Origin of the sequence: Haloarcula halobia (assembly GCF_029338255.1) — an archaeon.
GTDB classification, from domain to species: domain Archaea; phylum Halobacteriota; class Halobacteria; order Halobacteriales; family Haloarculaceae; genus Haloarcula; species Haloarcula halobia.
The window spans coordinates 281179-333605 of record NZ_CP119787.1; the positions used below are offsets into that span (position 1 = coordinate 281179).

A 52427-nucleotide genomic window follows, 5' to 3' on the forward strand; every position below is an offset into this window, starting at 1 on the left:
CGCTGATTATCTGGTCGACCATCTCGGTCTTGCGCTCCTTCGTGCGCTCCTCGGCGCGGCGCTCCCAGTCGGCGACGGCCGCCTCGACCTCCCGCTCGCGGGCGATGGCCAGCTCGTCGACCTCCTGGACGGTGACCATCTCGGCGGGAGCGACGGGCACCTCGTTCTCGAAGAGCACCTCGTCGGCGGCGTCCGAGAGGTTCCCGTTGCGCAGGACGACGCGGGGGTCGACGTCGGCGAGGCGCCGCGCAGTCGAGCGTCCGGCACCCGAGGCGTCCCGGAGCAACACGATGTCGTCCCGGGCGAGGCCGAAGCGCTCGTCGGCGTCCTCGATGGCGTCGCGGGTGAACTGTGCGACGACCTTCACCGGGACCAGTCCCTCCTGTTGCTCGGAGACGTCGGCGAAGTTCGAGTGGTCGAGCTTCCACAGCGACTTCAGGCGCTCCAGTTTGTCCTCGAGCGCCTCGCGTTTGTCCTGCTCGTCCTCGACCTGCCGTTCGAGCGCCTCGTTGCGCCGCTGGAGGCGGGTGACCTCGCGGTCCTTGCGCACCTCCCGGCGGCCCTCGCTTCTGGCCTTCTCGAGTTGCGTTTCCTTCTCGGCGAGTGCCTCGTCCTTGCTCGCGATTGTCTCTCTGAGGTCCTCGACCTTCGACTCGAGGCGACGGGTGCGGGCCTCCAGGCGCTTTATCTTCTTCTCCTCGGCGGTCAGCTCGCGGGGCTGGTGTTCGGACTGCTCGGGTTCGGGCTCCTCGTCGCCCTCGAGGTCCCGCAGGACGCTCTCGACGGACTCCTCGCCGGCGACGACGCGGGCGACGACGCGTCCTACCTCGTGCTGGGGCGGGACCTTCTCGGCCACGCGGTCGAACTGGCTCTCGTGGGCGTCGAACGCACAGAGCGCGGCGGCCATCGCGTCCCGTTCGTGGTCGTTGTCGTAGGCCGCCTCGCGGGTGCGGTGTTTCTTCTCGTCGACCGGCAGGTCCCGCTCGGGTTCCCACCCGGCGGCACTGAACGATCGCCGCAGTTTCTCGACGGTCTCGGGCATCGGCGTCACGTCGGCGGCGACGACGACCGGCCGGCCGTGTTCGATGATCCACTCGGTGACCTCGGCCGTGTCGTTGGTCCGCGAGGAGTAGACGTCCAGGACGCTGCCGTCCAGGCCGACGACGGCGACGGCAGTGGTCGTCCCGGGGTCGACGCCGACGACGACGTGGTCGCGGCGCTTGGCCAGCGGGCGGAACTCGATGCCGTCCCGGCGCATCCGCTCGATCTCGATGCGGACGTCGCCCGAGCGCTCGGTCGAGACGGGGATGTCCTGCGGGCGCGCCTCGACGCGGAAGACGGCGTTCGAGAACCCGCCGTACTTCTCTGTCACGTCGCGCTCGTACTCCAGGCCGGCCCCGTCGAGCTCGGACTCGACCTCGCGGGCGCGCTTCTTCACGGAGCCGTGGATGCGCCGCGTGTAGCGGTCCTCGGACCACCCGCCCTTGCCGGTCGAGCGGCCCCGGGAGACTTTCACCTCGGTCGTGTCGGTGAACGCGGACACCTCCTGGCCGACGCTGGCGGCCGCGAGTCGGGCGGCGGCCTCGGCCTCCTCCATCGGGTCCTTGCCGTAGGGGACGCCGTGGCGTTTGGCCACCCGCGAGAGGGGTTCGGGCCGCTCGTCGCCGGTCACCTGCACCAGTTTCGTCCCGTCGGGGAGCGACCCGAGGAAGTGGATCAGCTGGTCCTTGTCGGCGGCCAGTTCGTACATGTTGTCCGTCGCGACGATGGCCGGTTCGTCGCTCTCTATCTGCCGTCGCAGTTTCCGTCGCGAGACGACGTCCCGCTCGACGTGCTCGCCGTCGAACGTCACCAGCGCGTAGGAGGGGGCGTCCCCGCGGACGTCACCGCTCTGGATGTCGACCCCGAAGACGACGGCGTCGAGCGCTGCCGTGCGGTTCACACCCACGATAGGGAATACGTGCTAATAAATCCGTTTCCGAACCGCCCCAGCGTCGCTGAAACCAGCGCTTGAGCGTGCGCCAGCCATTTTTTACCGGCGATCCCATCACCGCCGATGACAGCCTCACAGATCTCCGGCACCGTCGGGGACCGCCTCCGCTGGGCGCTCTCCGAGGCGGCCGTGCTCGCAGGCATCCTCGCCTTCTGGCTGGCCGTCGCCGTGGCCCTGACTGTCGGCCTCTCGGTCCTGGCCACAGTGGTGCGGGCACTCCGAATCGAACAGTTGCGCCCGGTGTACGAACTGGTCACCCGCGTCGAGTTGCTCTGGCCGGCTGTCTTCGCGCTCACTGTGGCGACGGCCGCGCTGTACGTCCTCGCCCGGGTCGGGACGCTACTGATCGCCCGGTTCCGTCGCGGCGAGTCCTGATAGTAATTGCTGTGACTGTGTACCGGCACGACCGCACGCAGTCGTGCGGTCGATGCCGAAATGACTCACAGCAGTCACTATGACTCGTCGCTGCCCGTCGCCGCCGCACCCCGTCGGGGGTCTCGTTTATGTATTCCCCGTCCGACACGTCGAGTATGTCCTGCCGTGCCAACTATGCGCGCTGTACGTTCCAGCAACATCTCGGCCCGTCGGCGGCCTCGCTCGACGTCCCCTGGGCAGAGTTCACCGGTGACGCGTCCGACGAGCGGACCTTCGAGGTGCCGACGGCCGACCCGCGCGACCCCTACGTCGAGATGCAGGTGTTCGACGTCGGCGACTACGGCCACGACATCCTGGTCAACGGGGCCGCACTCTCCGGGTTCGACATCGCGACAAGCGACCGGTGGCAGTACTGGATGGATACGCTCGCAGTCGATCACCTCGGGGCGGGCGAGAACACCCTCCAGTTCCGTCGGAACACCGACAGCGACGACGCGTTCGTCGTGGGCACTGTCATCGTCAACTGGCGCGAACCGGTCGAGTGAATATATAAAGACTCCCGCGGTCTGCCGCGGTAGCGTGCTACGCAGTACCACACGAACGCCGGTTATCCGTCGCAGTACGGTGGTTCTGCGCGCTCGCTGACGCCGGTCGGCCGTCCGGCCGTCCGGCCGTAACCCCTACATTTATATAGAACCACATGCAATCTCTCGACTGATTATGAGTCAGCGCCAGATGCAGGGCCAGCCGATGATCATCCTGGGCGAAGACGCCCAGCGGATGAAGGACAAGTCTGCACAGGAACACAACATCTCGGCCGCCCGTGCGGTCGCCGAGTCGGTCCGGTCGACGCTCGGACCGAAGGGTATGGACAAGATGCTCGTCTCCTCGCTTGGCGACGTAACCGTCACGAACGACGGCGTCACCATCCTCAGAGAGATGGACATCGACAACCCGACGGCCTCGATGATCGTCGAGGTCGCCGAGACACAGGAAGACGAGGCCGGTGACGGCACCACCTCCGCGGTCGCCATCGCCGGCGAGCTCCTGAAGAACGCCGAGGACCTCCTGGATCAGGACATCCACCCGTCGGCCATCATCAGCGGCTTCGACATGGCCGCCGCCGAGGCCAAGTCCGCGCTCGCCGAGATCGCCACCGACGTCGACCGCGACGACGAGGAGCTGCTGAAGAAGGTCGCCGAGACCTCGATGACGGGCAAGGGCGCCGAGCTCAACAAGGACCTGCTCGCCCAGCTCATCGTCGACGCGGTCCGTGCCGTCACCGTCGAGGCCGAGGACGGCAGCGTCGTCGCCGACCTCGAGTACCTCGACATCGAGACCCAGACCGGCCGCTCGGCCGGCAACTCCGAACTCCTGGAGGGCGCTGTCGTCGACAAGGACCCCGTCCACGAGGAGATGCCCACGGAGGTCGAGGACGCAAAGGTCCTCCTGATGGACACCGCCATCGAGCTCGACGACACCGAGGTCGACGCCCAGCTCTCCGTCGACAGCCCCGACCAGCTCCAGACCTTCCTCGACCAGGAGGAAAAGCAACTGCGCGAACTGGTCGAGAAGGTCGAGGCAACCGGCGCCAACGTCCTGCTCTGTCAGAAGAACATCGACGACATGGCCCAGCACTACCTCGCCCAGAAGGGTATCCTGGCTATCAAGCGTGCCAAGAAGTCCGACATCGAGTTCCTCAAGGAAGTGCTCGACGCCAGCGTCGTCTCCGACCTGGACACCGCCAGCGAGGACGACCTCGGCCACGGCACGGTCACCCGCGACGAGAAGCAGGGCCTGTTCTACATCGAGGGGACCGGCGATGACGCCCACGGCGTCACGCTCCTGCTCCGTGGCTCCACCGAGCACGTCGTCGACGAGCTCGAACGCGGCGTCGAGGACGCGATGGACGTCGTCACCTCCACCGTCGCCAACGGGCGGGTCCTCGGTGGCGGCGGCGCCCCCGAAATCGAGGTCGCCCGTCGCCTGCGTGACTACGCCGACTCCGTCGAGGGCCGCGAGCAGCTCGCCGTCGAGGCTTTCGCCGACGCGCTCGAGATCATCCCGCGCACCCTCGCCGAGAACGCGGGTCTGGACAGCATCGACACGCTCGTCGACCTGCGTGCGGCCCACGAGAGCGGCGAGGTCAGCGCCGGCCTGAACGTCTTCTCCGGCGAGGTCGAGGACACGCTCGAAACCGGCGTCGTCGAACCCGAACACGCCAAGCGCCAGGCCATCTCCTCGGCCGCCGAGGCCGCGAACCTGGTGCTCAAGATCGACGACATCATCGCCGCGGGCGACCTCTCGACCGAAGGCGACGAGGACGAAGGCGGCCCCGGCGGCGCGCCCGGCGGTATGGGCGGCGGCATGGGCGGTATGGGCGGCGGCATGGGCGGCATGATGTAGGAGACGAGCGGAGCGAAGTCTCCGAACTGCCGAGCGGGAGCGTAGCGACACGCGAGGTAAACCCACTTTTGCACCTCACTCGCGCCGCTTCGCGGCGCTCGTTCGGGCAAAAACCTGGGGAAAAATCGCGGCTTGCGCTCCCGTCGCGCGCCTCCGGCGCGCGGTAGTCGCTCGCCGCGGTTGAATCGGCGGCTTCGCCGCCGAATGCTTTCCCGTCTTGCCTTCCGCCGTCTCGCACCGCTCGTCAACTGACTTCTCTCCCCGCTTCGACACCGCGAGTCCCTACTGTTCGACGGTGAACTCCTCGAAGACCGCCTCGAAGCCGTCGCCCTGTGGCGCCGCGGCCATCAGTCCGACCTGTAGCGCGTCGGCGTCGCTCAGGTAGCCCTGGCGGATCATCGTGTAGTCGACGCCGTCGAGCGAGTAAGACACCTCGAGGGTCGCGCCGATTCGCTCGACGCGGACCCACACCGGCCCGGGGGCTTCCTCGAGAGGCAGGACAGACCAGTCCGAGTAGTCACGCGTGAGGACGGCGCTGGCCTGCTGGACGCCGTCGAGGACCTCGACGCCGCACTTCAGCCAGTGGGTCTCGCTCTCGCGGACCATCAGCCCCACCTGATCGTACTGGTCGTCGTAGTCGCCGGTCACCCGGACCGTCGCGGTGAAGTCGCCGTCGACCGCGCGGTAGTAGAAGGGCGCGTCGTCGGCGACGAAGTCGTGGCGCGTGACGCGCCAGCAGTCGGTGTCACCGGGGACGGTCAGTCGGACCTCGTCGTCGGTTGCCGCCCACGTCTCGGGTTCGTTGTACCACTGCATGGGCGTAGGTCACCCGGCCGAAGCAAGAACGCTGGGGTCGGTCCGGCGGTCCCTCGCTGCCGTTCAGTCCCACCAACACTGGCTGACCACCTGGCTGTGAGTGGACTGATAGTGACTGCTGTGAGTCATTTCGGTACCAACCGCACGACTACGTGCGGTCGTACCGGTAAACAGTCACAGCAATCACTATGAAAGGGGCGTTATCGGCGCGTCGCGCCCGACAGCAGCGGGGATTCCTAGGTGTTTACACCCGCGATCTCGCACCTAAACGCGAGGGTGAACGACCGGGAACGCTTTTCTCCCACCCGGGCAAACGTCGCCTGTGTCCGATTCCCGACGGCCCGTCCTGCTGGCGACGCTGCTCGCTGTCGCCTGCCTGCTGGCGATGGCGATGCTCTCGAGCGTGCTGGCGACCATCTTCTTCGCCATCACCGTCGCCTACGTCCTCTATCCGCTGTCGGGGTGGCTCGTCGACCTGGGCCTCTCGAAGCGACTCGCGGCCGCGGTGGCGACGGCCGTCGCCTTCGGTGCCGGGACGGCCATCGCCGTCCCGCTCGGTGCGGTGGTCTACCTCCGCCGGCGCGACCTCTTCGCGTTCTTCCGGCAGCTGCCCGACACCGTGACGCTAGAGGTCGGTGGGATGGTCTACGTCCTGGAGGTGGAGGCCGCGCTGGCCAGTGCCAGGGGAGCACTGACAGACGCCGCCGTCGCGCTCGCCGCCGAAGCCCCGGTGCTCGCGCTGAAGGCGGTCCTCTTTACCATCCTCGTCTACGCCATCCTCTGGCGGCCGACGGCGCCGCGCGAGGAGATTTTCCGGATGGTCCCCCCCGGGTACCACGACGTCTTGCACCGCCTCCACGAGCGGCTGCGCTCGACGCTGTACGCCATCTACGTCCTGCAGGCGGCCACGGCCTTCGGTACGTTCCTCGTTGCCTGGGTGTTCTTCGCGGTGCTCGGCCTGCCGGGCGCGTTCGCGCTGGCGGTGCTGGCAGGCATCCTCCAGTTCGTGCCCATCGTCGGCCCGAGCGTCGTCGTCGTGGCCATCGGCGTCGCCCAGGCCGTCGCCGGGGACGTCGTCGGTGCCGTCCTGGTCGTCGTCTTCGGCCTGATCGTCATCGGCTTCATGCCGGACGCGGTCATCCGCCCGCGTCTGGCGCGGTACACCACGGGGATGCCGACGAGCCTCTACTTCGTCGGGTTCGTCGGCGGGTTACTCTCGCTGGGCGCGATCGGGTTCATCGCCGGCCCGGTCATCATCGGCCTGCTGGTGGAGTTGCTCCACCTCGTGACCGACGAGCAGACGGCGAGCTAGCGGGAGTACGCCCGAACGCAGCGCGGCGGGCCGCTCACTCCTCGACGAGCGGGCGGTCCTGGGCCTCCCACTCGGTGAGGCTGCCCTCGTAGAACGCCACGTCCTCGAAGCCGAGGTGGCGGAGGACGACGTAGGTGTGACTGATTCGCCGGGCGGTGTTGCAGTAGAGGACGACGCGCGTCTCGGGGACGACGCCGACGGATTCGAGCACCGCGAGGGCGTCCTCGCGAGGGAGGACGCCGCGCGTCTCGTCGTCGACCAGGTCGCGCCAGTCGAGTACCACGGCCCCGGGGATGTGGCCCGCGTCGTACTCGGCCTCGTCGCGGGTGTCGACGAGCACGGCGTCGGGGTCGTCGACGGCCGCCGCGACGTCCTCGGCCCCGACCAGCGGCGTCTCGTCGGGTCGCTCGACGACGTACTCCGTCGGCTCGACGTCGGGCGCCTCGCCCGTGGTCTCGTTGGACTGCTGCCAGCTCGAGAAGTCGCCGTCGAGCAGGTGGAGGCGGTCCGGGTCGTGGCCCAGCAGCTCCGCCGTGACCAGAAAGCGCGCCGCGAAGACGCCGTGGTGGTCGTCGTAGGCCAGGATCTCGCTCTCGCGGTCGATACCGGCCGCAGAGAGGAGGGTTACCCAGTCCTCCGTCGTCGGTAACAGCCCCGCCGTACCCCCGTTGTCGGCCGCGCGGAACTCGTCGAACGGGACGTTCACCGCGCCCTCCAGGTGGCCGAGGCCCTCGTACTCCCAGGCGTCGCGGACGTCGACGACCCGGAGGTCCTCGAGGCGGTCCGCGACCCACTCGGCGGAGACGATGTCGGTCATTGCCCGCGTGTACCCGCTCGTCACGCTTGAAAACTGCCATCCCCGGCGGTCGAAGACCGTGGCAACATTCGCCCGTAGTTCTGCGTCACGGGGGCGCCGGCCACCCCTCGTCTGCGACTCCCCTGACATGTATTCTCATGGAACTGTCGGCCGTTCGAGGCAACATCTGCCGTCAGGGGGTACGAGTGGCCGAACCTGCCGAAAGTCGTAGTAATATATGGCCGGGAGACTAGTACTCGAGTGCATTATGACCGATTACGCTAACGACGTGCTCGTCTCGGCCGACTGGGTCAGCGAGCACCTGGACGAGTTCCAGAGCGACGACCCCGCCCACCGCCTGGTCGAGGTGGACGTCGACACGGAACTGTACGACGAGAGCCACGCGCCCGGCGCCGTCGGCTGGAACTGGGAGACGGACCTGCAGGACCAGACCACCCGCGACATCCTGACGAAGGCGGACTTCGAGGCCCTGCTGGGCGAGGCCGGCATCACCGAGGACTCCACCGTCGTCCTCTATGGCGACAACTCCAACTGGTTCGCCGCCTACACCTACTGGCAGTTCAAGTACTACGGCCACGACGACGTCAAGCTGCTCGACGGCGGCCGCGAGTACTGGGTCGAGAACGACTACGAGCTGACCGACGCGGTACCGGAGTTCCCCGCCCAGGAGTACACCGCTGCCGGGCCGCGCGAATCCATCCGCGCCTACCGCGAGGACGTCGAGAACGCCATCGAGCGCGGCGTCCCGCTGGTCGACGTCCGCTCGCCCGAGGAGTTCTCCGGCGAGATCCTCGCACCCCCCGGACTCCAGGAGACCGCCCAGCGCGGCGGCCACATCCCCGGCGCCCGTAACATCTCGTGGGCGGCCGTCACCAACGACGACGGCACGTTCAAGAGCTACGACGAGCTCGAGGAACTGTACGCCGAGGAGGGCATCGACGGCGAGTCGACGACCGTCGCCTACTGCCGCATCGGCGAGCGCTCCTCGGTCGCCTGGTTCGCGCTCCACGAGCTGCTGGGCTACGAGGACGCCATCAACTACGACGGGTCCTGGACCGAGTGGGGCAACCTGGTCGGCGCGCCCATCGAGAAGGGCAACTAGGCCGCCGAGCGTCGCGAGGGCTGACCGGCGGGACGACCTCGAATTGCAGGCGGGCAGTTGCCCGTGAGCGGTTTCGCGCGAGAGCGTAGGTAGCTTCTCGGGGAGCAGGGCGACTGCGCGGGCGGACTCGTCCTGTTTCCGCGCCGCGTGCGAGCACCCGAGTAGCCACGCCGTAGTCGTCTGCGTGCCACCGTCGTGACGCGCACCCGGGACACATTCAATACGGGGGCCGCCCAGACACGGACGTGGACCGGAGTGCACTCGAGCGCGAGCTCGAAGCGACGTTCGACGCCGACGGGGACGTGGTCACCGTCGTCGCCCGGCAGGCCCGTGACCTCGCGGACTCGGGCCGGTTCGACGCGGACTTCGACGCCGAGTTGACCGTCGCGGACGTCGTCGAGAACCTCGAGGACGCCCCCGAGGGGTACAGTCTGGCCGAGCGATGGAACTGGTGGCTCGGCGCACTGGAGGTCTCTCACGGGGGGTACACGGAGTTCGGCGTCCGCCAGGACCGCGGGCGGCGCTCCTGACGGGTGCGGGCGACTGAAAACCGGCCGTCGTCCCGGTCGACCGGGACCGACAGTGTCGACGCCAGCCGTTAGAATACCGAGAGTCGGTGCGACTCCCGAGCGTGTTCGAGAAGCGCCTCCGTCGTCTCGAACTGCTCACCACAAGAACACGTGTGATACGTAGTCGTCGGAGTCTGCTGGCGTGTCGCCATACAGAGTAATGTTCCTGCCGGAGTATAATAATTGTTTGTGGACGTTTGGTAGCAATACACAACCGACGTGCTACCGGGACACAACGTCGGGAGGCGCCGGTCGAGCGAGACGGACGCACGCGGCGCTGAAGCGGTGAGCGACGCGCCATCGGGGCCGCTCGTGGCGGTGCAAGAATGGCTTTATATCGGGTGCGGTCAAATCCCGACCCGGTGACAACAGATGCCATTCAAGGGCGGTTCTGAGCTCTCGGACGTGTACGACGTCGCGCTCGAGGAGGGCTTCGGCCTGGTCGCGAGCAACATCGCGGAACCGAACATCATGATGGGCCTGATGGAGGGGGCCTCGCGAGTCGAGTCCGACCTCCTGTTGCAGCTGAGCAACGGGGCCTGCACGTTCGCCGGCAACGGCGACCCAATCGCGGGCCTGCAGGCGATGGGCAACTACATCGACATCATCGCCGAACAGTACGACATCGGCGTCTTCCTGAACATGGACCACCAGACCGACCTGGAGACCATCCAGGCCCAGATCGACCTGGACATCCCCTCCTCGATCATGATCGACGCCTCCCACGAGCCCTTCGAGGAGAACGTCGCGACGAGCAAGGAGGTCGTCGAGATGACCGACGAGGCCGACAGCGACATCTTGGTCGAGGCGGAACTGGGTCAGATCAAGGGCGTCGAGGACGAGATCGAGTCCGAGGACGCCTTCTACACCGACCCCGAGCAGGCCGTCGAGTTCGTCGAGCGGACCGGCTGTGACCTGCTGGCCATCTCCGTGGGCACCCAGCACGGCGTCGCCAAGGGCAAGGACCTCGAACTCCGCCCGGACCTGGCACGCGACATCCGCGAGGCGCTGAACGACCACGGCCTGGACACGCCGCTGGTGCTACACGGCTCCTCGGGCGTCCAGGAAGACCAGCTCCAGCAGATGCTCCAGCACGGCATCTGCAAGGTCAACAAGGACACTCGCTACCAGTACGAGTACACCCGCACCGCCTTCGACCTCTACAACGAGTCCCCGACCGACATCGTCCCGCCGACGGACGTCGACGGCGACCGCGATACCTTCTTCAACGACGTCGACTGGTCGCCCAACAAGGACCGCTTCGACCCGCGGGTCGCCGGCCGGGAGATCCGCGAGCGCATCGCCGACGTCCACGTCGACCTGGCCGAGATGGCCGGCAGCGCCGGCCACAGCCGCTACGTGTAAAGGCCCGGAACCACTCGTCTGTTTCTGTCCGGTGTCGGCACGGTCGGTAGTCGTCGTCCGGACGCTGTGGCCCGTCCGACGACGCTGTTCCGGTGACGAACCGACGGAGGGAAACCCGCGCGGGCGATACGGTGGGGTGATGGACGTCCAGTTCCTCGGCGGGGCCGATGAGATCGGGCGCAGCGCCGTCCTCGTCGACGACCGGTTGCTGCTGGACTACGGGATGGCGAGCGAATCGCCACCCCAGTACCCCGTCGGGGACGTCGACCCCGAGGCGGTCGTGGTCAGCCACGGCCACCTCGACCACGCCGGGGCCGTGCCGGCGCTGATGGGCGCGGGCGACCTGCCGCCGGTCCACTGGACGCCCCCGACGCGCGACCTGGCGGTGACGCTCGCAGAAGACACGCTGAAGCTCCACGGGTCGACGCCGCGCTGTCCGTTCACCGACACCGACGTGCGCCGGGTCACGCAGGCCTCGCGGACCCACAGCTACGGCGAGACGTTTTCGGCCGCCGGCTACGAGGTGACGCTGTACAACGCCGGTCACATCCCCGGAAGCGCCCACGTCCTCGTCGACGATGGGGCGACGCGACTCCTCTATACGGGGGACTTCCACACCGGCCGCCAGCGCCTCGTCGAGGCGACGACGGCCCGGCCCGAGGCCGACGCGGTCGTCTGCGAGTCGACGTACTCTGACGTGACCCACGAGGCCCGCGACGCCGTCGAGCGCGGGTTCGTCGAGAGCCTTCGACAGACCGTCTGGCAGGGCGGGACCGTCGTCGTCCCCGCCTTCGCCATCGGCCGCACGCAGGAGGTCATGCTCGTCTGTGCCGCCAACGACGTGGACTGCTACGTCGACGGGATGGGCCAGCGCGTGACCGACCAGCTGCTCTGCCACCCCGAGTTCCTCCGTGACGCCGAGGCGCTGCGGGGGGCCCGCGCCAGCGCGCGGTACGTCGACGGCCGCGACGGCCAGCGGCGACGCATCGCCGAACAGAACGCGGTCATCGTCACGACGTCGGGGATGCTCTCGGGCGGCCCGGCGATGACCTACGTGCCCGCCATCCGCGGGCACCCGACGAACAAAGTCGCGCTGACGGGCTACCAGGTGGATGGCACGCCCGGCCGGGAACTGCTGGAGACCGGCAGCGCCGAGTTCGACGGGCGGATGCTGTCGGTGAGCGCCCGGGTCGAACTCCACGAGTTCTCCGCGCACGCCGACCGCGAGGGACTCGCCGACTTCCTCGAGCCCTACCGGGACAGCACGGTCCTGGTCACCCACGGCGACCGCTGTGACGTGTTCGCGGCGGCCCTGCGCGAGGACGGCTACGACGCCGACGCGCCGGAACTGGGCGAGACCGTCGCCCTCTGAGGGCGTCGACAGGGGCGCACCTCGGCGTCGGCCGTCGCCGGGAGACGGGGCGCGTGGGGTCACGCGGGGCGGCGGTCACACGGCTCGGCGGGGAGCGTCGGGAGACGGACACAGAGCAGGCGGGGAAACGACGGGGACGAGTCGGGGCGACTACTCTCGACGGTCGATGTCGAGCTGCTCGTCGAGCTCCTCGATCCAGTCGGCGTCCTCGAGTTCGGCCATCTGCTCGCGGAAGTGCTCCGTGCAGACGCCGACCTTCACTCCGTCCTTCTCGACGGCGACGTCGGCTTCACGATCGCAGTAGTGACACTGCATACCTCCAGGTAGCGTCCGGCAGACATTGAACCCTCTGATTCCGGCTGCCGAGCGTCAGACGCCGAGGGCCGCGCGGACTCGCTTCCAGGCCCGCTCGTCGAGACCGGTCTCGCCGACGGACTCGCCGTGGGCGTCGCTCCCGCCGGTCGGGAGCAGGTCGTCGTCCTCGATGGCCGCATCGAGTGCGGCGTCGTCGACGGGCCGGCCGTAGGGGTACCAGTACTCGACGGCGTCCAGCGTGCGACAGCGGGCCAGCGCGGCCTCGGGGTCGGGGTACCGGAAGGGGTGGGCGAGCGCGACGAGGCCACAGGCGTCGGCGAGCAGGTCCCGGCCCCGCTCGAAGGAAGGGACCTGGCGGGCGACGTAACAGGGACAGTCGTCACCGATGAGATCGTCGAACGCGCTCTGGACGGTGTAGTCCGTGGCGTCGGCGATGGCTCGGGCGACGTGTGGTCGGCCCAGTCCGTCGCGCGGTTCGACGTCGAGCGTGACGCCGAGACGGTCCTCGACGCAGTCGATGATGCGCCGGCCCCGCTCGCGACGATCGCGCTGGATGCGGGCACACTCGGCCTCGAGTGCGTCGGTCGGGTCGACCCCGTACCCGAGCAGGTCCAGACGCTGGTCGCCGGCGTCGACCCGCAGTTCGATCCCGTGGACGACGGTCAGCCCGTCGTGGGTCGTCACCGGGCTGTCGAGGTCAGGGTGGATGCGGTCGTGGTCGGTGACGGCGACCACGTCGACGTCCGCCGCCACCGCGGCGGCCGGGAGCGTCTCCAGGGTCAGCGTCCCGTCCGAGCGCGTCGTGTGCACGTGCAAGTCGGCGACGACCATACCGCCGACAGGACCGCCGGAAGCGAAGAATCTTGGGGTCGCGGGCCGGACGTCGCTGGCCGGGACCGGTCAGCGAGGCAGCTGCCCCACGGGTCAGTAATCCAGTTGACACATCCCTGTGGGCGTGGGATTCCGTACCGTGGTCCTTAAACACATTGTACAACTCATAACAATAGATGGTGAAGGTTTATTATCGACCATTAACTTTCTCCCCCCATGAGGCTACTGACAGAGGTTCAGACCGCGTTCGAGGCACACACCTACCCGATGACGACCGAGGAGCTCATCGAGGCCGACGGCGACATGGTCCTGGAGCTGCCAAACGGGACCGAGACGCTGGCCGACGCGCTCGACCGGTCGGGCCCCGAGACGTTCGAGACGGCCGAGGACGCGATGCTGACGGCCTGCTCTGGGATGTCCGACAAGGCGATCGGCCGCGTCGGCTACTCCGACCGCGACCCGGTCGCGATGGGCGAGGACGGTCCCGAACAGGTCTCGTTCTGAGCGACCCGGCGCCGGGGACACCCGGCAGTACGACTCGTTTCTTTCGACGGCTACTCCGTGAGCGGCGCGTCCGTGCCGACCGCTACCGGTCCAGGAAGTCCGGCCGCGAGGTCGCCTCGGTGCTGTCGACGTCCTGTCTGTCGAGCAGTTCCGTCGGTTCGAGCGCCTTCGGGAGGCGGTCGCGGCCGCCGGTCGGGACGTCGTCTGGGTCGACGTAGGTCGTCTCGCCCTCGACGAGCTCGTTCCAGACGGCCTCCTTGTCGGCGTCGTCGGCCGTCGCGGCCTCCTTGGCCTCGTTTCGCCCCTCGTCGTAGGCGAGTTCGACCATGCTGCGGTGGTACGCCGAGTCCATCTCCCGGTAGATGGCCTCCAGTTCCTCGCGGTTGTACTCGCCGAAGCGTTCGGCGACGCCGATGGCGTAGGCCCGGTCCGTCGCCTCGTCCTTCTCGAGCGTGGCCCACCCCGTGTCGTACTTTCGCTCGTAGAGACTCATCTTGACTACGTCTGGACCTTCTCGTCGATGACGTTCAGGCCGTGATCGGTGAACTCTATCTTGCGGATGTCACAGTCGATGGCGGTCCCGCGCATCTTGATGACCTGGACGCCCCGCGTCATGCTCCCCTTCTCCAGGAAGTTGTGGAAGAAGATGACGCCGTGAGCGAGGTAGTGCTCGTCGCTGTACGAGGAGGGGTCGGTCATCTCGGAGATGAGCAGCGTCGTCGCCTCGGTCTGTTTCAGCGCCGAGAGGAAGCCCGTGATCTCGCTGTCGACGTCCTGCATGAAGTGCTGGAGGAGCATCGTCGAGTCGATGACGACCCGCTGGATGTCGTTTTGTTCGATGAACGCGACCAGGCGGTTCGTCAGGCCGCCGTCGGTGCCAAACTGCGTGATGGTCCGCTTCCCGGACTCGGTGACGAGGTTGAGAAACTGGATGGCGTCGGACTGCATCGCCCGGTCGAAACCGAAGTCGTAACCGGCCATGTCCTGCATCAGCTCCGCCTTGGTCTCGTGCATCGTGACGTAGAGACAGGACTCACCCTCTTTGGCTCCCTGGGTGATGAACTGCGAGGAGAAGGTGGTCTTCCCGCTGCCGGGCGGTCCGCTGACGACGTAGAGACGGTTAGAGAGGAGGCCACCTTCGACGAGAGTATCGAATCCGGGGACGCCGGTCGAGAGACGCATACCACCAGCCTGTGCGCGTCTGGACATATGCTTTCGTACTCGGTTTTCAGCCCTGATAACTCATTTTGACTGGTCGATTACAGGAGCGGCGTCGACGGCCGCCAGCAGGCGCCCGGTCCCCGCCTCGTCGAACCGGAGCGGGCGCCGCCACCAGGGCCCCTTCCCCGAATCGGCCGAACAGTCGGTGACCAGCCAGTTGGCCTCGGTCCCGGCGGCGGGCGTCGACAGCGGGACGGCCGCGTCGTAGAGCCGCGAGTCCTCGGGGTCGCCGAGGACGAGCACGCGGGCGTCGAAGGGGTCGCGCCTGACGTGGGCGTTGGAGGCAAAGACCGCCCGCTCGTCGGGCGGGAGGTCGGCGTAGGCCTCGCCGGTCACCGGCGGCCGGGCCAGGCGGAAGTGGCCGATGCAGAAGGCGCCCCACTCGGGCGGTGCCCAGTCGGGCGGGTCGGCGGGCGTCGACAGCGTCGCGTAGAAGACGAGGTAGTCGCCGGTCGAGAGCGACGCGATGGGGCCGGCCTTCACCCCGTGTTCGTCGCCGTACGTGTAGCGCTCTCCGCCGACCTCGGGGAACTCCGGGTCGAAGTGGACGGGCCGGTCGGCGACGTCGCGGACGTCCGTCGCCAGGTCGAGGTCGGCGTAGGTCGGCACCGCCTCGCTCGTGGGCTTCGACTCGGGGATGGGGACGTACTCGAACGACCCGTCGGGGTAGAGGGGGCCCCGAAAGCCCGGTTCGTTGGTGTTGGCGCCGACGTTGATAGCCAGACTGCGCATGCGTGAGGTAGTGGCGGCGGGGCGTTACTCGAGTGGTTCGACGCAGGTCCGACAGTATCGGACGGTCCGGTGGGCCTCGTTGTGTGACCCGCAGTGGCGACACTCGACCACCGGCGGGCCCGACGCGGGAGTGTCGCCCGTCACACTGGCGCCCCGGCTACTGCCCGGCGTCGGTTCGCGACGGCCGAAGTGGCGATAGAGCAGGACCTGCAGGAGTCCGAACCCGACGAGGGAGACGAGGAGCCAGCCAAGGGGCTGCATGGGACGGTGTTGCGACCGGGGGTACTTCGGTGTTGCTCCCCGGGACCGGGGCTACCGGTCGGGCGGCGAGCGGTCGCGCTGGAACTCGTCGAACCGGTTGAGGCCGTCGGGCACGTCGTACGGAATCTGGCGCTCGGCGCGGCGGTCGACGTTCGCGCCCTCGAGCGGGTCGGCGACGGACTCCCAGCCGTCCTTGACGGCGATGGACTTCGCGGGCGTGCCCGCGGCGATGTGGTGGGCGGGGATGTCCGAGCCCGCGATCGACTTGGCCGCGAGGACGGCGTTCTCGCCGACGCGGACGCCGGCCCGGACCATCGAGTCGTAGGTCAGACGGACGTCGTCCTCGACGATCGTGTGGTAGTTGTCCACCTGGGTCTGGTCGACGACGTCGTGGTCGTGGCTGTAGACGTGAGCGTCGTCGGAGATGGAGACGCGGTCCCCGATGGTCAGTTTCCCCCGGTCGTCCAGGTGGACGTCGTCGTGGACGACGACGTTGTCGCCGATCTCGATGTTGTGGCCGTAGGTGAAGCTGATGTTCTTGAAAAAGCGGCAGTCGTCCCCGCAGTCCGCAAAGAGGTGCTCGGCGAGCATCTGCCGGAAGCGCAGGGCGAACTCGACGTTGTCGGCCATCGGCGTGGCGTCGAACTGTCGCCAGAGCCACTGGAGGTGTTTGGAGTGTTTGAACTGCTCTTCGTCTTTCTCGGCGTAGTACTCGCTCTCTAGGGTCGTGTTGCACGGGTCGTAGCCCTGCAGGCGGACCCGCTCGGCCGGCGAGACGTCGCCGCCGGCCTGCCAGCGCTCGTATGCCCCCCGGTCCCCGTGGAGGTCCACGAGCACGTCGGTCACCACGTCGCAGGTCTCTTCGGGACCCGACAGGCGTTCGTCGACCTCGTCGATGAACGTCTGGAGGCCCTCCTCGGCCATCGGTGGGAGCGACACGTGGCGTTTGGTCATGTCCCGTACCTGGAATCCAGGGCAGATAGTGGTTTCCGTTACCGTTGCGATACCCGGTTACGCCGCCGCCACGACAGGCCGTGCCACGGGGCCCCTGTGGCGTGCCTGTTAAGACGCCGCCGGGTGAGTCCCCGCTATGGTCAGGTCGGATTTCATCATGGAGATTCGGGGGTACATGGTCAACCCGGCCGAGCGGCGGCTGCGCTCGCCGTGGCGCGTGACCATCTGGGTCTTCGTCGCCGGGTTCCTGACCATCGTCTTCGCCGGCCTCGCCGGCGCGGTGCTCCCGGCGGGGAGCGGGACCGGCATCGGGGCCGTCCTGCGCAACGCCGCCCGGACGACCTGGGTCTGGGTGGCCGCGCTTGGCAGTGGCCTGGGCGTGGGCTACCTGCTCGACCGGCGCCACCTCGAGGACTTCGGCCTGCAGCTCGACCGCCAGTGGTGGCGCGACGCCGCCTTCGGCCTCGCGCTTGGCGTCGCGCTCCCGACGGTCGTCCTGGTCGTCGAGCTCGCGGCCGGCCTGGTGACGATCACCGACGTGCTCGTGACCAGTCCGGGTGGCCCCATCGGGTTCGGCACGACCGGGGCCCTGACCCGCCTGGCCCTGCTGGCCGTGTTCTTCCTCGTCCAGGCCACCACCGAGGAGGTGCTCGTCCGGGGCTACCTGCTGACCAACGCCGCCGAGGGGTTCTCTGGGCCCTTCGGGAAGTGGCGGTCGACCGTCGCTGCGACGGTGCTGACAGGCGCCCTCTTTGGCATCCTGCACGCGACCAACCCCAGCGCGTCGCTGCTCAGCGTCACCAACATCACGCTCTACGGCGTCCTGCTGGGGGCCTGCTACGTCCTCACCGGCCGTCTGGGGATCGCCACGGGGTTCCACGTCGCCTGGAACTACACCCTCGGCCTCTATGACTTCCCGGTCAGCGGCATCTCGACGGGCGCGGCGCTCATCGGCACCGAGACCACCCGCCTCCCACTGGTGACCGGCGGCTCGTTCGGTCCGGAGGGCGGCCTCGTCGCCCTCCCGCTGCTCGCGGTCGGCGTCGCCGCACTCGGCTGGTGGGTCCGCCGCGAGTACGGGTCCGTCGAAGTTCTTGAGTCCGTCGCGACGCCGAGGCTGCGCCACGCCGTGCGCTCTATCGACTGGCCGAAGAACCAAGATGGCTAAGTGCGCAGCGCCGTAACTGGGTCACATGAATTACCGCACACTCGGGGACTCCGGTATCGAGGTCTCGGAAGTCGGCTTCGGGGCCTGGGTCGTCGGCACCGACTGGTGGGGCGACCGCACGCGCGAGGACGCTGTCGAGATGGTCGAACACGCGCTCGAACAGGGCGTGACCTTCTTCGACACCGGCGACGTCTACGGCCACGGCGACAGCGAGGAGATCATCGGCGAGGCGCTTTCCGACCGCCGCGAGGAGGTCACCGTCTCGACGAAAGTGGGGTACGACTTCTACAACAACCCCCAGGCGGGCCACGGCGAGCTCCCCAAGAAGGTCACCCCCGACTGGATAGAGACGGCACTGGACCGCTCGCTCTCCCGCCTGGAGATGGATCACGTCGACCTCCTGATGCTCCACAACGCCAACGTCGACGAGGTCGACGCGGACGTCCTGGCGACGCTCGACGACCTGCGCGATGCCGGGAAAGTCGACGCCGTCGGCTGGGCGCTCGGGCCGTCTATCGGCTGGCTGGCCGAGGGCGACGCCGCCGTCGCAGAGGAGTTCGACGTGATCCAGACCGTCTTCAACCTCTTCGAACAGACCCCCGGCCAGCACTTCCTCGACACCATCCGCGAACAGGACGCCGACACCTCGCTCGTCGCTCGCGTGCCCCACTCCTCGGGCCTGCTGAACGAGCAGGTCACCCCCGACACCGAGCTGGGCAAGGGCGACCACCGCGCTCACCGGCCGACCGAGTGGTACGAGACCGGGTGGGAGAAGGTGGAGTCGATCCGATTCCTCGAACGCGACGGCGAGCGCACGCTGGGCCAGGCCGCCATCCAGTGGCTGCTGTACCACGACGAGATGGCCTCCGTGACGCCGACGTTCCGGACGACCGACGACATCGACGAGTGGGCGGCGGCCAGCGACAGGCCGCCGCTCAGCGACGAGGAGTACCAGCGCGTCCAGGACCTATATGCCGACAACTTCGGCGTCGACCGCGACGACGGCATGGACGCCCTCCGCTCGTCGGTGGGCGGCGCGGACCTCGAGGGGACCGGCATGAAATCCGCCGGCGACTAGACGGGCGACGGGACGCCGGGGGCGACCCGGCAGGTCGTGCCGGACGTGCAAGGATCTGGCGACGAGCAGACGGGGCCGCGATGGAACGACGTTCGGCACACCGTGACGGAGTGCTCGCTCGGAACCCCTTCGTTTCGCGAGGAGATGCCGCCCCGTCTTGCGGTTCGGTACCACCCAGACCACTTTCACTCCGGTGCGTCAGACGGCCGACAGACGCCGGACGGCGGGCCGGTGGACTCCAACCGGGGGGTCCGACGGAAGTCGCCCGGCCAACGGGCGCGTGGGACAGGTGCGCCGGCCGATGCGCGCGGCTACTCGGCCAGGGTCACGCCGGTGACGACGAACATCGCGCCGCCGTCCGGTGCCGCCGACGCCTCGACGGCCCACCCGTGTGCGTCGGCGATGCGCTCGACGATGGGCAGGCCGAGGCCGGTGCCGCCGTCGTCCCTGTTGGTCGAGTAGCCCGGTTCGAAAACCTGCTCGAGCTTCTCCTCGGGGATGCCCTGCCCGTCGTCTGCGACCACGAACCCGTCCTCGAGCGGTTCGACGGTCACCGTCAGGTCGCCGTCGCCCACCGCGCCGTGTTCGACGGCGTTGCGAAAGAGGTTCTCGAACAGCTGGGCCAGGAGGCTGGCGTCCGCCCGGACTGGGGCGGTGCCGGCCACCGAGAGCGACGCGCCGGCGGTCGAGACCTGGTCCCAGGCGTCCCGGGCGGTCGATGCGAGGTCCACCTCGTCGACGTCCGTGACCTCCGTGCCCCGCGCGAGCAAGAGCGCGTCGTCGATGATGGCGTTCATCCGCTGGAGGGACTCGAGAATCTGGGTGTCGTGGTCCTCCTCGGGGGCCTCGCCGTCCACGACCATCTCGGCGTGGGCCAGCGCCACCGACAGCGGGTTCCGGAGGTCGTGACTGAGAATCCCGGCGACCTGTTCCAGCTGGTCGTTTCGCTCGCTGACGCTCTGTTCGGCCAGGTGGCGCTCGGTGACGTCTGTGTGGACGACGAGGACCAGCGACTCGCCGGCCAGTTCGAACGGGGTCACGCGCACGGTGAACCAGCGTTGTGCCTCTGACGTGTGACACGGGTACTCCAGAGAGAACTCGTCGGTCTCACCGGCGATGACCGACTCGATACCGTCGGCGATCGTCTGCGACCGATCGCCCAGCGAGTCGTGACAGACCGTCAGGTAGTTCTGCCCGACCATGTCGACGTCGCCCTCGATGCCGTTCTCGAAGCCGAAGGAGTCCCACGTGTGATTCGTCAGGCGGATGACCCCGTCGGTATCGAGGACGGCGACCTGGTCGGGGAGTTCGTCGAACGCCGCCTCGGCGAGGCGAATCCTGTCGGTCGGTCGGTCGCTCACTTGGACACCGTTAGGAGTCAGAGACCAAAAGTGACCCGTGTCGGTGAGGGGGCCTACTCGTCCATCAGGCCGCCTTCCTCGACGCGCATGACGGCCTCGCCGTCGGGGAGGTTGGGCGCGTCGACGAGCTTGACGATGCGCTTGTTGCCCTTGGACTTGCGGAGGTACATCCGGAACGTGGAGGTGTGACCCAGGATGTTGCCGCCGATGGGCTGGGTCGGGTCCCCGAAGAACGAGTCGGGGTTCGAGGCGACCTGGTTCGTGACGACGACGGCGGTGTTGTTCAGGTCGCCCACGCGCATCAGGTCGTGGAGGTGCTTGTTGAGCTTTTGCTGGCGGTCGGCCAGTTCGCCCCGGCCGACATACTCGGCGCGGAAGTGGGCGGTCAGCGAGTCCACCGCGAGCAGGCGCACCGGGAACTCGTCGTCCTGGGTCCCGCTGGCGATCTCCTGGGACTTCTCGGCAAGCAGTATCTGGTGGTTGGAGTTGAACGCCTTCGCGACGTGGATCTTGTCGAGCATCGACTGGACGAGGTCGTCGAAGAGTCCGTCGTCGGTGGCGTCGGCCTCGCCGTCCTCGGCGACGCCGTGGAGGACCATCGTGTCCTCCATGACCTCGTCGTCGAGGCCGCGGACCATCTGCTCGATGCGTTCGGGGCGGAACGTGTCCTCGGAGTCGATGAAGATGGCGCTGCCCTCGAGGCCGCCGTGTTCGGCCGGAATCTGGACGTTGACCGCGAGCTGGTGGGTCACCTGGGACTTGCCGGCCCCGAACTCGCCGTACACCTCGGTGATAGACTGGGTCTCGACGCCGCCGCCGAGCAGGTCGTCCACCTCGTCGATGCCCCAGGAGAGCTTGCCGATCTGTTCGCGGCGCTCGAGCACGGTCGACCCCGTCTCGAAGCCGCCGATGTCGGCTGCCTCGCGGGCGGCGTTGATGATGTCGGCGGCCGACGACTCGCCGATGTCGGCCGTGTTCGACAGCTCGCCGGGCGAGGCGACTGCGATCCCCTGGTAGGAGTCGAACCCGTTTTCTTTGAGCTTCTCTGCTGTCGCCGGACCGACGCCCGGCAGGTCTTCGAGGTCCTCGCTTGCGGACATGGACGTGGCTTGTGCGTCCGGGGTGATAAAGGCTCGTTAACAGGAAGGTGAAAGTGAAAGTGCCCGAGTGCGGACTGACCGGGCCGACGTGGACCACGGCATTGAAAGGCGATGGGCGCGCCGGGACGCGAGACCGACACGCTTTCGACGCGTCCGGCCCGACGGTGGCGCATGTTCCCCGAGTTCGAGGTGGTCCCCGCCGTCGACATGCAGGACGGGCAGGTCGTCCAGCTGGTCGGTGGCGAGCGTGGCACCGGGAAGACGTACGGCGACCCCGTCGAGGCGGCGCGCCGGTGGGTCCAGGCGGGCGCGCGGACGCTGCACCTGGTGGACCTCGACGGCGCGTTCGCGGGCGAGCGACGGAACGCCGCGGCGATAGACGCCGTCATCGACGCCGTCGGGGCCGACGTCGACGTGCAACTGGGCGGCGGCATCCGCACCGTCGCGGACGCCGTCTCGCTGCTGGACCGCGGCGTCGACCGGGTCATCCTCGGGACGGCGGCCGTCGAGAACCCCGACATCGTCGCCGACATCAGCGCCGACCACCCCGGGAGCGTCCTGGTGAGTCTCGACGCGAAAGCCGGCGAAGTCGTCGTCTCGGGGTGGACGGAGGGGACCGGCCTGGACCCCGCCGAGGCCGCCGCGCGGTACGCTGACCTCGGCGCCGGCGGCATCCTCTTTACCGACGTCGACGTGGAGGGCCAGCTCGAGGGGGTCCGGACCGACCCGGTCAGGCGGGTCGTCGAGGCAGTCGAGGTCCCGGTGATCGCCAGCGGGGGCGTGGCCACCGTCGACGACGTCCTGGCGCTCGCGGACACCGGGGCCGCCGCAGTGGTCGTCGGCAGCGCGCTCTACGAGGGGGCGTTCACGCTCGAGGCCGCGAACGAAGCTGTCGAAAGCGCGCGATAGCGGCCCCTAGAGCGGCCAATATGACGGGGTTCGTGAAGTAATACATAGAGTTATCCCGCCGACTATCGAACCGCCCGTATGCAACAGGGAGGGCCAACGACGGTGCTGTTCGTCGACGACGAACCACTGGAGCTGGAGCTGTACACCGATTTCTTCGAGACCGAAGCCGGCATCACACCGGTCGCGGCCGGGTCCGCGGAGGAGGGCCTCGCGGCGCTGGCGTCGACGTCCGTCGACTGTCTCGTCAGCGACGGCCTCCTGACCGAGGACGGCAGCTCGTTCGTGACGGTCGCCACGGAGACCTATCCAGACCTGCGGACCATCCTCTACTCGGGGAGCAAGCGCGAGGCGCTCCCGGTCGAGCGCGTCGCGCGGTACCTCCGGAAGGGGACCTCAGAGGCCGGCCCGGCCCTCGAGACCCTCGCGGCCACGATTCGCGAGGTGACGACATCGAGCGACGCAGTCGCGGCCGACGGCGCGGGCGAGGAGTGGCGCGTGCTGGGGACCTACTCCTGGACACCCGAGATGGACGTCGGGAGTGTGGTCGTCCGGGCACTTGCCGAGCAGGCGGACCGTGAGGTGCGCGAGTTCCCGCCGCTGTACGACGCCGTCGACTCGGACGCCCTCTCACGGCTCGTCACCGGGACGTTCGACAGGGACGCCGACGAGGCGGTCCAGGTCCAGTTCTCGTACGACGACTACCACCTCCGGATCACCTCCGACGGCGTCGTGGCCTGCCGGTCGGCGCCGGCGGGACGATAAATTCTCACGCGCTGCGAATTGTAGCCGTCTTTTTTTGCAGTCGGAGCAGATACGCTGGTGGAATGTTAGAACTGTACCAGTCAGAGGGCTGTCCGCACTGTGGGAAAGTTCGTCAAACGCTCTCCGAGCTCGGCGTTTCGTACGTCGTCCACAATCCCCGCCTTCCCGGTGACGAAGGCGGCAACGTGACCAACGAGGTCACGTACGGCGAACTGGAAGCCGGCGGCGCCGACCAGATTCCCTACCTAGTCGATACCGATCGCGGCGTGACCATGTACGAGAGCGACGACATCGTCGAGTACCTCGAGTCGCACTACGGGTGACCTCCGCCACGGTCTCGTACGTTTACCGACCGGTTCAGTCAGATTGATATCCGTACAGCCAGCGGCGGTTTTTTGTCGGTCACAGCGAGATTCGACAGCGCCGAGGAAAGCGACTACGCCCCGTCGTACAGCGTCACCGACTCGGCGGCGTAGCCCTCGTAGAACGGCACGATACCCCCGTCGCCGCTGCCGGCCGCGAGCCGGCCGTCGGGCGTCGCGAAGGTCATCCCGTTCTCGATGGGGAAGTCGTTGGTCGCCTCGCCGACGAGGTTCTGGCTGACGCCGACGACCGGGACGCGCTCGTACGTGGTCTCCGCGCCGGTGTCGACGTCACGGAGGGTGACGTCGGCCAGCAGGTCCCGCCCCGCGGCCCGGTGGAGCGCCGCGTTGGTCACGGCGGTCCGGAAGTGGTCGTACGACGCCGGCAGCGGGTCGGGGTCGGCGACGTACCGCGTGGTCGCCATCGGCCAGAAGTTGCTCACCGCGTTGCCGTAGAACGCCTCGCCGATGTCGGGCTGGGCGAACCCGAGCGCGTACTCGGCGCCGTGCCGGCCCGAGAGGACGCTGTGTGCCCCCATCAGCCCCCGGGTCCCGTCGGTGATGACGTGGACCGGCCCGGGCATGTCCCACGTCCGGACCACGTCGGCGTACCGGCCCCAGTCGACGGCGACGTCGTCCAGCGGCGAGACGGCGAGCAGGTAGACGAAGACGCCGCGTTCGCGGGCGGCCGACAGCGCGTCGGACAGCTGCTCGAACTCCGGGAACGGAAGGATGAGGAACGCCTCGTCGGTGGCGTCGGCGAGCGCGCTCCGGGCACGCTTGCGGACCGTCGCGCGCGAGTGGAGCACCTCCACGGCCGTCTCCGGGTCGGGCGTCTCGTCGTACAGCGTCTCGATGCGGTCGCCAAGCTCCTCGAGGCGGGCCGACAGCGACCCGACGGCCTCCTCGGGTGGACGAGCACGCAGGACGGTCGGACTCGCCGTCTCGTCGATGGTCACGAGGCCACGCTCGGACAGCGACCCGGCGATCTCGTAGACGTAGCCCTGCGAGACGTCCGCGGCCCGCGAGACGTCCTTCGTCGTCGCCGCACCCGCCCGCAACACGGCGAGGTAGGCGGCGACCTCCTTCTCGGAGAGGCCGAACGTCGTCAGGTGGTCCCGGAGCGCCTGGGCAGTCATGGAAGACGGTTGTACAACTATATACAAAATATTTTTCCACCAGTACCTGCAGGCTCGTGTATGGCCGAGACGACCACCGACAGCGAGCCCGCTCGGACGGAGACAGGCGCCGGGCGGGGCAACCGCCGCTGGTGGACCGCGGCCGTCTTCGCGTACATCGTCCTCGAGGGCGCTGGCCTCCAGATGCGCGGGGCCGTGGTCCCGGAACTGCGCCGGACCTTCCCCGTGACGGACTGGCAACTCGGACTGGTCGCGCCGGCGGGCACCCTCGGCTTCCTGGTCGTGGTGGTGCTCGTCGGCGCCGTCGCCGGCCGGTTCCGGACCCGGAGACTGCTCTTCCTGGGCGTGGTCGGTACCGGCGTCGGCGTCTTCCTGATGGGACTGGCCCCGTCGTTCGGCCTCTTCCTGGCAGCGCTCCTGGGTCGGGGGATGCTGACCGGCGTCGCGCGCGGCACCGACCGGCCGCTGTTGAGCCACCTCTACCCCGAGGCCCGCGGGCGGATCTTCGGCTACTACGACATGATGTGGGCCGTCGGCGCGACGGCGGGGCCGGTGCTCGTCGCCGTGGCCGTCTCGCTGGGGAACTGGCGCCTGGCGTACTTCGCGCTGGCGGTGGCCTTCGTCCCCGTCGCGGCGCTCGTCTGGTGGCTCCCGGCACCCGAGGAGAACGGCGGGGACGCCCCGCTCGACGTTGCGGAGCTGCGCCGCATCGGCCGCCGCCCGGAGGTGGTGGCGATGGCGCTGGCCGTCTTCCTCTCGACGGCCGTCGAGGGTGGCCTGTTCACCTGGCTGACGACCTTCGCCGAGGGGCGGCTCGCCGGCCCGCTCTCGACGGCGTCGCTGAGCGTCATGCTCGCCGCGTACGTCCCCGGCCGCCTCGTCTCGGGCCAGCTCTCCGAACGCTTCGGGTACGTCCGTCTGAGCGTCGGGCTCGCCGCCGTCCTGATTCCGGCGCTCGCGTACACCTTCTTCCTCGCCGAGGGGCTGTGGCTCCTGGTCGGCTTCTTCGCGGTGGGGCTGACGGTGTCGGGGCTCTACCCGACGCTGCTGGCCTACGGGACCGAGGCGGTCCCCGAGCACAGCGCCCCGGTCAACGCGATGGCGGCCGTCACCTCCGCGATGGGTATCGCCGTCGCCCCGGCGGTGATGGGCTTCGTCATCGGCGACGCGGGCGTCGCCTTCGCCATGCAGCTGCTCGTCGTCCCGGCCGGGCTGTTGCTCGGCCTCGTCGTCGCCACCGACCTGCTCGCCGGTCGGGCGAGCGAGACGTGAGGCCGCCGACTACCTGCCCGACGACCGCCCGGACGAGCGCACGAGGCGCGGCAGTAACAGGGTGTAGGTGCCACCGCCGACCAGAAGCGCGCCCAGGAAGCCCGTCTCCGTGTCCGTGGCGAAGAGAAAGCCCGCAAGCAACAACGAGCCGCCGACGGCTTCGGCCCGGGACGTCACGTGAGAGACTACCACGAACGCGGTGAAGAACCCCGGGCAGACGGTCGGCTGACGGCCGGCAGACGCCGCAGGCCGGTTCGGGTGCGGGGCGTGAACAGTCAGGACGGAACCTCCCCTGGCGTGTCGCCCGGTGACCGACCACCGCGACCGGGGGCTTTCGGAAGCTCTACCGGCGTCGGGATACCGACCAACTCATCCGCTAGCGGGCGCAATCCCCAAATACGCGGGCCGTGACGTGTCGGGTATGACCGACCGCACGGCGGCCGTGACGCGCGAGACGGCCGAGACGGACATCGACGTGACGCTCGACGTCGACGGTGACGGCGACAGCACCGTCGACACCGGCGTGGGCTTCTTCGATCACATGCTGACGTCGTTTGCGACACACGGCCTGTTCGACCTCACCGTCGACTGCGACGGCGACCTGGAGATAGACGCCCACCACACCGTCGAGGACGTGGCCATCACCGTCGGCCAGGCCTTCGACGAGGCGCTGGGCGAGAAGCGCGGTATCCAGCGCTTCGCCGACCGCAAGGTCCCGCTGGACGAGGCCGTCGCCAGCGTCGTCGTCGACGTCTCGGGCCGGCCGTACTTCTCGTTCGACGGGGAGTTCTCCCAGGCCGAGGTCGGCGGGATGACCAGCCACATGGCAAAGCACTTCTGTCGCTCGCTTTCGACGAACGCCGGCCTCACCCTGCACTGTGGCGTCGAGGGCGAGAACGCCCACCACGAGGTCGAGGCGCTGTTCAAGAGCCTGGCACGGGCGTTAGACGACGCTACGCGCATCGACGAGCGCCGGTCGGACGTCGCGAGCACGAAAGGCGAGCTGTAGTCAGTCGGGGCTCTCGTCGCGCTCCCAGAAGCGGTCGACGAGGCCGACGCCGACGGCCAGCAGGAGGACACTCGCGGCGACCGCGACGGTCCCGTCGCCGAGGCCCAGAAGTGCCGCCACCGGGGAGTCCCGGCCGTGGCGGGAACCGAACACGAGGATGCCGGCGAGCCCGACGTCCCGACCATGCCGCCGACGTTCACCAGGGGGTGGGCCATAGCGGTGACTTGCTCCAGGGGCAGGCAAACAGGTAGGGCCGTGGCTCGCGGACTGCTGGCGTGCTCGGTCGGTTGACCGCCTCCGGGACCCGCCACGAGCGGTGCAATATTACCCCCGGGCCCCGTGGCTCCGGGCATGTTCGACGAGATCATGCAGAAGTTCGAGGACTCGCCGGGCCAGCAGGACGTCATCCGTCTCCTGCTGGAGCGGGGGTTCTCGGTCAACGACGAGGGGCGGGTGGTCTCTGGGGGCATCGAGATCCCAAACACCGGCATCGCCCGCGAGGCCGGCGTCGACCGGCGCGTCGTCAACGCCACGACAGACGCCATCCTCGAGGACGACGAACTGCGGCGCATCTTCCGGAACATCTCCGCCGTGCCGAGTCTGCTGGACCTCGCCCCCGTCCTCGATTTGACCGCCATCACCGTCCACGTCCGGGAAGCCGAGGAGGCGGGCATCGTCGCCACCGTCACCAGCGCAATCGCCGACCACGGGATCAGTATCCGGCAGGTCCTCACCGAGGACCCGGAGTTCACCGACGAGGCGGTGCTGTACGTCATCACAGACGAGGAGCTGCCCGGCGACCTCATCAACGAGATCCGCGCGCTGTCGTTCGTGCGGACCATCGAACTGGCCTGACCCAATGGCCGCTCTCACCGTCCACACGCCCGACGGCGAGACCCACGAACTGACCGCCGAGGCGGGCGCGGTCCTGCGTGACGTGCTCCTGGAGGCGGATCTGTCGCCACACGGCCGCTACGCCCGCCGGGTGAACTGCGGCGGCCGTGGTCTCTGTGCGACCTGTGGCGTGCGACTGGGCGACGCCCCCGCACCCGACCACTGGCACGACGACCTGGCGGATCGCTTTGGCTACCCACGTCTCTCCTGTCAGCTCCGGGTCCGTGACGGGATGACCGTTCGACTGCTGGACAAGCGTGCGTGGGGCGGGCGGAAGTAGGACTGTCGTCGCTCGAAGGAGGTCGGGGATTTTTAGCGAGTCGGCGGATACGTCCTCCAATGGCCGACTACGAGGCGATCGATCCGGCTGTCGAGGTTCACGGGCAGACGATACGGACCGTAATCGAGGACGCACTGGCTCGGTTCTCGGTGGAGTACCAGGAGCTGGCGCGCGAGGCGCTGGCCGAAAACGGGGTCGAGAACCCGTCGACAGAGGAGTGGTATCCCCAGCAAGCGTGGCTGAACACCTTCGGGACCCTCGCCGAGGAGACGGAGCCACACATACTGGATCGCCTCGGTGAACAGATCCCCGACGTCGCCGAGTGGCCGTCGGACGTCTCGAGCGTCGAGGAGGGGCTGGCGGCTATCGACGAGGCGTATCAGCTGAACCACAGGGGGAGCGACGAAATCGGCTACTACCGCTTCGAATCGGTGGACGAGCGAACCGCCAGGGTGACGTGCAGGAACCCGTATCCCTGTCCGTTCGACCGGGGGTTGATACGGTCGGTCGCGCGGCAGAACGCGCCCGTCGAGTCGTTCGTCTTCGTCGAGGAGCGCGGCGACGAGTGCCGGCGGACGGGTGGGGAGACGTGTACGTACACGGTCTCGTGGTAGCGGCCCGGCGACAGATCGCTAGTCGAGATCCGACTGCTCGATCGCAGTGATGAGGTCCTCCGGGGAGTGGTTCATCGCCATCGTGAGAAGCGTCTGGAACTGCTCGTAGGTCTCCGCGAGGTCTGCGATCTGCTCGCGGCGTCGGTCGCTCCGGTCCTCCTCGAGGTCCGCGAGGTCGTCGAGCGCTCGCTCGAACGTCCGCTGTGTCAGTTCCATCTCCCGGTCGACGTACTGTCTGAAGACGTCCTGGACGACGAACCAGAGGTCCGGCTCCGGAGCGAAGCGGACGCGGCGACCGCCGCCCTGGGACGACCGCCGGTGGATCATCCCGATACGCGTGAGTTTGCGGGTGACGGTGCTGATCGTGGACTTCGCGTAGCCCGTCTCCTCGACGAGTTCGGGGATCGAAAGGGGGCCGTCGGCAAAGTAGAGCACGCCGTAGACGCGTCCGGCGCTCCGGCTGAGGCCGTAGACTTCGGCCGACCGTTCGATCGATTCGATCACGTCCTCCGTGACGACCGCCGTCTCGTCGCCCGTCATCGGTAGCGGATCGGCGGCGTCGGGCAGTACGGTTGGGTCTCGTCCATCGGATTCATACAACAGACCGTAAGTATTAAATTGTTTGGATTGTTTGTTCAGTACGAGCCGAACAAACAGAACAATCGGCTCGTACCCGGCGGCACGTGACCGCCACCGGGCGTGATATCATGTCAACACCATTCCCGCTTCGCCCCGCTGTCGAACACACACCGGAGTCAGTGTCGACGTTCGCCTTCGGAGACGACGAGACGGCAGCAGTCCTCGAGACACTCACGTCGGAGAAGGCCCGGGCCATCCTCGCAGCGGTGGCCGAACGGCCCGGGACCGCATCCGACGTCGCGACCCGCGTCGAGACCTCCCTGCAGAACGCCCACTATCACCTCACGAACCTCTCGGACGCGGGTCTCGTCACCGACGCCGGAACCTGGTACTCCTCGAAAGGGACGGCGATGACCGTCTACGCGGTCACGAGTGAACGCCTCGAGCTCCACCTCGAGCCGAACGACGCCTCGGCGGCGATGGAACCGACGCTGGCACCGGCCTCGGATTCGCCGCCGACCGACACCACGACGATGGGTGAGTGACGCTCACCGCTCACTGCTGGTATCCGGGTCTCGGCTGTGTCGTCTCTTCCTGCCGATCACACCGAGCAACCGGGGTCCGGCTGTCGGCTCACCCGACCCGGGCCGGCGCGGCGTTCGAACGGCAAGGGCTATCGGTCCCCCGGCGCTACCGGCGGGCGTGACAGACACGTACCGGACCGTCGCGGGCCGCGGCGAGGCCCGTTTCGAGGTGCGGGGGTCGGCGTTCATCGGTCACGTCGCGCCCGCGGCCACCGTCGAGGCGGCCGAGGCGTTCGTCGAGTCGGTCCGCGAGGAGTACGGCGACGCGACGCACAACGTCCCCGCCTACCGCGTCCGCGCCGACCCCTTCCGAGAGTACGCGAGCGACGACGCAGAACCCTCGGGGAGCGCCGGCAAGCCCGCACTGAACGTCCTCCAGCAGCGCGAGGTGGAGAACGTCGTCGCCGTCGTCACCCGGTACTACGGCGGGACCAACCTCGGGGTGGGCGGACTGGCCCGCGCGTACTCGAGGGCCGTCAGGGACGGTGTCGACGCGGCCGGCGTCGTCGAGGAGGTGCCCCACGAGACGTTCGGCGTCACCGTCGAGTACGACGATTCGGGGAGCGTCCGGGGACTGCTCGAATCGGCCGGCGTTGAGTTCGAGGCCGCCTACGAGGCCGACGTGACCTTCGACGTGCGGGTACCGGTCGCCGAGGGCGCGGCCCTTCGCGACCGCATCCGGAGCGCGACTAGCGGGCGGGCAGACATCGACGTCGACTGACGCCCTTCGACAACTGTTGACAAGTGTGACGGCTGTCCGGCGCCTGACCCGTCATGCGTGCGTCTGACGCGAGTTCGGGTGGAGATGTTAACCGGCCGCAAGCTATCGAATTTCCAATCGAAAGAAAGGGGTTCGACGCCTGACGAACAGGCGAGGTGAGTCGCCGAGTGCCTGCCTGTTGGCCCATCCCACGCAAAAGGGTGTCGGCTCGCGGGTCAGCCGGTCCGGAAGGCCCGGTCGCCCGCGTCGCCCAGGCCGGGGACGATGAAGCCGTCCTTGTCGAGTTCGTCGTCGATGGCCACGGTCAGCAGGTCGACGTCCGGGAACGCCTCGGTGAGGCGGACGATGCCCGGCGGCGCGGCCACCGCCGAGAGGACGATGAGGTGTTCGGGCGTCGGCGCGTTCTCGGTGATCTCCTCTAAGACCGTGCACATCGTCGACCCCGTCGCGAGCATCGGGTCGGCGACGATGACCGTATCTTCGGGGGTGATCTCGGGCATCTTCACGTAGTCGACGGCGATGGGGAACTGGCCGTCCTCGTTCATCCCGGCCGACTCGTCACGGCTCGCAGAGATGACGCCCTGCCGGGCGCGCGGGAACGCCTTCAGGAGCCCCTCGACGAACGGCGTGGCCGCCCGGAGGACGTTGACGATGACCACGTCGTCGAGGCCCACGACCCGCTCGCCCATCGTCGTGGTCAGTGGCGTCTCGATCTCGACGTACTCGGTCTCCATTCGTCCATCGATTATCTCGTAGCCACAGATGCGACCCAGGCGGACCAGTCCCTTGCGAAAGGACACCTGTTCGGTCCCCACGTCGCGGATGCGGGACAGTTCGTCCTTGGCGAGCGCGTGGGTGACGAGCGAGGCCTCACCGCGCTGTTCGAGTGACATAGCCCGGCTGTCGACCGGCACGGTGTTAAGTCGTTCTCTCAGTCCGACTCGGGCGAAGACGGCTGGTCGTCCAGCGCGCGCCCCGCCTGTCGGTTCTTCCCGACCAGTGCCGCGAACAGGACCAGGTCCATCGCCAGGGTCATCTCGCCGCCGCCCAGCCCCAGCAGGCCGCTGATGTCGTAGACCGTCGGGAAGTTACCCACGAACAGCAGGGCGAAGATGCCCGCGAGTCGCGCGCGTCTCGTGCCGCTGTAGGCCGCCACGACCGCTCGTCCGGCACCGGCGGCGACCCGGTCGGCGCCGCGACGGTGACGTCGACGCCCGCCTCCGTGAGCGTTGTCAGTGGCCCGATGCACTCCTCGCCCCAGTACCCGTGCTCGCTGACGACGAACAGTGCGGCAGGTATCGCGTCCGTGTTGTGTCTCAAGACGCAAATACGACCTGGCCCGCCGGGCGGAACAGTTATTCGACCCCAAGCCAAAGGGGGGCGGTAAGATGGACGGTCACAACGGAGCGACGCGGCGACTGCCCAGGGGTTCACGATTCTACGATGGCTGACATCGAAGAGAGCGTCTCGGGGTTCAAGACGCAAGGCGGCTGGGTCGACGTCGTCGAACACGGCGAGCGCATCACGGAGGCACTGAAGGATGTGCTCGCCGACGGGGACGTCGACGCCGACATCGACAGCGACGCGCTCACCGAGTTCGACGAGTGGCGGCCCAAGAGCCACGAACGGCTCGACGAGGACGTCAACAAAAAGACCGCAGAGCAAGCAAGCGTCAACGAGGGCAAGGGCGAGCAGGCGGGCAAGGACCCCGACGAGGACCTACAGACCGCCGGCGAGAAGCTGAGCGAGTCATACGAGAACCTGGACGAACCGAGCGAGGCGATGGACAAGTGGGGCGAGTCGGTCGACTACGTCACCCGCGCGGCCGACTCGGCCGGCCGGAAGGCGCTTCGCAAGGTCGAGGACGTCGTCTACAAGAACGTGATGACCCAGATCGCGCCCTACTACTTCGACAACGAGCTGGTCAGTGCGAACCTCCGGCGCATCAACGGCGACGACCGGCCCGAGTACGTCTTCGAGGTCAACGTCAACGACGACGACCTGAAGATGCGCGTCTCGAACACGCTGGCGGACTTCGAGCAGTCGGTCGACCGCTGGCACGTCGACACGGAGAAGGCCACCGACGCGGTCGAAGCCGCGGAGGGCGTGGAGGCGACAGAACCCGGTGACGAGACCGACGCCAAGACGAACTGAGCGGGCGGCCGAAGCGGGCCCGCCGGCGGGAGCGTGGTACTCCATCACAATCCCCTTCGCTTCGACTGGAGATAGCGGACGCGGAGCGGTACCCTCATTGCTCGCGAGCAGAAAGCGCCGGAACAGATGGTAGCGACGAGTGTACTGGTGACGCTTGTGGTGGCGTCGATGGCGAGTCTGTTCATGGCCTGGGCCATCGGCGCGGGGTCCTCGGGGTCGACGCCGTTCGCGCCGGCGGTCGGCGCCAACGCGATATCCGTCATGCGCGCGGGCTTTTTCGTCGGCATCCTGGGGCTGGCCGGTGCGGTGTTGCAGGGCGCGAACGTCACCGAGACGGTCGGAAGCGGCCTCGTCCTCTTCCCCGACGGGGGCGGGCTCTCGGCGGCGGCCTCCATCGTGGCGCTGATCACGGCGGCCGTGCTTGTCGCCATCGGCATCTTCACCGGCTACCCCATCGCGACGGCCTTTACCGTCACGGGGGCCGTCGTCGGCGTCGGCCTGGCGATGGGCGGCCAGCCCGCCGTCGCGAAGTACACGCAGATAGCGGCGCTGTGGATCGCCGTCCCGTTCGTCGGCAGCGGCATGTCGTACGCGCTGGCGTGGTCGCTACGCCACGAGCAGGTCCCCGAGCGACTGCTCGTGCCCGGCCTGGCGGGCCTCGTCGGGGCGGTGCTCGCGAACGTCGAGTTCGTGTTGCTGGCCCCCGGCGACGAGCAGGCGTCCGTCGCGCGGGCGGCGACACGGGCGCTCGGGACGGCCGGCACGCCGACGATGGTCGCGATAACGCTCGCCGTCGCGGCGGTCGCGGCGGGGTTGCTGTACCGGGACGTTGGTATCGACCCCGCCGCCGGCCAGCGACACTTCCTGCTGGTGCTTGGCGGCCTCGTCGCGTTCTCGGCCGGGGGGAGCCAGGTGGGGCTCGCGCTCGGGCCCCTGCTGCCCGTGCTGGGCGAGGGACCGATGGCCGGCGTGCCGATCACCGGCGTCCTCCTGTTCGGTGGGATCGGCCTCCTGGTCGGGTCCTGGACCGGGGCGCCACGGATGATAAAGACGCTCGCACAGGACTACTCCTCGCTCGGTCCACGCCGGTCCATCGCGGCGCTCATCCCGAGTTTCGTCGTCGCCCAGACCGCCGTCTTCTTCGGTATCCCCGTCTCGTTCAACGAGATCATCGTCTCGGCCATCATCGGGTCCGGCGCGGCCGCGGGCGACGGCGAGGTCAGCGGGGCGAAGATGGGCAAGACGGTGCTGGCCTGGATCGGGTCGCTCGTGCTCGCCTTCGCCCTGAGCTTTGGACTCTTCCGTGCCGTCGACGCCCTGCTCTAGCGCAGGACGACCAGGTAGGTCAGCGCCGCGAGCGCGAGCGTCGCGACGGCGACGGACTGCAGGGTGAACGTCGCGAGGTCCACGAGCGACAGCCCCCACAGGACCACGGTCGCGAACGCGGCCGACAGTAACAGGTCGAGCACCAGCAACACCCGGATGTCTCCGTCGGAAGCCATACGTGACCTGGCGGACGGGAGGGACTTAGTTCGAACGTCGTCCGAGAGAGATATTTTTACTCCAGCAACACGTAGTGGACGCCATGAAGGTGCGGAACAGTCAGGGACGGGCGGTCGACCCGGTCCCTTTCCTCGTCGTCGCGACGACCGGCGTCCTCCTGAGTTACGTCTTCTTCCCGGCGTACTTGCTGTCGTTCGGTGCGTCGCTGTCGGTGGCACTGGCCGGCGCGACGGCTATCGCTACCCTCGTGAGCATCGCCGCGTTTCACCGGTACTGCTGGTCGGTGCGGCCGGAGCTGCGCCGCGAGGTGCCCAGTCAGCAGCGGTTCAAGCGCCTCGTCTACGGGATGGGCATGCTCGCCGGCGTGTTACTGTTGCTGGCGCTACCGTTCTTCCACTGACCGGGTTTTTTCTCCCGGGCGGTCCACGTGAGCGCCATGCGCACCGTCGAGGTCACGCGAACCGTCCCGGCCACCGTCGTCGCCGTCGACCGGGGACTCTCGCCCGCGGCCGTCATCGAGGCCGAAGGGACGTTCAACGTCGTCGACACCACGGAACACGACGACGGGCGGACGACGGTGACCGCACGGGCGAGCGGTCTCGGGGCGACGTTCACCTTCGAACCGCTCGAGGACGGCTACCGGTACAGTCAGGAGGGCGCGGCCGGCCCCTTCGAGGCGATGGAGACGACGCTCACCCGAGACCGTGCCGACGGCGGCGCGCGCCTGACCGCGCGGTCCTCGGTGAGTCTGGGACTCCCGCTGCCGTCGGTGACCGACCGGCTCGCCGGGTGGAAGCGACGCGGCGAGCTCGAGCGACTGCTCGACACCCTCGCGGTGGAGCTGCGGTAGGGCGCTGCGGCGGTTCTGTGTCGGCGGCGCAAACGTCCACGAACGTTTATGTGAAACGGGGACAGACCCACAGCCATGGGAATCCTCGGCACCGTGCGGGAGGTACTCGAAGCATCGACGGAGTCGGCCAACCGCGGCGACGTCACGGAGGGGGCCTCGAAGGGGGCCTACTGGTGTGACGACTGCGGGGAACGGATCAGGGACGTCGACGTCGAGGGCGAGGCGACGCCGGCGTGTCCGTCGTGTGGCGACGAGATGCGCTTCGAGCGGTCCCACACCTCGACAGGGTGTGCGTGCTGACCGACGATGAACCTCGCCGACCGCATCGACGCGTACCTCGACGTCCTAGAGGAGTGGCTCCACGGGCTCTACCACGGGATGATAGAGCACCCGTCGGTCGAGAAGATAGAGAAGGAGGCCGAGGACACGACGGACGTGTTCATGTTCGCGTGTTTCGCGGACGCCTTCGGCATCCCCAGTCCCGTCTCGTACTACACGGCCGAGCTCCTGCCGTACCTGGGAGAGGAGTTCGTCGCCTGGGAGCGACGGATGTGGGACCGGGAATCGCTGGTCGAACGCAAGGGACAGCAGTATCACTTCTGACATGGACAAGTTCGTCTTCTTCGGCGGCAAGGGTGGCGTCGGCAAAACGACCGTCTCGAGCGCGTACGGGCTGAAGTGCGCCCGTGAGGGCATCGACACGCTCATCGTCTCGACGGACCCGGCCCACAGCACCTCGGACGTCTTCGACCAGCAGTTCGACGACGACCCGGCGCCGGTCGATGGGTACGACCACCTCTGGGCGATGGAACTGGACCCCGACGAGGAGGTCGAACGCCACATGCGCGAGATACGCTCGGAGATGACCGACCAGGTGAGTCCGGCCATCGTCAACGAGATAGACCGCCAGATAGAGCTGGCCCACCGGACGCCGGGCGCCTACGAGGCGGCGATGTTCGACCGGTTCATCGACGTCATGCGAAACAGCGACGACTACGACCGCGTCGTCTTCGACACCTCGCCGACCGGCGGAACCCTGCGCCTGCTGGCGCTCCCGGAGTTCCTGGAGTCGTGGATCGATCGGCTCGCCGAGAAGCGCCGCGAGAGCGTCGACCTCTTCGAGAAGGCCGCCATCGGCGACAAGGAAGCGCGCGCGAAACTCAGGGACGACCCCATCATCAAGCGCCTGGCCGAGCGCAAGGAGCTGTTCGAGTTCGCCGGCCGGACGCTCCGTGAGGAGGCGGCGTTCTACCTCGTGTTGAACCCCGACGAGCTCTCGATCGAGGAGTCACAGCGCGCGATAACGGAGCTGACCGAGGCCGGCCTGGAGGTCGGCGGCCTGGTGGTCAACAAAGTCGCCCCGGAACCGGACCCAGAGGAGTCCGGGACCGGCGCGACGTACTTGCGCAAACGTCACCGTACCGAACAAGAACGACTCGCGCGCATCCGCGGGGAGTTCAGCCAGCCGATCGTCGCGACCATCCAGCAGCGCGTCTCCGAGGTCAAAGGCGACCTGCTATCCACAGTCGCAGACGAGGTGGATATCAGCGTCGGCGCCGAAAAACATACACGTAGGAAATAGGATGTTATTCTGCACTTATCTGTATGGATTGTCGACAGGTTCGGGCTAAACCAACACTAATAATTAAGTACCTTTTGCACACACGCAACATTGGGGAGACATACCATGGTACAAGTAATCTGGCTCGTGTTGGCCACGCTGATAACATTCACGGCCGGATACCTCGGCTACTCGCGGTATCTGGCACGCTTCGTCGAGCTCGACGATAGCAACGAGACACCCGCACACAAGTACGAGGACGGGCAAGAGTACGTGCCGGCCAAGAAGCCGGTGCTGCTGGGACACCACTACTCCAGCATCGCCGGCGGGGCACCCATCGTGGGCCCCATCACTGCGGGCGTCGTCTGGGGGTGGCTGCCCGCACTCCTGTGGATCGCCATCGGCAACCCGCTGATGGGGAGCGTCCACGACTTCGTCTCGCTGTCGGGAAGTCTCCGGCACGAGGGGAAGTCCATCGGCTACATCATCGGCGAGTACGTCGGCGAACGCGGCAAGAAGATGCTCCTGTGGTTCGCGTTCCTGACCATCATCCTGGTGGTGGCGGTGTTCGCGCTGGTGGTCGCCATCGTCTTCAACGCGTACCCGCAGGCCGCGACGGCCAGCATGGTCTACATCGCGCTCGCGCTGCTGTTCGGGGTGTACCTCTACCAGCTCGACCTCCCGTTCATCCCGGGGACGGCCGCGTTCGTCCTCGCGGTGTTCGGGGGGGTCTTCGTCGGCATCGAGTTCCCCATCGCGCTGTTCCCGGCCGCGGAGGCGGGCACCTACCCCGCCGGCACCATCGTGCTGTTCGGGTCGGGACTCAGCTCGATAATCCCGGCCGCGGGCACGCTCGGGGCGAACACCGCGGGCTGGATTCCGGTCATCCTGCTGTACGCGGCTATCGCCTCGGTGCTCCCGGTGTGGACGCTGCTCCAGCCGCGTGACTTCCTCTCGTCGTTCCTGCTGTACGCGGGGGTCGGGGGCGCGCTGCTGGCGGTCATCGTCGGCACCATCCTGGGCACCTCGGCCGAACCGCTGGTCATCAACCTAGACGCGTACTACGGCTTCATGGGGACTGCGGGCCTGCCGCTGTTCCCGCTGCTGTTCGTGACCATCGCCTGCGGGACCATCAGCGGCTTCCACTCGCTGGTCTCCTCGGGCACCACGGCCAAACAGCTCAACAAGGAGTCCGACGCCCGGACCATCGGCTACGGGGGCATGCTCGGTGAAGGGTTGCTCGCGACGGTCGCGCTGGGAACCGTCGCCATCGCCGGCGTCACGGCCGGCGGGGGAATCGGGCGCGCACTCCCGAACTTCGCGTCCGGTGGCTCGGTCATGCTCACCAGCTTCGGCATCCCGACGGCCGTCGGCGCGCCGTTCATGGCGCTGGTCCTGGTTAGCTTCCTGCTGACCTCGACGGACACGGCGGTGCGGCTCGGGCGCTACATGGCCGAGGAGATCGTCGGCACGCCCGACGCGAGTTCGAGCGCCATGCGCTCGGTCCAGGAGATCGGCGTCAACCGCTACTCCAACGCCGTCATCCAGTGTGTCATCGCGTACGCGCTCGTCGCGAGCGGGTCGTGGGCGAGCCTCTGGCCGCTCTTCGGTGGCGCAAACCAGCTGCTGGCCGCACTGGCGCTGCTGACCGCGACGGTCTGGCTGGCCAACTGGGATGACGACAAGCAGCTCATCAGCACGGGCGTCCCGATGGCGCTGATGACGACCATCACCGTCGTCGCCCTGCTGTATCTCGCGCTGTACCAGAACCTCTACCAGCAGTTCATCCAGGGTGGCTTCGCGGAGAGCGCGGGCCTCGCGGCGCGCATCTCCGTCGGCGTCCAGATCGTCCTGGCGCTGGTACTGGTCGGCCTGGCGCTGTCGCTGGTCAAGATCGGCTACGACAACATCCAGAACGTCCGCGGCCAACCCGGTGCCGTGGCCGCAGACGGCGGCGAACCGAGCGACGACTGACTGCCGCGCCCGAGTCCCGATTTTTTTAGTGCGTCACCCCGGCCAGGAGCCGCCGGACCCGGTCCCGGTCGAGCGTCGCCGGCCCGGTGCTCGTTCGCGCGGTCGTCTCGTTGCCGAGCACGGTCACCGTCGTCGTCGACCGACGCTCGAGCGACTCGACGGCGTACGTCGCCTGGACGTACCCCACGAGGTGGCGCGTCCCCGCGGTGACCGACCGCCGGGCGTCCATCTCCACGTCGCCGCTGATCGTCGCCCGCACCGTCGTGTTCAGCGTCCGGTTCGTCCGCGAGACGCGTTCGTACCCGGTCGCAGCGAGTGCCGCGTCCTCGACGGCCGCCGGCGACCCGCTGGCGACGACGCGGTCGGACGCGCCGCCACAGCCGGCGAGCACGAGCGCGCCCGCGAGGGCGAGGGCGAGGGCGCGCCAGTCCATCAGCCAAGGAGCCGGCGCAACCGTCCCAGCAGCCCGGTCTGTTCCGCCTCGCCGTCGCGCCAGAGTTCGAACGCCGCGGCGACGTCGGCCTCGCTGCTAGCCACGCTCGCTTCCCGGTCGGGCGCGACGACGACGAGGTTCACCTCGTAACTGCCGTAGTAGCCGTAGCGCAGCAGGGTCCGGTCGCGGAACCCGGCGACGAACGAGCGCACCGCCTCCGGTATCGAGGGGACGACGAGGACGAAGGTCAGCTCCGTCTCGCGGTGTTCCTCGTCGGCCTCGATGTACTCGTCGGCCAGGTCGTGGCCCAGGTCGACCAGCGCCTCGAGGTCGGCCACCGAGACGCCGCGGGCCCGGCGGGCAAAGAGGTGCTCGTTGGTCCGGTAGTTCGCCCAGTTGAGCGACTGGTGGAGCACCTGCTTTTGACTCTCGATGTGGAGGCGGCCGTACAGGTCAAAGCGCTCGCCCCCGGCCGTGGAGTCACGCCTGAGGTCGTAGCTGAACTTCAGCCGGTCGGCCACCCGGTCGAGGTACTCGTCGTCCCATTCGGGGACAGGGTCCCCGGCCGCGTCGACGGCCTCGTCGCCCTCCTCGCGGCCCTCGGCGGCGGGGCCGGCGTCCTCCGACTCGCCCATCCGCTCACCCCCCGTCGTAGGCGTGGGCGTCGTCGACGGCCGGCGCTCCGACGACGAACGCCCGGGCCGGGCCGTCCGCGTCCGCGGGGACGAACGCACGCTGGGGGCTCTCGGGCTCGACGGCGAAGGCCTCGTCGGCGCCCACGCTGTAGGTCCCCTCGGGCGTCTCGACGCTGAGTGTCCCCTCGACGACGTAGAACAGCTCCTCCTGGTCGTCGTGGTAGTGGTAGGCCAGCGGTACCTGCTCGCCGGGGTCGACCTCGTAGACGTGTGCGCTCAGGTTCTCGAGGCCCGCCGCGGCGCTGACCGGGCGCTGCGTGCTCGGCCGGTCGGACGTCGGCTCGAGGTCCTCGACGGCGACGTGATGGTACGCCATGTCCTCTCTCTGGACGCCCGTCTACCTAAAACGTCGGTGTGTGCGGGGGTCGTGGGGGCTCGATTGCAGCCCCGCCGTCGGGTAGCCCCGCCGGCCCCCGACCCGTCCCCGCGGCAACGCGGTCGGCAGGAACTTTTATTCCATTGAGCCGAGAAATGGGACTTAGTAGCATGGGCAAAGACACCGAAGCCTGTGGTCGGTGCAGCATGACCACCGTCGTCGACGCAACGGACGGCGGCGAGCGCGAGGACCCGTTCGGCGACCGCCGCATCGAGGTCGACGACTCGGCGGCCCGACTCGTCTCGCCCGCGGCCTGGCTCTCGGGGCTGAAAGGGCGCGTCGACGACGTCGCGACGCGGCTCACGTACGGGCGCTAGGTCATAGAGCCGGCACAGAACGAGCGAGCCGTGAGCCCCTGCTGTCGTCACAGCGCCACCGAAGAGCGCCCGCAGTGCACGTCAATCGGTCGAGACTTCCTCGGGATCCGACTGCTCCGCGTCGCCGTCGTCGCCGTCGTCGCCGTCCTCGCCAGCGCCCGGGTCGCGACGGACGACCCGAGCCTTCATGATGCGGGTGTTCTCGACCTGTTCGACCCGGATCTCGACGCCGTCGTAGGTGATGACCTCCCCTTCCTCGACGAGGCGGCCGGCGCGGTTGAAGATGAAGCCCGCGATGGTCTCGAACTCCTCGCCCTCCGGGAGTTCCAGGTCCAGAGCCTCGTTGACCTCCTCGATGTTGACCTCGCCTTTGACCATCACGGTGTCGTCGCCGATGTAGTCGATTGGCTCTTCCTCCTCGCCCTCCAGGATCTCGCCGACGATCTCCTCGGTGAGGTCCTCCATCGTCACCAGGCCCTCGGTGGTCCCGAACTCGTCGATGACGATGACCATGTGGAGCCGTTCGGCACGCATCTCGGTCAGCAGGTCGTCGACGTTCTTGGATTCGGGGACGTGCAGGGTCGGTTCGATGAGGTCCTCTAGCACCATGTCCTCGGGGATGGCCTCGCCGTAGTTGAGGTCCCGCACGAGGTCGCGGATGTGGACCACGCCGATGACGTTGTCCAGGCTCCCCTCGTAGACCGGCACGCGGGCGTGCCCGCTGTGGATGCAGGTCTCCAGGGCCTCCTCGATGGTGTCGTCTTTCGCGACGGCGGTCATGTCCAGTCGCGGGGTCATCACCTCCTTGGCGATGGTATCGTTGAACCGGAGGGTGCGCTGGAGCATCTCGCGTTCCTCCTCGTCTAAGACGCCCTCTCGCTCGCCCGTCTCGATGATGTCCTGTATCTCCTCGCGCGTGACATAGGAGGTCTCGATGGCCGAGCGGCCGCCGGTCACCTTGTTGACCAGGCGGGTCAGATAGTCGAACAGCAGGATGAGCGGGAGCAGGACCTTCTCGGCCAGCTTCAGCGGCTTCGAGATGGTCAGCGCCCACGACTCCGTGTTCTCGACGGCGTAGCTCTTCGGGGCGCTCTCGCCGAACAGCAGGACGATAGCGGTGATGCCGAAGGTGGCGACGGCGACGGCCTGGCCCTGTGAGAGATAGAGCGCGAGCAGCCCGGTGGCGATAGACGACATCGCGATGTTGACCAGGTTGTTGCCGACGAGGATGGTCACGAGGAGGCGGTGGGGGTCGGCCTTGAGCTCCTTGAGTATCTGCGCGCCGGGCACGTTGTCCTCGACCAGCGCCTCTGCGCGGTGGGCCGGCAGCGAGAACATCGCTATCTCGGACGACGAGAAGAACGCAGAGAGGATGATGAGGACGACGATGGTGGCGGAGCCGGCGACCAGAATCAGACTCCGGGAGAGGGGCACACCGGCGAACTCGACGGACTGGAGCAGCGCTCCGGACAGCATCGTCACCGTGGGTGGGTCCAGGGCCATCAACGGTCTGAGTTGTAATGCACGCGGATTAAGGCTTGTCATGGCCCGGCAGGTGCCGAAGCCCTTACACGGACCTCGCACGTACGCAACTCCGAAGAATGAGCGAGCCAGACATCACGCTGTACCGGTTGCAGGCGTGCCCGTTCTGTGAGCGCGTCGTCCGGCGCCTCGAGGAGTACGGCATCGAGTACCGGTCGCGGTTCATCGAACCGATGCACTCCGAGCGCGACGTTGTCAAGCGGCTCACGGGCAAGCGGACGGTCCCGGCCATCGTCGACGAGTCGACCGGCGTCACGATGAGCGAGAGCGCCAACATCGTCGCGTACCTGGACAGGACCTACGGGGGGGAGACCTGATGGACCTCGAGTTCGACGTCGTGGACCTGGACGCGGCCGACCACCCCGAGGCGGGCGACCGCGCCCCCGACTTCACGCGCCCGCTGGTCAACGAGGAGTTCTGGGAGGACGTTTCCCTGTCGACGCTCTGTGCGGACAGCGACGGCCCCGTCGTGCTGGTCTTCCACGCGATGGACGGCGCGTTCCCGGCGACGTACGTCTGGAACGAGATCCGCGACCGCGGGTGGCACGCGGACGCCACCGTCGTCGGCCTCTCCATCTCGACGCCCTACGAGCACAAGACGCTGCTCGAGGAGCGGGACATCGAGGGACAGTACCGCCTGTACTCGGACCCCGCCAACGGCGTCGCCGAGGCCTACGGCATCGACATGGACCTAGACGGGATGACCGGCCTCGCCGAGCCGCGTCCGGCGGTGTTCGTCCTCGACGGGGACCGGACCGTCGAGTACGCGTGGGTCAGCGAGCAGTGGCCGGACTTCCCCGACTACGACGCCGTCGAAGCACAGCTGTGACCGGGGACGACGTGGCGGCGGCCGCCGAGGCGATTCGCCGGGGCGAGCTCGTCGTCTACCCGACCGAGACGGTCTACGGCCTGGGCGCCGACGCCACCGACCCCGCGGCTATCCAGCGGGTCTACGAGGCCAAGGGACGGGACCGGGACGACCCCGTCTCGCTCGCGGTGCCCGACGTGGAGACGGCACTGGCCTACACCCGCCCGACCGAGCGCGAACAGCGGTTCATGCGCGAGTTCCTGCCCGGGCCGGTGACGGTCGTCGTCGAGCGCCGGGCGTCGGTCCCGGACGAACTGACCGCCGGGCGCGATCGGGTGGGCGTCCGCGTCCCCGACCAGCCGGTGGCACACGAACTGCTCCGGGCGGTGGCGCCACTGACCGCGACGAGCGCGAACGTCTCGGGGTCGCCCAGCGCCCGGTCGGTCGACGAGCTGGACGCTATCCGCGACCGCGTCGCGGTCGTCCTGGACGGCGGGGAGACCGGCGGGACCGGGTCGACGGTGGTCGACGTCGAGGCCGGGACCGTCCATCGCCGGGGGGCCCGGGCCGACGCCGTCGAGCAGTGGCTCGCCGATACAGCGGAGCGCTGACGCGTCGAGACGGGGGGCCGGCCCACGTCCCGTTCACAGTATCGAGCGCAGCGACCGGGTCCGCACCCCGCAGTCCTCGCGGTAGTCACAGGGGGAACACTTCGCGTCGTTGGCGACCCGGGCCGGCGGGCCGTCGACGCTGTCCGCGGTCCGGACGGCACGGCGGTACCGCCCCGTCCGGCGGGCCGAGAGGTCGATGCGCCGTATCGTGCCGTAGGCCGGGTACTCGGCGTAGGCCCGCTCGACCGCACCGCCGTGTTCCCAGGCCAGGGCCTTCGCGGCCGCGACCAGACGGACGCTCTGGGGCTCCCAGACCCCCTGGTCGGGCGGCGCGCCGGCGAACGCCAGCGACGGCCGCGGGCCGTCTTCGGGGGGCGCGAGCACCTTGTGTGCGACGCCGCGGGCGTCCTTCCCCGAGAGGAAGACGTCGCGGCCGGCCGGGTCGACGAGACGGTCCCAGTGGTCGAGGCGGCCGCGTGCGGCCCGGACCCGTTCGCGGAAGGTATCGGGGGCGACCTCGATGGGGGCTGCCAGCAGCGCCGCGTCGTCGGAAAGCAGGCGCTCGTAGTCGAAGGCGAGGTCGCGCACCTGGCCCACCTCGTCGGGGACGTCCGGCGGCCCGTCACGCCGACGGTAGTAGAGTTTCCGCGGGCAGTAGGCGGCCGTCTCCAGGTCCCGGAAGGTGTGTGGCGGCATGGGAACGGGTGGGCCCGTCCTGGGTCAAAAACGTTCGCCGGCTCACATCGAGACGTCGGCGTCGGAGTCCAGCGAGTCGATGTCCTCGGTGGCCTCCTCGAGGCCGTCGTCGCGGACGGCCGCGGTGTGCTGTGTCGCGAGGCCGGCGTCGGTCAGCACGTCCTCGAACTCGCTCTGGAAGCGGTGGCTGACGCGGCGCGCGGCCGTCTGTGCCTCGACGACCCGGCGGTAGCGGGCCACCGTCGCCTCGTCTGCGTCGAACGCGTCGGCCAGGTCGGCGTCGTCGGCGCCCTCGCCGACCCGGCGGCGGAACTGCGCGACGTCGAAGGGGGCGTCGTCGTCCGTCTCGCGGACGAGGTGGAGGTCGAGTCGGGCCTCGCGAACCGCCGCGGCCGAGACCCCGAGGTCGGCCGCGATGGCCGCGTCCGCCCGGCCCTCGTAGACGGCTCTGACGAGCGCCACGAGCGACTCGTCGTCGAGGTCCGTGTGGAACTCGTAGCGGTCGCGCATCCGGGCGACGACGTCCCCGAGGCGCTCGTCGACGGTCGCTTCGTCGACGTCGGTCAGCGACCCGCGACCCGCGTCCTGTGATTCCGTGACCGAGTCCTCGCCGGCGACGTCGATGAAGAGGTCACGGAGTGATTCGGTCTTCTCGTCCATCGGACCGGAGAGAACCGGGTCCGCACGTATATAGTTGTCGGCTATCCGACGTTATCTCTGGTAAACTCTCAACGGACGCAAAATTCCCGCCGGACGGCGCGGGACCGTGGCAAGGTTTAAGCCCGAGCCTCTCGCGTGAGAATACATGTCAGTCGCGCTCCAGACGGTCACGCGACCGACGTTCTGGCGCATCGGGGACGTCGGCAAGGCCGTCTTCTACTACCTGGCGGCCGTCGCCCTCCTGGTGTTCCTCTTTGGGACCTACGAGCGCGTCCGCCGGTACACGCGCGGGAGCGAGGACCCGTTCGATCGCCTCGACGACCTGCCGGGGCGGACGCTCGCGGCCGCCCGCCTCGCGCTGTCGAACCGCAAGCAACTGGACCGGGACGTCGTCGCCGGCGTGATGCACGCCTTCGTCGTCTGGGGCTTCCTGACGCTGCTCATCGGCACGACGATACTGGGCATCGACATGGACCTCTACCGGCCGCTGACCGGCGACTCCTTCTTCGTCGGGGACTTCTATCTCTCCTATTCGTTCGTGATGGACGCGATGGGGCTGTTGTTCGTCGTGGGGGTCGGTGTCGCGCTCTGGCGGCGCTACGGGCGCCGACTGGAGCGGCTCCACGGCCGGCACACCTCGCGCGAGGACGGGCTCTTTCTCGGCGCGCTGTTCGTGCTGGGCGTCGGCGGCTACGTCACCGAAGGCCTGCGCATCCTGGGGACCTCGGCGGTCCGGGACGTGAGCTTCGAGACGGTGAGCTTCGTCGGGTGGTCGATCGCAGAAGCGTTCTCGGCCGCCGGCGTCACCCCCCAGATGGCCACGACGGCCTACCCCGCCGTCTGGTGGAGCCACGCGCTCGTCGCCCTGTGGTTCGTCGCCTGGGTCCCCTACGCCAAGCCGTTCCACATGCTCTCGTCGTTCGCGAACCTCGTGACCCGCGACGAACAGGCCGGCGTCCGCCTCCCCGGCGTGCCCGCCGACGCCGCGCCCGAGGACATCGGCCCCAGCGAGATCGACGACTTCTCCTGGAAGCAGTTGCTCGACCACGACGCCTGCACGAAGTGTGGCCGCTGTTCGTCGGTCTGTCCCGCGAAGGCCTCGGGCCGGCCGCTCGACCCGCGGGACGTCATCCTGGACCTGAAACGCTACCGCGAGGACGTCGACGCCGGCGGCGAGTCGGTCCCCATCGTCGCCGACGGGGGTGCCGCGAGCAGCGCGAGGGGCACGTCGTCGGACGCCTCCGACGGAAGGACCTCGGTCATCGACGCGGAGACGATGGAGTCCTGTATGTCCTGCATGGCCTGCATGGACGCCTGCCCCGTCGACATCGAACACGTCACGCAGTTCACCGAGATGAACCGCCGGCTCACCGAATCGGGCGAGATGAACGAGCACGTCCAGGACGCGATGATGAACGTCTTCCAGCACGGCAACACCTTCGGCGACCCCGGGCGCACGCGACCCGACTGGACCGACGACCTCGCGTTCGAGGTGCCCGACGCCCGCGAGGAGCCCGTCGAGTTCCTCTGGTACGTCGGCGACTACCCGAGTTACGACGAGCGCAACCGGCGCGTCGCCCGGGCGCTCGCCCGCGTCTTCGAGGCCGCCGACGTGGACTACGGGATCCTCTACGAGGCCGAGCAGACCGCCGGCAACGACGTCCGCCGCGTCGGCGAGGAGGGCCTCTACGAGATGCTCGTCAAGGACAACGCCGCCGCCATCGGGGACTGCGAGTACGACTCGATCGTCTGTACCGATCCCCACGCCTACAACACCTTCAAAAACGAGTACCCCGAGTTCGAGGCCTGCGAGTGGGAGGCCGGCGACGTCTACCACTACACGCAGGTCGTCGCCGACCTCGCCGAATCGGGCGCACTGGGGCTGCGGGGCGACGAACTGGACTACACCGTCACCTACCACGACCCGTGTCACCTGGGGCGGTACAACGACGTCTTCGAGGCTCCCCGCGACCTCGTCCGGGCGACCGGTGCCGACCTCCACGAGATGCCGCGCAACCGCGCCGACTCCTTTTGCTGTGGGGGCGGTGGCGGCGGCCTCTGGATGGACTTCGAGGAGGACACCAAACCCAGCGAGGAGCGCCTGCGCGAGGCGCTGGAGGACACCGACGCCCCGGTCGAGACGTTCGTCGTCGCCTGCCCGATGTGCATGACGATGTACGAGGACGGCCGCAAGACCGGCGGCTACGAGGACGACATCGAGGTCGTGGGCATCACCGAGCTGCTCGCCGAGGCCGTCGACGCCTGAGTCGGGGAACCCTTATCCCGCCGACCCATCTCCCCGGGGTATGGAAGTCGCGCTGCTCACCGTCGGCGACGAACTGCTGTCCGGCGACACCGAGAACACGAACGCGACGTGGCTCGCCCGGCGCCTCTCGGCGGCCGGCGCGACCGTCCCGCGAATCCTCACCGTCCCGGACGACGAGGCCGTCATCGCCGAGGCCGTCCGCCGGTTCCACGGGGCCTTCGACGCCGTCATCGTCACCGGCGGCATCGGCGGGACGCCCGACGACGTGACGAAGGCCGGCGTCGCGGCCGCCTTCGACCGCGACGTCGTCGTCCCCGAGGACGTCCGGGCGCACCTCGTGGCCAAGGCCGAGCGCTTCGCCGACGAGAACCCCGACGTGGTCGACCGCTACGAGCTGGACCTCGACCTGGACGCGTGGGCCGCGATCCCCGAGGGCGGCGAGCCACTGCTCACCGAGGAGAGTTTCGCCGCCGGCTGTGTCGTCGAGTCGGTGTACGTCATGCCGGGCATCCCCGAGGAACTGAAGGCGATGTTCGCCACCGTCGCCGCGGACTTCGGCGGCGACCGGACGACCGAGACCATCCACACGCCGGCCCCCGAGGGCGCCGTCGTCTCGACGATTATCGAGGCCCGCGAGCGGTTCAGCGTCGCCGTCGGCTCGTACCCCCGGAACGGGGACACGCCCGGGCGAGTGAAGGTCACGGGCGACGACGCGACGCTCGTCGCGGAGGCGGCGGCGTGGCTCCGGGAGCGCATCGAGACGGTCGACGGCGAGTAGTCACAGCAGCTCGAGGACGCCCATCGCCGCGCCGGCCAGCAGCAGCTCGAACGAGAGGGTCCCGAGCGCCGACAGCGCGACGAACCGCCGGGTCGACATCCCGGCGACGCCGGCCGGGACCGTCAACATGCCGCGGGTAAACAGCAGCGTGTTCGAGAGCGGCAGGGCGAGCACGCCAAAGCGGTCGAACATGTGTCCAAAGCGGTCCAGGCGGTCCTCGTCGACGCGGAACCAGGGCCGGGCGAGCAGCCACTCGCGGCCGCCGCGTTTCGCCAGCAGGAACAGGCAGGTCTGTCCGACGGTCGCGCCGGCGACGGCCACGCCGAGGATGGCGGCGACGACGGGCAGGTCGTAGCCGCCGGCCGTCCGCGCGAGCACGGCGACGGCCGCCGGGACGAGCGCCTCGCTGGGGGCGAAGTACAGCAGCATCGCACCCTCGAGGACGAAGACGAAAAAGAGCGCGGCCAGCCCGTAGCGGTCCAGCAAGGTCCGGGCGTATGCGGTGTCACCGAAGACGTACAGGCCGACGCCGGCGACGCCCAGCACCGCGAACAGGCCGGCGACCACGAGCAGGCCGTAGTCCTCGGCGAAGGTCCGGACCGGGCCGCGGGCCGTGACCTCGGAGGCGTCGGTAGCCATTCGTTCGTCCAACCGTCCAACGCGGCTATATGTTTTCTGCATCCCACCGGGAGAGCGGAGCCTTGATTGGGGCGAGTACCCACACGACCGGTATGGACATGTCACGGCGACCGCGCCGCCTGCGCCGCGACGGCGTGCGACCGCTGGTGCGCGAGACCGACCTCGCGGCGTCGGACCTCATCGCTCCGGTCTTCGTCGACGCCACGACAGACGAGCGGGTGCCCATCGAGACGATGCCCGGCCACGAGCGAGTCCCCGTCGACGAGGCCGTCGCCCGAGTCGAGGAGATCCGCGAGACTGGCGTCGAGGCGGTCATCCTCTTTGGCGTCCCCGAGTCGAAGGACCCGGAGGGCAGTCGCGCCTGGGCCGAGGACGGCGTCGTCCAGGAGGCCACGCGGCGCATCACCGCCGAGACCGACGCCTACGTCGTCACGGACGTCTGTCTCTGTGAGTACACAGACCACGGACACTGCGGGGTCCTCGAGGCCGACGCCGAGGCCGACCCACGACTCACCGTCCGGAACGACGACACCCTCGAACTGCTGGGCCGGACCGCCGCGAGTCACGCCCGCGCCGGCGCCGACATGGTCGCGCCGTCGGGCATGATGGACGGGATGGTCGGGGCCATCCGCGAGTCCCTCGACGGCGACGGCTTCACCGACGTCCCCATCATGAGTTACGCCGCGAAGTACGAGTCGGCCTTCTACGGCCCCTTCCGCGACGCGGCGGACGGCGCGCCGGCCTTCGGCGACCGGCGGCACTACCAGATGGACCCCGCGAACGCACGCGAGGCAAGCAGGGAGGTCGCCCTGGACGTCGAGCAGGGCGCGGACGTGCTGATGGTCAAGCCCGCGCTTCCCTACCTCGATATCGTCCGGCAGGTCCGCGAGGAACACGACCACCCCGTCGCCGCCTACAACGTCTCGGGCGAGTACGCAATGTTGCACGCCGCCGCCGAGAAGGGGTGGCTGAACCTGGAGGCGGTGGCCTACGAGTCGCTGCTCGGGATAAAGCGGGCCGGCGCCGACCTGATTCTCACCTACTTCGCCGAGGACGTCGCCGACCGCCTCTGAGCAGGATCACTGCTCGGCGGACCGGGCGCCCGCGGCCGACCGCTCGACGTCCGGGACGAACACGTCGTCGGCCTCGGAGGTGCGCAGTCCCAGCGAGACGGTCGTCCAGCCGTCGCTGCGGTCGTACCGGATGTCGCCGCCGGCCGTCTCGGCGACCCAGCGGGCCAGCCAGATACCCAGGCCGCTCCCGTGTTGCAGCGAGGTGATGTCGGCGTCGTCGAAGACGACGGCCCGCTCGATGGCCGGGATGCCGTCGCCGGCGTCCGCGACGCGGAGGACCGTCTCCTCGCCGGTGACGTCGACACCGATCCGGACGGACGTCCCGGGCGGCGTGTGCTCGACGGCGTTCTCGACGAGGTTGTCGAGCGCGGTGTAGAGGGTCGTACTGCCCGTGACCGGCGCCGTGTCCGGGATGGCCGTCTCGACGGGCGCGTCGTCGCGGTAGTCGTCGGCGACCATCCGGGCCAGCGCCGCGGCATCGACGGGTCGGTTCGAGACGCCGTCCAGCGCGCTCTCGACCTCGCGGGCCTGTTCGCTGACCGAGGCGAGGCGGTCGGCGGCCGCGAGGATTCGGTCGAGTGCCGCACCGACGTCCGGGTCGGCAGTCGTCCGCTGTGCGTGCTCGGCCATCCCCAGCACCACGGAGAGCTCGTTGCGGAGGTTGTGGCGCAACACGCGATGGAGGACGTGCAGCTGGCGTTTCCGCCGCCGGCTCTCGGTGACGTCGGTGTAGATGGCGAAGCCGAACCGCCGGCCGTCGTCGGTCTCGTAGGGCAGTCCGCGGTAGATGAACTCCCGGGGGCCGTCGACCGTCTCGCGCGAGACGGTGGCGTAGTTGACCTTGCCGCGGGCGGTCCGCTCGTCTAGGTCCGCCGCCTCGCTTGCATGGCCCGCGGGGACGATGAAGTCGTTGAGCGACTCGCCGACGACCTCCGTGGCACTGTAGCCGAACGTCTCCTCGAAGGCGGGGTTGACGGCCCGGACGATCGGCACCGTATCGTCCATCTCGAACCGGACGACGGCGTCGTGGACCAGGTCGAACAGGTGGCGGAACCGCTCGTTGGGCGAGGAGACGTGGACGCTGCCCACCACGCGGGCGCCACCGGCTGCCGTGAGCTCGACCGTCGCTGGGACGTGTTCGCCGTCGTCGACGACGTCGACGTGACACCGGCGCGTGGCCCCCTCCCCGCTCCCGCGGACGGCCTCGGCGGCCGTCTGGACTCGCCGCGCGTCCGCCGGCGTGAGCAGCGACTCGAGTGTGGCCCCCCGGACCGATTCGGGCCGGCGCGAGAGCACCGACGCGAACGCCTCGGTCGCGAACGTCACGCGGCCGGCCTCGTCGAGGCCGAACATCAGTGGGGGCCCACGCGGAGGAACGGCGGCCGCTGGCGGACCCGCACCGGCCGCTCGACGCCGGGCCGGCCAGACGGTGAGGCCCGAACCGCCACGTACGGCCCTCGTTCGTTCGTCCCGAGCAGGAGGTCCTGGTCGGCCGCGCCGGCGTAGAAGGCCGCCAGCGTCTCCGGGACCTCGCCGTCGGCGACGACGTTCAAGACGGTGTCGGCGGGTTCGAAGACGCCGTCGTCGTTCTCGTAGCGAGCCTCGCGGGCGGCCTGTTCGCCGACGGTCGCGACCTCGCCGGCGACGTTGCCGACCACCAGCAGGGGGGCGTCGCGCCGCTGGGCGGTCGTCTCGTTTGCCGCCGACAGCGAGGTCCGCCCCAGGTCGAAGACGTTCCGGCCGGGGTCCCAGGCGTCGAAGGCGTCGAGGACGAACAGTCGGTCCGTCGCCAGCGCCCGGTCGAGGCCGGCGTCCGTCGCGTCGAAGGCCGCCGCGAGCGTCTCGCGCTCGAGGGTCGCCGTCGGCGTCAGCGAGACGGCCCGACCGGTCGCAACCGCGTTCGCACACACCTGTGCGAGGAACGCGTCGACCGGTGCGCCCTCGGTGTAGCGGACGACGGCCTGGCCGCCGACGACGAGGCCGCCGCCACAGAGGTCATCGAGGCCGTCGATACCGGTACCGAGCGTCGGGGCGTCAGCCAGTCGGTCGCGGCGGTCGGCGTCGGCCACCGCGAGCACCTCGTCGATCTCACCGAGCATCGCGGTCTGTTCGGTCCGGGCCGAGCGGATGCGCGAGAGGTCCCCCTCGATTGCGGTCGCGCGCTCGGCGAGGGTCTCGCAGCGCTCCGCGACGGCCTCGCTGGTGCTCGCCTGTTCGTCGGTCGCGTCCGAGACCGACGTGACGCCGTCGGCGGTCTCGGCGACGGTGTCGGCGAGGCTGTCCAGGTTCGTCATGGCGGTCTCGACCTGGTCGGCCCCGTCGTCGATGGCGGCGACGGCGGCCTCCAGTTGCTCGACGGTGTCTTCGGTCGCCGTCCGGACCGCCGACAACGCGGTGTCGATGTCGTCGGCCTGGGCCTGTGACTCCTCGGCGAGTTGCTTTATCTCGTCGGCGACGACCGCGAACCCGTCGCTCTCGCCGCCGGTGCGTGCGGCCTCGATGGAGGCGTTCAGCGCCAGCATGTTCGTCTGGTCGGCGATGCGGTCGATTCCCCCGAGCGCCGCTGCGATGCGGTCGATTCGGTCGCTCAGCGCATCGACCTCGGTGAGAACCGCCTCGCCGACCTCGCGGACCTCGTCCATCGTCTCGATGGCCTCGCGGGCGGCCGCGCGCCCCTCACTTGCCTCGGCGGCCGCCCGGTCGCTCTGCTCGCT

At 68.7% G+C, this 52427-nt stretch carries 63 protein-coding genes and 1 pseudogene (2 of these 64 only partly in view); 36 read left to right on the top strand and 28 right to left on the bottom strand.

The window, feature by feature from the left end:
* Positions 1–1942, bottom strand: the 5' portion of a protein-coding gene (locus tag P1K88_RS01425) for a DUF460 domain-containing protein (RefSeq protein ID WP_276411968.1). The gene continues 38 nt to the left of window position 1, outside the view; only the first 1942 of its 1980 coding nucleotides appear in the window; it begins with the start codon at positions 1940–1942; its stop codon lies beyond the left edge, outside the window.
* Between the two features lie 114 nt (positions 1943–2056).
* Here P1K88_RS01425 and P1K88_RS01430 point away from each other — a divergent pair, with 114 nt between their 5' ends.
* The 3 genes from P1K88_RS01430 to thsB all read left to right on the top strand — a co-directional run bounded on the left by P1K88_RS01430 (position 2057) and on the right by thsB (position 4774).
* On the top strand, positions 2057–2368 hold the full coding sequence (locus P1K88_RS01430) for a hypothetical protein (RefSeq protein ID WP_276411970.1): 312 nt from the start codon (positions 2057–2059) through the stop codon (positions 2366–2368).
* 155 nt (positions 2369–2523) lie between these two features.
* Complete coding sequence (locus P1K88_RS01435) at positions 2524–2913, top strand: DUF7383 domain-containing protein (RefSeq protein WP_276411972.1); 390 nt, start codon at positions 2524–2526, stop codon at positions 2911–2913.
* A gap of 175 nt (positions 2914–3088) precedes the next feature.
* Positions 3089–4774 (top strand): thermosome subunit beta, encoded by a 1686-nt coding sequence (thsB, locus tag P1K88_RS01440; protein ID WP_379786651.1) that lies wholly within the window; start codon positions 3089–3091, stop codon positions 4772–4774.
* Between the two features lie 282 nt (positions 4775–5056).
* Here thsB and P1K88_RS01445 read toward each other — a convergent pair whose 3' ends face one another.
* Positions 5057–5590, bottom strand: coding sequence for a DUF1349 domain-containing protein (locus tag P1K88_RS01445; RefSeq protein ID WP_276411973.1), 534 nt, complete (start codon positions 5588–5590; stop codon positions 5057–5059).
* Positions 5591–5912: 322 nt separating this feature from the next.
* Between P1K88_RS01445 and P1K88_RS01450 the strand changes: the two genes are divergently transcribed.
* Positions 5913–6902 carry an AI-2E family transporter gene (locus tag P1K88_RS01450; RefSeq protein WP_379786652.1) on the top strand — a complete coding sequence of 330 codons (990 nt, stop codon included), beginning with the start codon at positions 5913–5915 and terminating at the stop codon, positions 6900–6902.
* Positions 6903–6936: 34 nt separating this feature from the next.
* On the opposite strand, the gene P1K88_RS01455 is transcribed toward P1K88_RS01450, so the two are convergent.
* Entirely contained in the window at positions 6937–7719 is a 783-nt protein-coding gene (locus tag P1K88_RS01455; RefSeq protein WP_276411975.1) for a sulfurtransferase, read from the bottom strand.
* Between the two features lie 247 nt (positions 7720–7966).
* Between P1K88_RS01455 and P1K88_RS01460 the strand changes: the two genes are divergently transcribed.
* The 4 genes from P1K88_RS01460 (at position 7967) to P1K88_RS01475 (ending at position 12127) form a co-directional block, all read left to right on the top strand.
* Positions 7967–8821 (top strand): sulfurtransferase, encoded by an 855-nt coding sequence (locus P1K88_RS01460; RefSeq protein WP_276411976.1) that lies wholly within the window; start codon positions 7967–7969, stop codon positions 8819–8821.
* A 245-nt stretch (positions 8822–9066) separates the two neighbouring features.
* A complete protein-coding gene (locus P1K88_RS01465; protein ID WP_276411977.1) occupies positions 9067–9351 on the top strand; it encodes a WNWW family protein in 285 nt (94 codons plus the stop codon).
* Positions 9352–9762: 411 nt separating this feature from the next.
* On the top strand, positions 9763–10755 hold the full coding sequence (fba, locus tag P1K88_RS01470; protein WP_276411979.1) for a class II fructose-bisphosphate aldolase: 993 nt from the start codon (positions 9763–9765) through the stop codon (positions 10753–10755).
* A gap of 139 nt (positions 10756–10894) precedes the next feature.
* On the top strand, positions 10895–12127 hold the full coding sequence (locus P1K88_RS01475) for an MBL fold metallo-hydrolase (protein WP_276411980.1): 1233 nt from the start codon (positions 10895–10897) through the stop codon (positions 12125–12127).
* Between the two features lie 150 nt (positions 12128–12277).
* On the opposite strand, the gene P1K88_RS01480 is transcribed toward P1K88_RS01475, so the two are convergent.
* Complete coding sequence (locus P1K88_RS01480; protein WP_276411981.1) at positions 12278–12442, bottom strand: DUF6757 family protein; 165 nt, start codon at positions 12440–12442, stop codon at positions 12278–12280.
* A gap of 54 nt (positions 12443–12496) precedes the next feature.
* Positions 12497–13273: a PHP domain-containing protein gene (locus P1K88_RS01485; RefSeq protein ID WP_276411983.1), complete on the bottom strand. Its 777-nt coding sequence runs from the start codon at positions 13271–13273 to the stop codon at positions 12497–12499.
* Positions 13274–13489: 216 nt separating this feature from the next.
* On the opposite strand from P1K88_RS01485, the gene P1K88_RS01490 reads away from it, so the two are divergent.
* Positions 13490–13777, top strand: coding sequence for a DUF5789 family protein (locus tag P1K88_RS01490; RefSeq protein WP_276411985.1), 288 nt, complete (start codon positions 13490–13492; stop codon positions 13775–13777).
* An 82-nt stretch (positions 13778–13859) separates the two neighbouring features.
* Here P1K88_RS01490 and P1K88_RS01495 read toward each other — a convergent pair whose 3' ends face one another.
* Genes P1K88_RS01495 through P1K88_RS01515 form a run of 5 tightly spaced genes read right to left on the bottom strand, consistent with a single transcriptional unit; the run spans position 13860 to position 16945 of the window.
* Positions 13860–14270 carry a DUF8057 family protein gene (locus P1K88_RS01495; RefSeq protein ID WP_276411987.1) on the bottom strand — a complete coding sequence of 137 codons (411 nt, stop codon included), beginning with the start codon at positions 14268–14270 and terminating at the stop codon, positions 13860–13862.
* Between the two features lie 5 nt (positions 14271–14275).
* A complete protein-coding gene (locus P1K88_RS01500) occupies positions 14276–14959 on the bottom strand; it encodes an RAD55 family ATPase (protein ID WP_276411989.1) in 684 nt (227 codons plus the stop codon).
* 60 nt (positions 14960–15019) lie between these two features.
* Positions 15020–15730 carry an Nmad3 family putative nucleotide modification protein gene (locus P1K88_RS01505; protein WP_276411990.1) on the bottom strand — a complete coding sequence of 237 codons (711 nt, stop codon included), beginning with the start codon at positions 15728–15730 and terminating at the stop codon, positions 15020–15022.
* 24 nt (positions 15731–15754) lie between these two features.
* Positions 15755–15991 (bottom strand): DUF7577 domain-containing protein, encoded by a 237-nt coding sequence (locus tag P1K88_RS01510; RefSeq protein WP_276411991.1) that lies wholly within the window; start codon positions 15989–15991, stop codon positions 15755–15757.
* A gap of 51 nt (positions 15992–16042) precedes the next feature.
* Positions 16043–16945 (bottom strand): acyltransferase, encoded by a 903-nt coding sequence (locus P1K88_RS01515; RefSeq protein ID WP_276411992.1) that lies wholly within the window; start codon positions 16943–16945, stop codon positions 16043–16045.
* Positions 16946–17081: 136 nt separating this feature from the next.
* Between P1K88_RS01515 and P1K88_RS01520 the strand changes: the two genes are divergently transcribed.
* Both P1K88_RS01520 and P1K88_RS01525 read left to right on the top strand, forming a co-directional pair.
* Positions 17082–18113 carry a CPBP family intramembrane glutamic endopeptidase gene (locus P1K88_RS01520; protein ID WP_276411993.1) on the top strand — a complete coding sequence of 344 codons (1032 nt, stop codon included), beginning with the start codon at positions 17082–17084 and terminating at the stop codon, positions 18111–18113.
* Positions 18114–18138: 25 nt separating this feature from the next.
* Positions 18139–19191: an aldo/keto reductase gene (locus P1K88_RS01525; RefSeq protein ID WP_276411995.1), complete on the top strand. Its 1053-nt coding sequence runs from the start codon at positions 18139–18141 to the stop codon at positions 19189–19191.
* Between the two features lie 311 nt (positions 19192–19502).
* On the opposite strand, the gene P1K88_RS01530 is transcribed toward P1K88_RS01525, so the two are convergent.
* Both P1K88_RS01530 and radA read right to left on the bottom strand, forming a co-directional pair.
* Complete coding sequence (locus tag P1K88_RS01530) at positions 19503–20552, bottom strand: PAS domain-containing sensor histidine kinase (protein WP_276411997.1); 1050 nt, start codon at positions 20550–20552, stop codon at positions 19503–19505.
* Positions 20553–20605: 53 nt separating this feature from the next.
* A complete protein-coding gene (gene radA / locus P1K88_RS01535; protein ID WP_276411998.1) occupies positions 20606–21652 on the bottom strand; it encodes a DNA repair and recombination protein RadA in 1047 nt (348 codons plus the stop codon).
* A 171-nt stretch (positions 21653–21823) separates the two neighbouring features.
* Between radA and hisA the strand changes: the two genes are divergently transcribed.
* From hisA to P1K88_RS01550, 3 genes are all read left to right on the top strand, one after another.
* The gene (gene hisA, locus P1K88_RS01540) at positions 21824–22561 is read left to right on the top strand and encodes a 1-(5-phosphoribosyl)-5-[(5-phosphoribosylamino)methylideneamino]imidazole-4-carboxamide isomerase (protein WP_276412000.1); all 738 of its coding nucleotides are present in this window, start codon (positions 21824–21826) and stop codon (positions 22559–22561) included.
* 78 nt (positions 22562–22639) lie between these two features.
* Positions 22640–23323: a HalOD1 output domain-containing protein gene (locus P1K88_RS01545; protein WP_276412002.1), complete on the top strand. Its 684-nt coding sequence runs from the start codon at positions 22640–22642 to the stop codon at positions 23321–23323.
* Between the two features lie 62 nt (positions 23324–23385).
* Positions 23386–23646 carry a glutathione S-transferase N-terminal domain-containing protein gene (locus P1K88_RS01550; protein ID WP_276412004.1) on the top strand — a complete coding sequence of 87 codons (261 nt, stop codon included), beginning with the start codon at positions 23386–23388 and terminating at the stop codon, positions 23644–23646.
* Between the two features lie 113 nt (positions 23647–23759).
* On the opposite strand, the gene P1K88_RS01555 is transcribed toward P1K88_RS01550, so the two are convergent.
* Positions 23760–24824: a TrmB family transcriptional regulator gene (locus P1K88_RS01555; RefSeq protein ID WP_276412006.1), complete on the bottom strand. Its 1065-nt coding sequence runs from the start codon at positions 24822–24824 to the stop codon at positions 23760–23762.
* A 60-nt stretch (positions 24825–24884) separates the two neighbouring features.
* On the opposite strand from P1K88_RS01555, the gene P1K88_RS01560 reads away from it, so the two are divergent.
* Positions 24885–26096: an MFS transporter gene (locus P1K88_RS01560; protein WP_276412008.1), complete on the top strand. Its 1212-nt coding sequence runs from the start codon at positions 24885–24887 to the stop codon at positions 26094–26096.
* A gap of 9 nt (positions 26097–26105) precedes the next feature.
* Here the strand turns inward: P1K88_RS01560 and P1K88_RS01565 are convergent, their stop codons facing one another.
* A complete protein-coding gene (locus tag P1K88_RS01565) occupies positions 26106–26273 on the bottom strand; it encodes a hypothetical protein (protein ID WP_276412010.1) in 168 nt (55 codons plus the stop codon).
* Positions 26274–26517: 244 nt separating this feature from the next.
* Here P1K88_RS01565 and hisB point away from each other — a divergent pair, with 244 nt between their 5' ends.
* The 4 genes from hisB (at position 26518) to P1K88_RS01585 (ending at position 28893) form a co-directional block, all read left to right on the top strand.
* On the top strand, positions 26518–27105 hold the full coding sequence (hisB, locus tag P1K88_RS01570; protein ID WP_276412011.1) for an imidazoleglycerol-phosphate dehydratase HisB: 588 nt from the start codon (positions 26518–26520) through the stop codon (positions 27103–27105).
* 351 nt (positions 27106–27456) lie between these two features.
* Positions 27457–27960 (top strand): TrpY family transcription regulator, encoded by a 504-nt coding sequence (locus P1K88_RS01575; RefSeq protein ID WP_276412013.1) that lies wholly within the window; start codon positions 27457–27459, stop codon positions 27958–27960.
* A gap of 4 nt (positions 27961–27964) precedes the next feature.
* Positions 27965–28279, top strand: coding sequence for a 2Fe-2S iron-sulfur cluster-binding protein (locus tag P1K88_RS01580; protein WP_276412014.1), 315 nt, complete (start codon positions 27965–27967; stop codon positions 28277–28279).
* A gap of 59 nt (positions 28280–28338) precedes the next feature.
* Entirely contained in the window at positions 28339–28893 is a 555-nt protein-coding gene (locus P1K88_RS01585) for a hypothetical protein (RefSeq protein WP_276412016.1), read from the top strand.
* 18 nt (positions 28894–28911) lie between these two features.
* Here the strand turns inward: P1K88_RS01585 and P1K88_RS01590 are convergent, their stop codons facing one another.
* Entirely contained in the window at positions 28912–29433 is a 522-nt protein-coding gene (locus tag P1K88_RS01590) for a GbsR/MarR family transcriptional regulator (RefSeq protein WP_276412018.1), read from the bottom strand.
* A gap of 167 nt (positions 29434–29600) precedes the next feature.
* Here P1K88_RS01590 and P1K88_RS01595 point away from each other — a divergent pair, with 167 nt between their 5' ends.
* Complete coding sequence (locus tag P1K88_RS01595; protein WP_276412019.1) at positions 29601–30017, top strand: ArsR/SmtB family transcription factor; 417 nt, start codon at positions 29601–29603, stop codon at positions 30015–30017.
* A gap of 157 nt (positions 30018–30174) precedes the next feature.
* Complete coding sequence (locus tag P1K88_RS01600) at positions 30175–30777, top strand: IMPACT family protein (RefSeq protein ID WP_276412021.1); 603 nt, start codon at positions 30175–30177, stop codon at positions 30775–30777.
* Between the two features lie 215 nt (positions 30778–30992).
* On the opposite strand, the gene upp is transcribed toward P1K88_RS01600, so the two are convergent.
* The 3 genes and pseudogenes from upp to P1K88_RS01615 form a co-directional block, all read right to left on the bottom strand.
* Positions 30993–31670 carry a uracil phosphoribosyltransferase gene (upp, locus tag P1K88_RS01605; RefSeq protein WP_276412023.1) on the bottom strand — a complete coding sequence of 226 codons (678 nt, stop codon included), beginning with the start codon at positions 31668–31670 and terminating at the stop codon, positions 30993–30995.
* 38 nt (positions 31671–31708) lie between these two features.
* Positions 31709–31933 (bottom strand): hypothetical protein, encoded by a 225-nt coding sequence (locus P1K88_RS01610; protein ID WP_276414171.1) that lies wholly within the window; start codon positions 31931–31933, stop codon positions 31709–31711.
* Positions 31924–32076, bottom strand: a pseudogene (locus tag P1K88_RS01615) (type 1 glutamine amidotransferase domain-containing protein); the annotation flags it as partial. The gene P1K88_RS01610 and the pseudogene P1K88_RS01615, both read right to left, overlap by 10 nt.
* A 144-nt stretch (positions 32077–32220) precedes the next feature.
* Between P1K88_RS01615 and P1K88_RS01620 the strand changes: the two are divergent.
* Both P1K88_RS01620 and P1K88_RS01625 read left to right on the top strand, forming a co-directional pair.
* Positions 32221–32931: a DUF5828 family protein gene (locus tag P1K88_RS01620; protein ID WP_276412025.1), complete on the top strand. Its 711-nt coding sequence runs from the start codon at positions 32221–32223 to the stop codon at positions 32929–32931.
* Positions 32932–33057: 126 nt separating this feature from the next.
* Positions 33058–34257 carry an inorganic phosphate transporter gene (locus P1K88_RS01625; RefSeq protein ID WP_276412027.1) on the top strand — a complete coding sequence of 400 codons (1200 nt, stop codon included), beginning with the start codon at positions 33058–33060 and terminating at the stop codon, positions 34255–34257.
* Here P1K88_RS01625 and P1K88_RS01630 read toward each other — a convergent pair.
* Positions 34254–34433, bottom strand: a complete 180-nt coding sequence (locus P1K88_RS01630) for a DUF8107 family protein (protein ID WP_276412029.1) — start codon at positions 34431–34433, stop codon at positions 34254–34256. The two genes, P1K88_RS01625 and P1K88_RS01630, sit on opposite strands and share 4 nt — an antisense overlap.
* A gap of 83 nt (positions 34434–34516) precedes the next feature.
* On the opposite strand from P1K88_RS01630, the gene P1K88_RS01635 reads away from it, so the two are divergent.
* The 6 genes from P1K88_RS01635 (at position 34517) to P1K88_RS01660 (ending at position 38819) form a co-directional block, all read left to right on the top strand.
* Positions 34517–34834, top strand: a complete 318-nt coding sequence (locus P1K88_RS01635; RefSeq protein ID WP_276412031.1) for a hypothetical protein — start codon at positions 34517–34519, stop codon at positions 34832–34834.
* Between the two features lie 36 nt (positions 34835–34870).
* Entirely contained in the window at positions 34871–35284 is a 414-nt protein-coding gene (locus P1K88_RS01640; protein WP_276412033.1) for an SRPBCC family protein, read from the top strand.
* A gap of 75 nt (positions 35285–35359) precedes the next feature.
* Positions 35360–35584: a hypothetical protein gene (locus tag P1K88_RS01645; protein WP_276412034.1), complete on the top strand. Its 225-nt coding sequence runs from the start codon at positions 35360–35362 to the stop codon at positions 35582–35584.
* A gap of 6 nt (positions 35585–35590) precedes the next feature.
* The gene (locus tag P1K88_RS01650) at positions 35591–35887 is read left to right on the top strand and encodes a DUF7990 family protein (protein WP_276412035.1); all 297 of its coding nucleotides are present in this window, start codon (positions 35591–35593) and stop codon (positions 35885–35887) included.
* 1 nt (position 35888) lies between these two features.
* Complete coding sequence (locus P1K88_RS01655; protein WP_276412036.1) at positions 35889–36866, top strand: ArsA family ATPase; 978 nt, start codon at positions 35889–35891, stop codon at positions 36864–36866.
* Positions 36867–36971: 105 nt separating this feature from the next.
* Positions 36972–38819, top strand: a complete 1848-nt coding sequence (locus P1K88_RS01660) for a carbon starvation CstA family protein (RefSeq protein ID WP_276412038.1) — start codon at positions 36972–36974, stop codon at positions 38817–38819.
* 25 nt (positions 38820–38844) lie between these two features.
* Here the strand turns inward: P1K88_RS01660 and P1K88_RS01665 are convergent, their stop codons facing one another.
* From P1K88_RS01665 to P1K88_RS01675, 3 genes are read right to left on the bottom strand one after another with little or no spacing between them, the layout of a single operon-like run.
* Positions 38845–39252, bottom strand: coding sequence for a DUF6517 family protein (locus P1K88_RS01665; protein ID WP_276412040.1), 408 nt, complete (start codon positions 39250–39252; stop codon positions 38845–38847).
* On the bottom strand, positions 39252–39887 hold the full coding sequence (locus P1K88_RS01670; protein ID WP_276412042.1) for a DUF8052 family protein: 636 nt from the start codon (positions 39885–39887) through the stop codon (positions 39252–39254). The genes P1K88_RS01665 and P1K88_RS01670 overlap by 1 nt, the downstream gene beginning before the upstream one ends.
* 4 nt (positions 39888–39891) lie before the next feature.
* Positions 39892–40263 (bottom strand): cupin domain-containing protein, encoded by a 372-nt coding sequence (locus P1K88_RS01675; RefSeq protein ID WP_276412043.1) that lies wholly within the window; start codon positions 40261–40263, stop codon positions 39892–39894.
* 170 nt (positions 40264–40433) lie between these two features.
* On the opposite strand from P1K88_RS01675, the gene P1K88_RS01680 reads away from it, so the two are divergent.
* Positions 40434–40640 carry a DUF8007 family protein gene (locus P1K88_RS01680; RefSeq protein ID WP_276412044.1) on the top strand — a complete coding sequence of 69 codons (207 nt, stop codon included), beginning with the start codon at positions 40434–40436 and terminating at the stop codon, positions 40638–40640.
* An 81-nt stretch (positions 40641–40721) separates the two neighbouring features.
* Here the strand turns inward: P1K88_RS01680 and P1K88_RS01685 are convergent, their stop codons facing one another.
* The gene (locus P1K88_RS01685) at positions 40722–42143 is read right to left on the bottom strand and encodes a hemolysin family protein (RefSeq protein ID WP_276412046.1); all 1422 of its coding nucleotides are present in this window, start codon (positions 42141–42143) and stop codon (positions 40722–40724) included.
* Between the two features lie 98 nt (positions 42144–42241).
* Between P1K88_RS01685 and P1K88_RS01690 the strand changes: the two genes are divergently transcribed.
* Genes P1K88_RS01690 through P1K88_RS01700 form a run of 3 tightly spaced genes read left to right on the top strand, consistent with a single transcriptional unit; the run spans position 42242 to position 43601 of the window.
* Positions 42242–42499: a glutaredoxin family protein gene (locus P1K88_RS01690; RefSeq protein ID WP_276412048.1), complete on the top strand. Its 258-nt coding sequence runs from the start codon at positions 42242–42244 to the stop codon at positions 42497–42499.
* Positions 42499–43011 (top strand): redoxin domain-containing protein, encoded by a 513-nt coding sequence (locus tag P1K88_RS01695; protein WP_276412050.1) that lies wholly within the window; start codon positions 42499–42501, stop codon positions 43009–43011. The genes P1K88_RS01690 and P1K88_RS01695 overlap by 1 nt, the downstream gene beginning before the upstream one ends.
* Positions 43008–43601, top strand: coding sequence for an L-threonylcarbamoyladenylate synthase (locus P1K88_RS01700; RefSeq protein ID WP_276412052.1), 594 nt, complete (start codon positions 43008–43010; stop codon positions 43599–43601). Before P1K88_RS01695 ends, P1K88_RS01700 begins: the two co-directional genes overlap by 4 nt.
* A gap of 33 nt (positions 43602–43634) precedes the next feature.
* Here the strand turns inward: P1K88_RS01700 and P1K88_RS01705 are convergent, their stop codons facing one another.
* Positions 43635–44297: a CRISPR-associated protein Cas4 gene (locus P1K88_RS01705; RefSeq protein ID WP_276412054.1), complete on the bottom strand. Its 663-nt coding sequence runs from the start codon at positions 44295–44297 to the stop codon at positions 43635–43637.
* Positions 44298–44339: 42 nt separating this feature from the next.
* A complete protein-coding gene (locus P1K88_RS01710) occupies positions 44340–44957 on the bottom strand; it encodes a conditioned medium-induced protein 4 (RefSeq protein WP_276412056.1) in 618 nt (205 codons plus the stop codon).
* A gap of 145 nt (positions 44958–45102) precedes the next feature.
* On the opposite strand from P1K88_RS01710, the gene P1K88_RS01715 reads away from it, so the two are divergent.
* Together P1K88_RS01715 and P1K88_RS01720 are read left to right on the top strand one after the other, a co-directional pair.
* On the top strand, positions 45103–47223 hold the full coding sequence (locus P1K88_RS01715; RefSeq protein WP_276412057.1) for a (Fe-S)-binding protein: 2121 nt from the start codon (positions 45103–45105) through the stop codon (positions 47221–47223).
* A 40-nt stretch (positions 47224–47263) separates the two neighbouring features.
* Positions 47264–48001 (top strand): competence/damage-inducible protein A, encoded by a 738-nt coding sequence (locus P1K88_RS01720; protein WP_276412059.1) that lies wholly within the window; start codon positions 47264–47266, stop codon positions 47999–48001.
* Here the strand turns inward: P1K88_RS01720 and P1K88_RS01725 are convergent, their stop codons facing one another.
* Positions 48002–48640 carry a DedA family protein gene (locus tag P1K88_RS01725; protein ID WP_276412060.1) on the bottom strand — a complete coding sequence of 213 codons (639 nt, stop codon included), beginning with the start codon at positions 48638–48640 and terminating at the stop codon, positions 48002–48004. It lies immediately after the preceding gene.
* 92 nt (positions 48641–48732) lie between these two features.
* On the opposite strand from P1K88_RS01725, the gene hemB reads away from it, so the two are divergent.
* Positions 48733–49713, top strand: coding sequence for a porphobilinogen synthase (gene hemB / locus P1K88_RS01730; RefSeq protein WP_276412061.1), 981 nt, complete (start codon positions 48733–48735; stop codon positions 49711–49713).
* A gap of 6 nt (positions 49714–49719) precedes the next feature.
* Here hemB and P1K88_RS01735 read toward each other — a convergent pair whose 3' ends face one another.
* A complete protein-coding gene (locus P1K88_RS01735; RefSeq protein WP_276412062.1) occupies positions 49720–51066 on the bottom strand; it encodes a PAS domain-containing sensor histidine kinase in 1347 nt (448 codons plus the stop codon).
* Positions 51066–52427: the 3' portion of a methyl-accepting chemotaxis protein gene (locus P1K88_RS01740; RefSeq protein ID WP_379786674.1), read on the bottom strand. Its footprint extends 237 nt past the window's final position; 1362 of the gene's 1599 nt are visible here — the last part of the coding sequence; its start codon lies off the right edge, out of view — the gene reads right to left on this strand; the stop codon is at positions 51066–51068. The genes P1K88_RS01735 and P1K88_RS01740 overlap by 1 nt, the downstream gene beginning before the upstream one ends.

What these genes read in the sequence shown, in the direction of transcription:
- P1K88_RS01515 (WP_276411992.1), bottom strand. Translation starts at nt 16,945, where the DNA reads ATGACCAAACGCCACGTGTCGCTCCCACCGATGGCCGAGGAGGGCCTC.
- P1K88_RS01630 (WP_276412029.1), bottom strand. Translation starts at nt 34,433, where the DNA reads ATGGCTTCCGACGGAGACATCCGGGTGTTGCTGGTGCTCGACCTGTTA.
- P1K88_RS01460 (WP_276411976.1), top strand. Translation starts at nt 7,967, where the DNA reads ATGACCGATTACGCTAACGACGTGCTCGTCTCGGCCGACTGGGTCAGC.
- P1K88_RS01585 (WP_276412016.1), top strand. Translation starts at nt 28,339, where the DNA reads ATGGCCGACTACGAGGCGATCGATCCGGCTGTCGAGGTTCACGGGCAG.
- P1K88_RS01685 (WP_276412046.1), bottom strand. Translation starts at nt 42,143, where the DNA reads ATGGCCCTGGACCCACCCACGGTGACGATGCTGTCCGGAGCGCTGCTC.
- P1K88_RS01555 (WP_276412006.1), bottom strand. Translation starts at nt 24,824, where the DNA reads ATGACTGCCCAGGCGCTCCGGGACCACCTGACGACGTTCGGCCTCTCC.
- P1K88_RS01520 (WP_276411993.1), top strand. Translation starts at nt 17,082, where the DNA reads ATGGTCAGGTCGGATTTCATCATGGAGATTCGGGGGTACATGGTCAAC.
- P1K88_RS01550 (WP_276412004.1), top strand. Translation starts at nt 23,386, where the DNA reads ATGTTAGAACTGTACCAGTCAGAGGGCTGTCCGCACTGTGGGAAAGTT.
- P1K88_RS01580 (WP_276412014.1), top strand. Translation starts at nt 27,965, where the DNA reads ATGGCCGCTCTCACCGTCCACACGCCCGACGGCGAGACCCACGAACTG.
- fba (WP_276411979.1), top strand. Translation starts at nt 9,763, where the DNA reads ATGCCATTCAAGGGCGGTTCTGAGCTCTCGGACGTGTACGACGTCGCG.
- thsB (WP_379786651.1), top strand. Translation starts at nt 3,089, where the DNA reads ATGAGTCAGCGCCAGATGCAGGGCCAGCCGATGATCATCCTGGGCGAA.
- P1K88_RS01500 (WP_276411989.1), bottom strand. Translation starts at nt 14,959, where the DNA reads ATGCGTCTCTCGACCGGCGTCCCCGGATTCGATACTCTCGTCGAAGGT.
- P1K88_RS01495 (WP_276411987.1), bottom strand. Translation starts at nt 14,270, where the DNA reads ATGAGTCTCTACGAGCGAAAGTACGACACGGGGTGGGCCACGCTCGAG.
- P1K88_RS01435 (WP_276411972.1), top strand. Translation starts at nt 2,524, where the DNA reads ATGTCCTGCCGTGCCAACTATGCGCGCTGTACGTTCCAGCAACATCTC.
- P1K88_RS01670 (WP_276412042.1), bottom strand. Translation starts at nt 39,887, where the DNA reads ATGGGCGAGTCGGAGGACGCCGGCCCCGCCGCCGAGGGCCGCGAGGAG.
- P1K88_RS01650 (WP_276412035.1), top strand. Translation starts at nt 35,591, where the DNA reads ATGAACCTCGCCGACCGCATCGACGCGTACCTCGACGTCCTAGAGGAG.
- P1K88_RS01545 (WP_276412002.1), top strand. Translation starts at nt 22,640, where the DNA reads ATGCAACAGGGAGGGCCAACGACGGTGCTGTTCGTCGACGACGAACCA.
- P1K88_RS01525 (WP_276411995.1), top strand. Translation starts at nt 18,139, where the DNA reads ATGAATTACCGCACACTCGGGGACTCCGGTATCGAGGTCTCGGAAGTC.
- P1K88_RS01485 (WP_276411983.1), bottom strand. Translation starts at nt 13,273, where the DNA reads ATGGTCGTCGCCGACTTGCACGTGCACACGACGCGCTCGGACGGGACG.
- P1K88_RS01675 (WP_276412043.1), bottom strand. Translation starts at nt 40,263, where the DNA reads ATGGCGTACCATCACGTCGCCGTCGAGGACCTCGAGCCGACGTCCGAC.
- P1K88_RS01725 (WP_276412060.1), bottom strand. Translation starts at nt 48,640, where the DNA reads ATGGCTACCGACGCCTCCGAGGTCACGGCCCGCGGCCCGGTCCGGACC.
- P1K88_RS01690 (WP_276412048.1), top strand. Translation starts at nt 42,242, where the DNA reads ATGAGCGAGCCAGACATCACGCTGTACCGGTTGCAGGCGTGCCCGTTC.
- P1K88_RS01480 (WP_276411981.1), bottom strand. Translation starts at nt 12,442, where the DNA reads ATGCAGTGTCACTACTGCGATCGTGAAGCCGACGTCGCCGTCGAGAAG.
- P1K88_RS01445 (WP_276411973.1), bottom strand. Translation starts at nt 5,590, where the DNA reads ATGCAGTGGTACAACGAACCCGAGACGTGGGCGGCAACCGACGACGAG.
- P1K88_RS01595 (WP_276412019.1), top strand. Translation starts at nt 29,601, where the DNA reads ATGTCAACACCATTCCCGCTTCGCCCCGCTGTCGAACACACACCGGAG.
- P1K88_RS01710 (WP_276412056.1), bottom strand. Translation starts at nt 44,957, where the DNA reads ATGGACGAGAAGACCGAATCACTCCGTGACCTCTTCATCGACGTCGCC.
- upp (WP_276412023.1), bottom strand. Translation starts at nt 31,670, where the DNA reads ATGTCACTCGAACAGCGCGGTGAGGCCTCGCTCGTCACCCACGCGCTC.
- hemB (WP_276412061.1), top strand. Translation starts at nt 48,733, where the DNA reads ATGGACATGTCACGGCGACCGCGCCGCCTGCGCCGCGACGGCGTGCGA.
- P1K88_RS01720 (WP_276412059.1), top strand. Translation starts at nt 47,264, where the DNA reads ATGGAAGTCGCGCTGCTCACCGTCGGCGACGAACTGCTGTCCGGCGAC.
- P1K88_RS01560 (WP_276412008.1), top strand. Translation starts at nt 24,885, where the DNA reads ATGGCCGAGACGACCACCGACAGCGAGCCCGCTCGGACGGAGACAGGC.
- P1K88_RS01655 (WP_276412036.1), top strand. Translation starts at nt 35,889, where the DNA reads ATGGACAAGTTCGTCTTCTTCGGCGGCAAGGGTGGCGTCGGCAAAACG.
- P1K88_RS01645 (WP_276412034.1), top strand. Translation starts at nt 35,360, where the DNA reads ATGGGAATCCTCGGCACCGTGCGGGAGGTACTCGAAGCATCGACGGAG.
- P1K88_RS01475 (WP_276411980.1), top strand. Translation starts at nt 10,895, where the DNA reads ATGGACGTCCAGTTCCTCGGCGGGGCCGATGAGATCGGGCGCAGCGCC.
- P1K88_RS01620 (WP_276412025.1), top strand. Translation starts at nt 32,221, where the DNA reads ATGGCTGACATCGAAGAGAGCGTCTCGGGGTTCAAGACGCAAGGCGGC.
- P1K88_RS01505 (WP_276411990.1), bottom strand. Translation starts at nt 15,730, where the DNA reads ATGCGCAGTCTGGCTATCAACGTCGGCGCCAACACCAACGAACCGGGC.
- P1K88_RS01680 (WP_276412044.1), top strand. Translation starts at nt 40,434, where the DNA reads ATGGGCAAAGACACCGAAGCCTGTGGTCGGTGCAGCATGACCACCGTC.
- P1K88_RS01590 (WP_276412018.1), bottom strand. Translation starts at nt 29,433, where the DNA reads ATGACGGGCGACGAGACGGCGGTCGTCACGGAGGACGTGATCGAATCG.
- hisB (WP_276412011.1), top strand. Translation starts at nt 26,518, where the DNA reads ATGACCGACCGCACGGCGGCCGTGACGCGCGAGACGGCCGAGACGGAC.
- P1K88_RS01640 (WP_276412033.1), top strand. Translation starts at nt 34,871, where the DNA reads ATGCGCACCGTCGAGGTCACGCGAACCGTCCCGGCCACCGTCGTCGCC.
- P1K88_RS01625 (WP_276412027.1), top strand. Translation starts at nt 33,058, where the DNA reads ATGGTAGCGACGAGTGTACTGGTGACGCTTGTGGTGGCGTCGATGGCG.
- P1K88_RS01510 (WP_276411991.1), bottom strand. Translation starts at nt 15,991, where the DNA reads ATGCAGCCCCTTGGCTGGCTCCTCGTCTCCCTCGTCGGGTTCGGACTC.
- P1K88_RS01490 (WP_276411985.1), top strand. Translation starts at nt 13,490, where the DNA reads ATGAGGCTACTGACAGAGGTTCAGACCGCGTTCGAGGCACACACCTAC.
- P1K88_RS01665 (WP_276412040.1), bottom strand. Translation starts at nt 39,252, where the DNA reads ATGGACTGGCGCGCCCTCGCCCTCGCCCTCGCGGGCGCGCTCGTGCTC.
- P1K88_RS01695 (WP_276412050.1), top strand. Translation starts at nt 42,499, where the DNA reads ATGGACCTCGAGTTCGACGTCGTGGACCTGGACGCGGCCGACCACCCC.
- P1K88_RS01455 (WP_276411975.1), bottom strand. Translation starts at nt 7,719, where the DNA reads ATGACCGACATCGTCTCCGCCGAGTGGGTCGCGGACCGCCTCGAGGAC.
- P1K88_RS01715 (WP_276412057.1), top strand. Translation starts at nt 45,103, where the DNA reads ATGTCAGTCGCGCTCCAGACGGTCACGCGACCGACGTTCTGGCGCATC.
- P1K88_RS01705 (WP_276412054.1), bottom strand. Translation starts at nt 44,297, where the DNA reads ATGCCGCCACACACCTTCCGGGACCTGGAGACGGCCGCCTACTGCCCG.
- radA (WP_276411998.1), bottom strand. Translation starts at nt 21,652, where the DNA reads ATGTCCGCAAGCGAGGACCTCGAAGACCTGCCGGGCGTCGGTCCGGCG.
- P1K88_RS01575 (WP_276412013.1), top strand. Translation starts at nt 27,457, where the DNA reads ATGTTCGACGAGATCATGCAGAAGTTCGAGGACTCGCCGGGCCAGCAG.
- P1K88_RS01430 (WP_276411970.1), top strand. Translation starts at nt 2,057, where the DNA reads ATGACAGCCTCACAGATCTCCGGCACCGTCGGGGACCGCCTCCGCTGG.
- hisA (WP_276412000.1), top strand. Translation starts at nt 21,824, where the DNA reads ATGTTCCCCGAGTTCGAGGTGGTCCCCGCCGTCGACATGCAGGACGGG.
- P1K88_RS01635 (WP_276412031.1), top strand. Translation starts at nt 34,517, where the DNA reads ATGAAGGTGCGGAACAGTCAGGGACGGGCGGTCGACCCGGTCCCTTTC.
- P1K88_RS01735 (WP_276412062.1), bottom strand. Translation starts at nt 51,066, where the DNA reads ATGTTCGGCCTCGACGAGGCCGGCCGCGTGACGTTCGCGACCGAGGCG.
- P1K88_RS01660 (WP_276412038.1), top strand. Translation starts at nt 36,972, where the DNA reads ATGGTACAAGTAATCTGGCTCGTGTTGGCCACGCTGATAACATTCACG.